The sequence below is a fragment of the Sphingobium abikonense NBRC 16140 genome, from assembly GCF_001598335.1.
Classification (GTDB): domain Bacteria; phylum Pseudomonadota; class Alphaproteobacteria; order Sphingomonadales; family Sphingomonadaceae; genus Sphingobium; species Sphingobium abikonense.
Genome location: NZ_BCYT01000003.1, coordinates 1 through 56481, shown reverse-complemented (window position 1 = coordinate 56481; position 56481 = coordinate 1). Strand labels below are relative to the sequence as shown.

The window sequence follows — 56481 nt, the reverse complement described above, 5'->3', positions numbered from 1 at the left end:
TGTGGGTCGGCAATGACAGATCAATCCCCAACACCAACGGTTTTCGCAACGACGTCGTCGCGGCGCTGCGCAATCTGTCGGTTCCCGTCATCCGCTGGCCCGGCGGCTGTTTCGCCGACGAATATCACTGGCGCGAAGGCGTCGGTCCCAAGGCGAAGCGTCCGGTCAAGGTCAACACCCATTGGGGCGGCGTGACCGAACCCAACAGCGTGGGCACTGACGAATTTTTCGAACTGCTGCGCCAAGTCGGCGCGGAAGCCTATGTCGCGGGCAATGTCGGCAACGGCACGCCGCAGGAAATGGCCGAGTGGGTCGAATATATGACCGCGCCCGCCGGCACTCTGGCGGATGAGCGCGCGAAGAATGGGCACAAGCAACCCTATGCCGTGCCCTATTTCGGCATCGGTAACGAACTATGGGGCTGCGGCGGCAATATGCGCGCCGAATATGCCGCCGACGTGACACGCCGCTACGCCACCTTCATCAAGGCTCCGCGCGACACGAAGATCCTCAAGATCGCGGCCGGCGCCAATTCCGACGATTACAGCTGGACCGAAACCATGATGCGGATTGCGGGCGATCAGCTGGACGCGCTGTCGCTGCATTATTACACCCTGCCCCAGGGCGGCTGGCCGCCCAAGGCCGATCCGGTCAATTTCGGCGAAGCCGAATGGGCCGATACGCTGGCCAAAGCCGTCCATATCGACGAGCTGATCACCAAGCATGTCGCGATCATGGACAAATATGATCCCAAGAAGCGCGTCTTCCTGGCGGTCGACGAATGGGGCACCTGGTATGCGCAGGACCCCGGCACCCATCCTGGCTTCCTGCGGCAGCAAAATACGCTGCGCGACGCGCTGGTCGCATCGGTCCATCTCGACATCTTCGCCAAACATGCCGACCGCGTGCGCATGACCGCCATCGCCCAGATGGTGAACGTGCTTCAGGCGATGATCCTGACCGACGGCAACAAGATGGTGCTCACCCCCACCTATCATGTGTTCGAAATGTACAAGCCCTGGCAGGACGCGACCGTGCTGCCGATCGAGCTTGACACGCCCTGGTATGGCAAGGGGCAGTTCACCATGCCGGCGGTGAGCGGTTCGGCGGTGCGCGGCAAGGACGGGAAGGTACATGTGGGCCTGTCCAACCTCGACCCCAACCAGTCCAACACTGTCACCGTCAAGCTGGATGGCCTCAACGCCGCAACCGTGTCCGGCCGCATCCTGACGGCATCGGCGATGAACGCGCACAACAGCTTCGATGCACCCGAAGCCATCAAGCCCGCCCCCTTCACCGGGGCGCAGGTCAGCGGCGGGACGCTCAGTGTCACCCTGCCGCCCAAGTCGGTCGTGGTGCTCGACCTGCAATGACAGTTTGGAGCGGGCGGAGGGTGGAATCGCCGCCCGCTCCATCCCTTTCCGGCCAGTGCCGTGAGCACGCCCGCTACCAATGGAGAGGTCACTATGACCCGACGGATCATCTCTGCCTTGACCGGCATCGCCCTGGTCGCAGCCGCGCTGCCCGCCGTGGCGCAACAGCCGGCGGCGCAGCCCGCCCAGCCGTCGCTCAACAGCCGCCTGGCAGGCGATCTGGTCCCCACCCATGACCCGGTCATCATCCGCGAAGGCGACACCTATCATGTGTTCAGCACGGGCCATGGCAAGCGCCTGATCGAAACGCGTATGTCGACGGACTTGGTGAACTGGAAGGCCGGTGATCCCGTTTTCACCGCCCTGCCAGCCTGGGCCAGCGAGGCGATCCCCGGCAGCAACGGCATGTGGGCGCCCGACATCAGCTTCGTCGATGGCCGTTATCGCCTTTATTATTCCGTTTCCACATTCGGCTCGAACCGCTCGGCGATCGGCCTGGCGACGTCAAAGACGCTGGACCGCGCCTCGCCCGATTATGGATGGCGCGACGAGGGCATGGTGGTCATGTCGACCAAAGACGATGACTATAACGCCATCGACCCCAATTTCATCATCGACCGAGATGGCCGCCATTGGCTGACGCTGGGCAGTTTCTGGAGCGGCATCAAGCTGTTCGAACTGGACCCGGCGACCGGCAAGCCCATGGACCCGAAGGCCAGGCCCATCAGCATTGCCCGCCGCCCGGCGCCGGCCGGGGGCCCCGCCCCGGTGGAGGCTCCCTTCATTATCGACCATGGCGGCTATTACTGGCTGATGGTCAGCTATGATTATTGCTGCAAGGGCGTGAACAGCACCTATTACACGGTCATAGGCCGATCGAAGGCAATTACCGGCCCCTATCTGGGCAAGGATGGCAGCAAGCTGATGGAAGGGGGCGGCACCATCTTCCTGCGCGCCGACTTGCAGGAACAGCAGCGCTGGCGCGGCCCCGGACATGCCGGCTGGCTGCATGACGAGGACGGCAGAGACTATGTCGTCTATCACGCCTATGACAAGCAGGCCGATGGCGCGCCGACGCTGCGCATCGCGCCGGTGACATGGGGGGCTGACGGCTGGCCCGTGGCGCAATATTGATCCTCATTAGTCTGACTTAACCGGAGAGTTCCTGATGCCTTTCGCCCTGTCCCGTCGCGGCTTCATCAGCAGCGCTGCCGCCCTGTCGGCCGCTCCGGCCGCGGTGCGCGCCGCCAAGGCCGACGCGGCAGCGCCCGTGCCAGTCAATCCGCTGGTCAAGAATCGCGCCGATGCGCAGATTTTTCGCCACGAGGACGGCTATTATTACATGACCGGCTCGGTTCCCGAATATGACCGGCTGGTGCTGCGCCGCTCAAAGACGATCGCAGGCCTCGCTACCGCCAAGGAAGCGGTGCTGTGGCGGCATGAGGCCAGCGGGCCACGTTCCGGCTTCCTCTGGGCGCCCGAACTGCACCAGATTGACGGCGTCTGGTATATGTATTTCGCCGCTGGCCCGAGCGGCGGCGGGGACGATGTATTCCGCATCCGCACCTATGCCGTAGTGTGCGACGGGGCCGACCCCATGACCGGCAAATGGCGCGTCTTGGGCGAATTGCAGACGCCATGGGACAGCTTCAATCTCGATTCCACGATCTTCGTGCACAAGGGCGTTCGCTACATGGCCTGGGCGCAGCGCGAACCCGGCATCGAAACCAATTCCAATCTCTATATCGCGCCGATGAAGACGCCGCTGACGTTCAGTGCGCAGCCCGCGCGGCTCACCGTCCCGACGCTCGACTGGGAAGTGCGCGGGTACAAGGTCGCCGAAGCGCCTGCCATCCTTCATCGCAACGGCCGCTTGTTCATGACCTATTCGGCCAGCGCGACCGATGCGCGCTACTGCCTGGGGCTGCTGACCGCCGACGAAAATGCCGATCTGATGGACGCCAAAAGCTGGACCAAGTCCAAGCAACCAGTGTTCGTCACCAACGCCCAGACCAGCGTCTATGGCCCAGGGCATAACAGCTTCACGGTCGACGAACAGGGCCGCGACATATTGGTCTATCACGGCCGCGACTATGAGGAGATCAAGGGCGATCCCCTGTTCAACCCCGACCGCCACACCCGTGTCCAGCGCCTCTATTACGCAGCCGACGGCACGCCCGACTTCGGCGTCCCGGTCGGCAATGGCCCCCTGCCCGAACGATTCGTGTCCGCCGCCAATCCAGCCGCGCTGCTGGCGCATGACGGCGCGCGACTGGTCAGCGGCAACCCCTCATTGGCGCAAACGCAGTTTCGCCAGACGAAGGGTCGCGCGGGGAAGGACAGCGTCATGCTCTCGCCCATCCTGATGCCCGACCATTATCTGGTCGCCGGCAACGACGGCACCGTCACCTTGCAGCCAGACAGCAAAAGTGCGGACTTTTCGCTGCACAGCCAATTCGTGCGGCTGGAGGAAAAGGGGCAGGGATTGCTGCGGTTCGCCGCCGTCGCCGCTCCGGGCAAGGCCATCGGGATGGTCGACGGCCAGATTGGGCTGGTGGGAAGTCGCGACAGCAGCGCCTATTGGCGGGCGGATTGACGCCTCACAAAGTCTGACAAAATGATGGCCCAGGGGGCTGGCGACCCATCGGTGTCGCTGGCCCTATTTTGTGCGTTTCTGCGACCCATGGGGCCGACTATTCGCAAAAAATGCAGCATATATGTCACAACCCAGGCTCGAGTTGCACGGCCGACCAATTTTCCGCTTGCGCTTCATTTGTCGGAGCAATAATTAGTCGGAGTAATTGAAGCTCAGGCATGGCGTATGCGCCAGCCCCCGGGGAGGATTGTTCGATGGCCTTGAAGCCCTTCATTTTCGGTTCCAGCTCGATGGTCGCGCTGATGCTGGCAGGCGCTGCGCAGGCGCAAACCGCTCCTGCCGCCGCTACGCCGCAGGCAGAGGACGAGGTCAACGAAATCGTCGTGACCGGCGTGCGCGCGTCGATCGTGGGTGCACTCAATGTCCGCAAGGAATCGACCCAGATCGTCGATTCGATCGTGTCGGAAGATGTCGGCAAACTACCCGACAATAATGTCATCGAGGCATTGCAGCGCGTGACCGGCGTGCAGGTGACAAACCGCACCGGCGGCGAAGCTGCCGGTATCTCGATCCGCGGCTTGCCCGACGCCCTTACGACCCTCAACGGGCGCAACATCTTCACCGCGGCTGGCCAATCCTTTGCGCTCCAGGATATTTCCGCCAACCTCGTCAACCGCGTCGATGTCTACAAGACGCGCTCTGCTGACCAGATTGAAACCGGCCTCGCTGGCCAGGTTGACGTTCAAACCCGTCGGCCCTTCGATTTCGACGGCTTTGCCATCTCGGGGCTTGCGCGCGGCATCTACAATGAACAGGCCGATACCTATAATCCGAACGTGGCCTTGCTTGTCAGCGATCGCTGGGAAACGGGTATTGGCGACATCGGCATCCTTGTGAACGGAAGCTACACCCGCACCAAATATCGCGATCAGACGGTGACGGCCGGGGCCTTGGTTCCGTTCGCCGACATGAATCCGGTGGATGGCACGGGTCTTACCGCCTTCCAGCGCATCTTCCCGGCCGCGAAGGATCCTGTCACAGGTGCGTTTGCCGTTGCGCCGGGTCTTGGAGCCTGGGAACCTGGGCTTGATCGCGGTCTCCCCACTGCCGCTGGATCGACGATGCTCGTCAATGGCGTGGAAACCCCCTATTATCTGTCGCGCGACGCTGTTTTCAGCTCCGATCTTTATGGCAAGCGGGAACGTCCTTCCTTCAACGTCGCGCTCCAGTGGGCACCCAACAGCAGCTCCTTGTATACGGCCGAAGTCTTCTACGCCGGCTTCCGGGGCGAGACGTTTAACAGCCTGCAATTCAGCTTCGTCGATTTCTGGGCCGATCCCGAGGCCCCTGTCCTGTACGATGGTACCAACATCGTCAAATCCCGGACGGCCAACTCGGTCTATGGTTTCAACAGCGGCGACTTCACCAAGTCGAAGACCGACAGCTGGGTTTATGCCCTCAACGGCAAATGGGACCTGGGGGATCGCGGCAAGATCGTCGGGGACATCGCTTATCAGCGCAGCAAGGTGAACAGCAGCTTCATCGCCATGCGCACCGATCGCGTGGCCAACAGCATCACCACGGATTTCAACGCAGGCGGGGGCATACCGTCATATCATTTCAACGATGACAGCCTGCTCAACGACACCAGCATCTGGAACGTCGCGCAACTTTACGACAATGCGAACCGGGACAAAGGCAGCGCCATCACGGGCACGCTGGACGGCTATTACACTTGGGATGAAGGCTTCATCCGTCAGGTAAAGGCCGGCATACGTATCGATCAGCGCAAGGCGTCCAATTTCGTGCGCACGCAGGATCGTGGCGCTCCCTTGGTGGCGACATCTCTGGCGGAGCTGGGCGAAGACGCAAGCTTTACCAATTCCGACTTCTATCAGGGCCGGGCGGATGTTCCGACCAGCTGGACGCTGGCGAACGGCTATTGGCTGTACGACAATGCGGACATGGTGCGCGGTCTTTACGGGTTGCGGACGTCTGATCAACTGTCCCTGCAAAAGACTTTCGACATCGATGAAAGCACCATCGCCATGTATCTGCAGGTGGATGGCGAAGTCTCGATCTTCGGCCGACCGCTCAAACTCCAGGCCGGCGCACGTTATGTCACCGTCGATACCGACTATAATTTCTTCGATCGCTACAATAACGGCGCGCAGACCAGCGTCTCGTCAGGGTCGGACCGCTGGCTTCCCAGCTTCACTGCCCGGTACGAGATCACCGACGCCCTGCGCCTGCGCTTTAACTATGGCGAAACGCTGCGACGCCCCAACTTCGGCGACATCAACCCGAATTATTCGCTGACCGGCGACCTTACCAATCTGGGTTATGGCAGCGGCACGGCTGGCACGGCGGACCTGCGGCCCACCCATTCGAAGAATTTCGACGTGGCGCTGGAATGGTATTTCGAACGCAACAGCGCGATCACGCTGACCGCGTTCCGGCGCGAAATCGACGGTCTCGTCGTGCCGCTCACCATTCAGGAGTTCATCCCCAACAACGGCATCGAAGCGGGTGCGACCAACAATTTCGCCATCACGCGTCCGGTCAATGCCTCCAACGGCGTGCTCAAGGGCCTGGAACTGGGGCTGACCTATTTCCCGTCCTATCTGCCCGGTCCGCTCGACGGACTTGGTTTTGTCGGCAGCGTCACGGTGCTCGATTCAAAGCAGAATATCCCGCTGTCCAATTCGGCGGGGGAAATCACCGGTCAGGCCAGTTCATCCTTCTTCGGCGTATCGGACCTCAGCTACAATGCGACGCTGGCCTATGACAATGGGCCTATCGGCGCACGCCTGTCCTATATCTGGCGTAAGGAATTTCTGGCCAACAACGAAGCACGCCTGTTCGCCAATCCGATTGGCGTATGGCGCAACCCGGAAAAGAGCCTCGATTTCCAGCTGACCTGGAACGTCAATGATCGATTGGGCTTCACGTTCGACGCGGTCAACCTCACCAAGGCGAAGCAGCAGACCTACTACAAGTTTGAAGATGTCGGCGGTCCCGATCAGTTTAACCTTGGCACCACCCTGCTTGCACGAACCTTTGCTTTGGGCCTTCGCTACACGTTCAAATGAGTGCCCGGCAAAGCGCGGTGTCTCCTCATCGCGCTTTGCTCCAATGGCGGTCGGACCGGGATTTTCTCCAATCCCGAACCGGCCGCCATTTTATCTGTTAGAACAGCGCAGCACGCTCCCGCGCCATGCAGCGCGGGAACCGCATGCGTCAGCTATCGACGCTGATGACGCCGCGGCGGATCTGGTCGAGTTCGATGCTTTCGAACAGGGCCTGGAAGTTGCCGTTGCCAAAGCCTTCATTGCCCTTGCGCTGAATGATCTCGAAGAAGATCGGGCCGAACATATTCTCCGTGAAAATTTGGAGCAATATGCCCTCGCTCTCTACATCGCCGTCGATGAGGATGCGGTTGCGGCGCAGGCGTTCCAGATCCTCGCCATGCCCCGGCACGCGCTTGTCGACCAGTTCATAATAGGTTTCGATCGTGTCCTGCAGCCGCACGCCGCGCGCCCTCAGCTTTTCGACCGTCTCATAGATATTGTCGGTGGTGAGCGCGAGATGCTGGATGCCTTCGCCATGATAGTCGCGGATAAACTCCTCGATCTGGCTCTTGTCGTCCTGGCTTTCATTCAAAGGGATACGGATCGCACGGTCGGGCGCGATCATCGCCTGGCTGGTGAGGCCAGTCGCCTTCCCCTTGATGTCAAAGAATTTCTGCTCCTCGAAATTGAAGAGCGTGCGGTAGAATTCGCTCCAGACGCGCATCTGGCCGCGCCGGACATTGTGGGTCAGGTGATCGAGCAGGTCCAGCCCGACACTGTTCACCGCTTCTTTCTCACGCCAGCCGGGCATCTCCGCCCAATTGGCATAAAGGTCCTCGCCATCCTTGATGAAATAGAGATAGGCGCCGCCAATCCCTTCGATCACCGTGTCATCCTCTTCCGTCGCCTTGGCCCCATGGTCGAGCGCCCAGGCAAGCGCCGCCTGCGGATCGGCGACGCGGAAGGCCATGGCGCTGGCGGACGGGCCATGCACCCCGCGAAAGGCCGCCACGCGACCGGCATCGTCGCGGTTCAGCATCAGGTTGATGCGCCCCTGCTTGTAGCGGGTGATATTCTTGGTCGGGTGGCGATGCGTCGCGGTGAAGCCCAGCGCCTCGAACTGCGCAGCCATCGCTTCGGGATCGGGCGAGGTGAATTCGACAAATTCAAACCCGTTGAGGCCCAGCGGATTGGCGGACGTGATGTCGGGTTGCTGGTCCAGCATGGTGGCGGTCATAAAGGCTCCTCTTCCTTCTGTCGGGCATAGGCCTGGGTTCCGCGCGTCAGCACGCGGTCCTCAGGCGCGATGGTGTCGGTTTCATAATCGGGCAGCGCGGCCAGATCGGCGTAAAACGGCGCGAAGTCCGTTTGCGTCGTCTGCTCCAGCAATTGCTCGAAACTGTCGATGACGAAATAGCTCTGCTGGAAATCGTCGATGCGATAGCGGGTGCGCATGATCCGCCGCAGGTCAAAGCCGATGCGGTTGGGCGACGGGTCCTCCAGCGCGAAATGCGATTCCGCGTTGGACGACACGATTCCCGCGCCATAAAGGCGCAGGCCAGCATCCGTCTGGATCAGGCCGAATTCGACCGTATACCAGTAAAGCCGCGCGAGCTTCGCGATCACGCCCATTCCGTCCGCGCGCAGGCCACCGCGTCCATAAGCCTGCATATAGTCGGCGAAGACCGGATTGGCGAGCAGCGGGACATGACCGAAGACGTCATGAAAAATATCCGGTTCCTGAAGGTAATCCTCCTGTTCGGGCGTACGGATGAACCGCCCGGCCGGGAAACGCCGGTTGGCAAGATGATCGAAGAAGACACGATCGGGCACCAGTCCCGGCACCGCGATCACTTCCCAGCCTGTAGCTGCGCCGAGCCGCTCATTGAGCGCGGCAAATTCGGGTATGCCCGGGCGGTCCATGCGCAAAATGTCGAGGCCTTGGAGAAATTCCGGGACCACCCGCTCCTCCAGCATGGCCGCCTGTCGTTCGAACAGCCGGTCCCACATCGCATGATCGGCCACGCCATAGGCGGTCCAATCCTGCGAGATTGTCCAGTCGGCTGCCGCGCCGGCGGGCGGATTTTGGACGTCCATCTCCATGTGACCATCATCGCAAATGACGCGCGAAAATGCTTTTCAAAATCCCGGCCGCGTCTTGCCTGACTGAAAGCCTTTTTCGTGATAAGGCAACCACATGACAAAACTATCCAGTCTGGACCCGCTAGACCGCCGTATCCTTTCGGAATTGCAGCGCGACGCGACGCTCAGCAACGCCGAACTCGCCGAACGGGTCGGCAGCACCGGCCCGTCCTGCTGGCGACGCGTCCGCGCGATGCAGGATCAGGGCCTGTTGCAGCGCGCGGTGTGGATCGCTGATCCCAACGCGTTGGGGCAAGGCGTCATCGTGCTGTGCCATGTGCGGATGAAGGAATTTTCCGCCGAAGCCATTGCCGCGTTCGAGGATTTTGTGCGCGCCCACGAACAGGTGATGGAATGCTATTCGATGTCGGGCGAATGGGATTATCTGCTGCGCGTCGTCGCGTCCGACGTCGCGGACTATGAACATTTCCTGATGCGCACCTTGCTCAAACATCCATCGGTCGCGGGCGCATCGTCGCAATTTGCGCTGTCGACGACCAAATATGAGACAGCCTTGCCGATCCGCTGAGCCGGGATTTTACTCTTGCTCCCATCCTGTTACCATGCACAAAGCTTGCCAGCCGCGCGAGGACTGCCAATCCATGCGCGCGAACCCATGGCTCGCCAAGGATGACAGGATGCACGACGTGACCGTTCAGGACCGGCCGACCCCGGCCCACCCCCTTGCCCCGCAGGAAGTGGGCGATGGCCTGTCCGTCATCTCGATCGCCAAAAGCTACGACAAGCGCGTGGTGCTGTCCGACGTGTCCTTGACCGTGGGCAAGGGCGAAGTGGTCGGCCTGCTCGGCCCCAATGGCGCAGGCAAGACGACCTGTTTCTATTCGGTCATGGGGCTGGTCCGCCCCGATCGCGGCCGCATCGTGCTGGACGGTCAGGATATCACCGGCCTGCCCATGTATCGCCGTGCGATCCTGGGCCTGGGTTATCTGCCACAGGAAACCTCGATTTTTCGGGGGCTGAGCGTCGCGCAGAATATCGGCGCGGTGCTGGAACTGGCCGAACCGGACAAGGCGGCGCGGGCCGCGCGGCTGGAACAGTTGCTCGACGAATTCGGCCTCACCCGGCTGCGCGATTCATCGGCCATGGCGCTGTCGGGCGGCGAGCGTCGCCGCTGCGAAATCGCCCGCGCGCTGGCGGCCAACCCCTCAATCGTGCTGCTCGACGAACCCTTTGCCGGTATCGACCCCCTGTCGATCGCCGACATTCGCGATCTGGTAAAGGACCTCAAGAACCGGGGCATCGGCGTCCTCATCACCGACCATAATGTGCGCGAGACGCTGGAAATCGTCGATCGCGCCTGCATCATTTATGGCGGTCAGGTGCTGTTTGCCGGCAATCCCACCGAACTGGTCGCCAACACCGAAGTCCGTCGCCTGTATCTGGGCGAAAATTTCCAGTTGTAAGATGGGTCGGGGGCGGCCTCTCTTTGTTGATCGGGCGCCCGGCTGATGGCGCTGGGGCCGCGCCTCGACATTCGCCAGAGCCAGTCTCTGGTGATGACGCCGCAATTGCAGCAGGCGATCAAGCTGCTGGCGCTGTCCAACCTGGAACTCGACGCCTTTGTCGCAAGCGAACTGGAAAAAAACCCGTTGCTCGACTCCGGCGCGGATGATGCGCCCATCCCGGCCGACGGCATTGACCGCATTGTCGAGGCTCCGGCGCTTGCGGCCGAAAGCGGGGCCAGCGACGACCTGATCGCGCAAGGCCTTGGCGCGGCCGACAGCCCGCTCGACGTCGACCATGGGGCGGAAACCTTCATAGATGATGGTCCCAGCGACCGGATCGCGTCGGCAATGGGCGCCAGCGGCGGTGCGGAGCCCATAGGCGGCGGCCATGCCGAGGATGCGCCCGATTTCGACAGTTTCGCCGCCCCGGACGTCAGCTTGCAGGAGCATCTGATGGATCAGGCACGCGCCGCTTTGGCGGGGATGGACCTGTTGATCGCGTCGCAGCTGATCGGCCAGATCGACGAAGCGGGCTATCTGGAAGCCAACCTGCTGGCGACCGCCCATGACCTGGGCGTGCCGCTTCATCAGGTGGAGCGGGTGCTGGACGTCATCCATGGCTTTGATCCCACAGGCGTTGGCGCGCGATCGCTGGCCGAATGCCTGGCGCTGCAAGCCAAGGAGGCGGATCGCCACGATCCGTGCATGGCGCGGCTGCTCGCCAATCTGGACCTTTTGGCCAAGGGCGCGCTACCCCAGTTGCGCCGCATCTGCGGTGTGGACGAAGAGGATATGGCCGACATGATCGCCGAATTGCGCGGCTATGATCCCAAGCCCGGCCTGCGCTTTTCCTCTTCCACCGCCGCGCCGGTGACGCCCGACCTCTTCATTCGCCCGGCCAGCGACGGCTGGGCGATAGAGATCAACAGCGCCACCCTGCCCCGCGTGCTGGTCAACCGCAGCTATTATGTCGAACTGTCGACTGGCAAGCAGGACAAGGACAGCAAGGCCTGGCTCGCCGACTGCCTGGCCAGCGCCAACTGGCTGGTGAAGGCGCTCGATCAGCGACAGAAGACGATCATCAAGGTGGCGAGCGAAATCCTGCGCCAGCAGGAGGGGTTCTTCCAAAAGGGCGTCGCGCATTTGAAGCCCCTGACGCTCAAGGCCGTGGCCGACGCGATCGGCATGCACGAAAGCACCGTCAGCCGCGTCACGTCGAACAAATATCTTTCCTGCCCGCGCGGGCTGTACGAACTCAAATATTTCTTCACCAGCGGCGTGGCGGCCTCGGGCGGCGACGGCGCGGTGTCGGCCGAAGCGGTCAAAAGCCACATCAAGGCGCTGATTTCCGCCGAAGACCCGCAGGCGATCCTGTCCGACGACACGCTGGTCGATATGCTGCGGGCCAAGGGCATGGACATTGCCCGCCGCACGGTAGCCAAATATCGCGAAGCCATGGGCATCGGATCGTCCGTGCAGCGCCGCCGGCAAAAGGCGCTCAAAGGCAAGGCTGCCTGACCTTTTTCCGGAAGGGCCTGCCCCCTTGCCCGGCGGACATTCCAACCCTCCCCCCGCGCTGCGCTCTAGCTCTTGCCTCCCCCAGTCGCTAAGGCCGCGCCATGGCGCGCGACATCCCTACGCTTCTCCACGATATTTTCGGCTTCACCGCCTTTCGCGGAGTTCAGGAACAGGTGGTGGGCCGCATCATGGCGGGCCGCCCGACGCTGGCCATCATGCCCACGGGTGCGGGCAAATCGCTTTGTTACCAGCTTCCCGCCGCGGCGCTGGATGGCTGCTGCATCGTCGTGTCTCCGCTCATCGCGCTGATGCACGACCAGCTGCGCGCCGCCAATGCGGTGGGCCTGCGCGCCGCCAGCCTGACCAGCGTGGACCAAGACTGGCGCGAAACCCAGGACCGGTTGCGCGGTGGCGATCTTGACCTGCTCTATGTTGCGCCCGAACGCGCCAGCCAGGAAAATTTCCGTAACCTGCTCCGTTCGGCAAAGATCGCGCTTTTCGCCATCGACGAAGCCCATTGCGTGTCCGAATGGGGCCATGATTTCCGCCCCGACTATCGGCTGCTGCGCCCGCTGCTCGACGAATTTCAGCGCGTCCCGCGCCTTGCCCTCACCGCGACGGCGGACGCGCATACCCGCGCCGACATTCTGGTCCAGCTTGGCATTCCCGAAGACGGCCTCATTATCTCGGGCTTTGACCGGCCCAATATCCGCTACGCCGTTCACCCGCGCGAGGGGCTGACGCGCCAGCTGGCCGACCTGCTCGCCCAGCACCCCGGCCCCGGCGTCGTCTATGCCCAGACCCGCGCCACGACCGAAAAGCTCGCCGAGACGCTGGGGCGCGGCGGGCGAGCCGTGCGCGCCTATCATGCCGGCATGGACCCGGCGACCCGCGCCGCCAACCAGGCCGCCTTCATCGCCAGCGAGGATATGGTGATGGTCGCCACCGTCGCCTTTGGCATGGGCATCGACAAGCCCGACGTGCGCTTCGTCGCGCACGCCGGGCTGCCCAAGTCGATCGAGGGCTATTATCAGGAATCGGGCCGCGCCGGTCGCGATGGCGAACCGGCGGTCGCGCATCTTTTCTGGGGGGCGGAGGATTTCGCCCGCGCGCGCCTGCGCATCGGTGAGTTGGAACCCGCCCGCCAGCCGGGCGAGCGCGCGCGCATCGCGGCGCTTGGCGCACTGGTCGAAACCGCGACATGCCGCCGCGCGATCCTCCTGCGCCATTTCGGCGAAAACCCGCCGCCCAGCTGCGGCAATTGCGACAATTGCCTGTCGCCCCCGGCCAGCGTGGACGCGACGGAAACCGCCCGCAAATATCTGTCCGCCGTCTATCGCACCGGCCAGAGCTTTGGCGCAGGCCATATCGAAGCGGTCTTGACCGCCGCCGCCAATGACAAGGTGCGCGAACGGGGCCATGACCGCATCTCCGTCCATGGCATCGTGCGCGGAGAGGAAACGACCTTGCTGCGCCCGGTGCAACGCGCCTTGCTGGTCCGCGACGCGCTGGAAACGACGGAGCATGGCGGGCTGATGCTCGGCCCCAATGCCCGCCCGATCCTGCGCGGTGAGGAGGAAGTGCGCATCCTGGTGCCGCCAAAGCGCGAACGGCGCGGCCGCCGCAATGCCCGCAACGGCGGGGACGCCAACCCCGTGGGCGATCCGCTGTTCGACGCCCTGCGCGCCTGCCGCCGCGAACTGGCGCAGGACCAGGGCGTGCCGCCCTATGTCATCTTTCACGATTCGACGCTGCGCGAAATGGCCGAACAGCGGCCGGCCAATATCCGCGAGCTTAGCCACATCAGCGGTATCGGCCAGAAGAAGCTCGACGCCTATGGCGACGCCTTTGTGGCGGCCATCCGGCCGTTCCTCTAACCCCCGGCGGCGCAACCGAACCATCTCCGCCGCGCCTTCGGGTGACGCAAAGGCCTTGCCAGCGCGGCCATCGAAAGGCATCGCTCTGCCCCAGAAGGAGAAGCCCCATGTTCCGTACGCTCACCGACCGCATCCTCGTGGCCCCGCAGATCAGCGTGGAGCAAGTCGCTGAAGCAAAAGCGCAGGGCGTGACGATGATCGTCAACAACCGGCCCGACGATGAAGAGCCGGGGCAGGTCAACGGCGCGGAGATCGAGGCGGCGGCGTTGAAGGCCGGCATCGACTATATCGCCGTGCCGGTCGCCCATGGCGGCTTTGCCCCCTGGCAGCTTGATGGCATGGCGCAGGCGCTGGACCAGACAGGCGATGGCAAGATGCTGGCCTATTGCCGGTCGGGCACGCGCAGCACGCTGCTCTGGGCACTGACCCGCGCGCGGGCGGGCGATCATCCCGACGTTCTGGCGGCACAGGCGGCCGCGGCAGGCTATGATATCAGCCCGGTGCGCCAGATCATGGATGCGCTCAAGCCGCAATAAGCGGGCGGTTCATCCGCACTCCACCGTCACATGCTCCATGCGCGGCAGCGCCTTGATCCGCGCGCGCACCGCTGCGCCATCGGCGCCCGGCGCAAGGCTCAGGATCGCGGCATGGGCATGCGGGCCGATCCGCCAGACATGCAGGTCGCGGATCGTCGCCCCTTCGGCTTCCGCCTCCAGTCGCAGCCGCGCCATCAGCGCCGGCTCGGCGGTATCGAGCAGGATTGCGGCCGTATCCTGCATCAGCCCCCAGGCCCAGCGGGCGATGACCACCGCGCCCAGCAGGCCGACCGCCGGGTCCAGCCACCACCAGCCCATATAGCGCCCTGCCAGCAGCGCCGCGATCGCCAGCACCGACGTCAGCGCATCGGTCAGCACATGGATATAGGCCGCGCGCATATTATTGTCCGCATGGACATGGCCGTGCGCGTCCCCATCGGCATGGCTATGGTCGTGCCCCAGCAGCAGCGCGCTCGCGATGTTGATGACCAGGCCGATGACCGCCACCAGCGTCGCTTCGCCGAACGCCACCTGCACCGGCTCAAAGAACCGCAGGATCGATTCGACCGCGATGAACAGGGCGGTGACGCCCAGCAGCAAAGCGGACGCGAAACCCGACAGGTCGCCAACCTTGCCCGTGCCAAAGGTGAAGCGCGGATTGCGGGCGTGACGGCGTGCATAGCCATAGGCCGCCACCGCCAGCGCGCCGGCATGGGTCGCCATGTGAAACCCATCGGCCAGCAACGCCATTGATCCTGTGAGCCAGCCGAACGCAATCTCTACCACCATCGTCGCGGCGGTCAGCCACACCACCCATATGGTGCGGCGCGCGTTACGATCATGCCCCGCGCTCAGATAGATATGGTCGAAATAATGGCTTTCCTCCGCCTCCCCCGGCGTCGCGGTGGGCAGAGGCGGCGGCGCGTCATGATCATGTGCGTGATCGTGGTCATTGTCGTGATGGTGATCGCCGTGCATCGTCATTTCCCGTAGCGGCGGATAAGCGCCAGCATCTCTTCGGCCGCCGCCGCGCGGGCAGCGTCGCTCAGCCCCGGTCGCGCAACATGCGCGCGCATATGCTGTTCGATCAATTCTTCCATCAAACTGCCGACGGCGCCGCGGACGGACGCGACCAGCTGCAACGTCTGCGAACAATCGGCGTCGCCCGCCAATTGCCGCTCGACGGCCGCGACCTGACCCGCAATCCGACGCGTCCGCGCAAGCAGCTTTTCCCTGTCTTCCACAATATGCATACTATACCCCCCTATATTATATCCCCTTTTGCGACAAGGGGCGGAAGGGACGCTATCGCAGCCGCGCTCCAGCCCCTATGAAGGGCCTATGCATTCCATCGAGTATGACCTCGCAATCATCGGCGGCGGCCTTGCCGGCGGCCTGGCTGCGCTCGCTCTGGCCGCCCTGAGGCCGGAGCTTCGCGTGCTGCTGATCGAACGCGACGTAGAGCCAGGCGGCAACCATATCTGGTCTTTCTTCGACGGCGACGTCGCCCCGCAGGATCGCTGGCTGGTGGACCCCATGGTCGCCCATCGCTGGGCACAGGGCCATGCCGTCGTCTTCCCAGGTTTCGAGCGCAATCTGGCTACGCCTTATAACAGCCTGACTTCCGTCGCCTTCGCCGTCCATCTGCGCAAAATATTGGGCGACCGGCTGCTCACGGGGTCGGCGGTTCAAAGGCTTGCGCCCGATCATGTCACGCTGGCCGATGGCCGCACCATCCATGCGCAGGCGGTGCTCGACGCACGCGGGCCAGGCGACCTGACCGCGCTGCGCTGCGGATGGCAGAAATTCGTCGGGCACGCGCTGCGCTGCGCTGCGCCGCACGGCGTCGCACGGCCCGTCATCATGGACGCCAGCGTCGATCAAATGGACGGCTACCGCTTCGTCTATCTGCTCCCCTGGGATGATCACACCATCTTCGTCGAAGACACTTATTATAGCGACACGCCCGATCTCGACGTCGCCATGCTGGACGATCGTATCGCCGCCTATGCCAAAGCCAGGGGATGGAACGCTGAGAGCATCCATCGGGAAGACGGCGTGTTGCCGGTCGTCCATGGCGGCGACTTTGATCGTTACTGGCCGGCATCCGATCCTATCGCGCGCGCGGGCGTGCGCGCCGGCCTGTTCCAGCCGATGACCGGCTATTCCTTGCCCGACGCCGTCCGCTTCGCGCTCTGGCTGGCCCGTCAGCCGCTTGACGGCCTGCCCGCCGCCACTCGCGCCTATGCCAAGGCGCATTGGCGGGACGGAAGCTATTATCGCATGCTGGGCAAGATGCTGTTCGGCGCAGCCCGGCCCGAGGAGCGATGGCGGATATTCTCTCGCTTCTACCGCCTCAGCCCCGCGCTCATCCAGAGATTCTATGCCGGCCAGTCAACCATGGCTGACCGTTTGCGCATCTTGTGCGGCAAGCCGCCCGTCCCCATAAGGAGCGCCATGCGCACCTTGCTGAACCCGCCCGCCTGATGTCCCGAACCGCAATCGTCATCGGCGCGGGCTTTGGCGGCCTCGCCCTTGCCATCCGCCTCCAGTCGGCGGGCGTCCAGACCACCTTGGTGGAGGCGCGTGATCGCCCGGGCGGCCGCGCCTATATGTGGGAAAAGGACGGCTTCACCTTCGACGCGGGGCCGACCGTCATCACCGATCCCGATTGCCTTGCCGAACTGTGGCGGCTGTCGGGCCATGACATGACGCAGGACGTCACGCTGATGCCGGTGTCCCCTTTCTACCGGCTTAACTGGCGTGACGGCACCAATTTCGATTATTCCAACGACGAACCCGCGCTCCGGGCCGAGATCGCCAAGCTCGATCCGGGCGATGTCGCTGGCTATGAGCGCTTCTGCGATTATGCCGCCGGTGTGTATGAAGAGGGCTACCGCAAGCTTGGCCATGTTGCCTTCCTCGATTTCGCGTCGATGGTGAAGGCTGCGCCTGCGCTCGCCAAGCATCAGGCCTGGCGATCGGTCTATTCGATCGTCGCGTCCTATGTGAAGAATGAGAAGCTGCGCGAGGCGCTGTCCTTCCATACCCTGCTGGTCGGCGGCAATCCTATGAAAACCAGCTCGATCTATGCCCTCATTCACAAGCTGGAGAAAGACGGCGGGGTCTGGTTTGCGAAGGGCGGGACCAATCGCCTGGTGCAGGGCATGGCCACCCATTTCGAGCGGCTGGGCGGCATGCTTCGCCTGGGCGATCCGGTCACGCGGATCGAAACCTATGGCGACAAGGCAACGGCGGTGCACACCGCATCGGGCTGGCGCGGCGAAGCTGATGCGGTCGCCTCCAACGCTGACCTGATGCACAGCTATCGTGACCTGCTCGCCCATCATCCGCGCGGGCAGAAGCAGGCCGAAAAGCTGGCGGCCAAGCGCTGGTCGCCCAGCCTGTTCGTGCTGCATTTCGGGATCAAGGGCAGTTGGCCTGGCATCCCGCATCATATGATCCTGTTTGGTCCGCGCTATGAAGGGTTGCTGACCGATATTTACGATCATGGCGTGCTGCCGCAGGATTTCTCGCTCTATCTGCACCACCCGACCGTCACCGATCCGTCGATGGCGCCCGATGGCCATTCCACTTTTTACGCGCTCGCGCCGGTGCCGCATATGGGCAAGCTGCCGATCGACTGGGATCAGTTCGGCGCAGCCTATGCCGAACGGATATTGGACGAAATCCAGCATCGCCTGATCCCCGACATCCGATCGCGCATCGTCACCCAGTTCCACTATACGCCGCGCGACTTTGGCCGGGATCTTGCCGCCCATATGGGCAGCGCCTTCAGCCTGGAGCCCTTGCTGACCCAGAGCGCCTTCTTCCGCGCGCATAATCGTGACGATGTCATTCCCAACCTCTATCTGGTAGGGGCCGGCACCCATCCCGGCGCGGGCATTCCCGGCGTGGTGGGTAGCGCCAAGGCGACCGCCGCGCTGATGCTGGATGACTTGAGCAGGACGTAAATGAAAAGACTGGCAGTCTATTGCGGGTCGGCCACCCCGGCCGACCTTACCTTTATCGACGCGGCGCGCCATGTCGGCCGCACATTGGCGCAGCGGGGCATCGGCGTCGTCTATGGCGGCGGACGGCTGGGCCTGATGGGCGCGGTGGCGGACGCGGCGCTGGAGGCGGGCGGCGAAGTCATCGGGGTGATTCCCGAAGCGCTAGTGGGCGCGGAAGTCGCGCACAAGGGCTGCACGCAGCTGCACGTCGTCCAGACCATGCATCAGCGCAAGCAACTATTTACCGACCTCTCGGACGGGTTCGTGACCCTGCCCGGCGGCGTCGGCACGATGGATGAATTGTGGGAGGCGATCAGTTGGGCGCAGCTGGGCTATCATGACAAGCCCGTCGGCCTGCTCAACGTCGCTGGCTTTTACGACCAGCTGATCGGCTTCAACCGCCAGATGGTGGAAAGCGGCTTCATCCGGCCGCAGCATGCCGGCATCCTGGTCCATGAAGACAGTATCGAAGCGCTGGTCGACGCGATGGCGGCTTATCAGCCGCACGAAACGATATTCGCGATGAAGGCCGCGCGGCTGTAACCCCTCGACGCCGGCGATGCGCGCGGGCATGGGTTACGCCCATGACCGATCCCATTGCTTTCGATCGCGCCGTCCCTGACCGCACCGCTCTGGTCGCCCATGCCCGCGACAGCATAGCGCGCGGTTCCAGAAGCTTCGCCCTGGCGTCCAAATTGTTCGACCGGCAGACGCGGGAACGCGCTTGGCTGCTCTATGCCTGGTGCCGCAAGTGCGACGACATTGCCGACGGGCAGGATCATGGCGGGGCTTTGAGCGTCGTTGCCGATGCGCAGGCCCGCCTGTCGGACATGCGGGTGATGACCGATCGCGCCCTGCGCGGCGAGCCCACAGGTGATCCGGCCTTTGATGGTTTTGGCATGGTGATGCGCGAATGCGCGATCCCCCATCGCTACGCCCATGATCTGATCGAAGGATTTGCGCTGGACGCCCGCGACTGGCGGCCGCGCAGCCAGGATGACATGCTGCGCTATTGCTATCATGTCGCCGGTGCGGTCGGCTGCATGATGGCGGTGTTGATGGGGGTCGATCCGCAGGACGACGCGACGCTGAATCGCGCCTGCGACCTGGGCCTTGCCTTTCAACTCGCCAATATCGCGCGCGACATTGGCGAGGATGAGGCGGCGGACCGCTGTTACCTGCCCGTGGAATGGCTGGTGGAAATGGACATTCCGCCGGGCGAACATATGAAGCCATGGGTCCGCCCCCGCCTTGCCATCCTTGGCCGCCGGCTCGCCGACATGGCCGCCGCCTATGAGGCGAGCGCGCGGCACGGCACCGGCGCGCTGCCACCCCGTGCGGCCTGGGCGGTGCTTGCCGCCGCCGGCATCTATGGCGACATTGCCCGCACCGTGGCGCGGCGCGGACCGATGGCGTGGGATCATCGCGTGGTGACGCGCAAGAGCGACAAGCTGATGTGGGTCGCGCGGGCCGGGCTTCAAGTAATGGGGCGCGCGCAGCGCTGGCCTGGGGAAACCGTCCGGCCTAGGACGCTTTGGCGTCGGCCATCCGTCTGAACCGGAACAGGATCGCCACCAGACCGATCCGCACGCCCTCCACTTAAAAAATGAGCCGATGCTTTCGCACCGGCCCAAGGCATGTTCGCAGGAGGAACATCGGAAGGCGGGACGGCAATCCCTCTGTCAGGGGTGGCCGCCCGGCCAAATCAGTGAAACTTACGGGTTGTAGGCACGCTCGCCATGTTCGCCGAGGTCGAGGCCTTCATATTCGACCTCCTGGCTGACCCGCAGACCAGTGACGGCCTTGGCGATATAGATGGCGATGGCGGTGCCGATGGCCGCCCAGACGATCGTCGTGACGGTCGCCAGAATCTGCGTCACTAGCTGGCTGCCGATCGAGAAGTCCGCGCCGCCAGGACCGCCCAGCGAGGGCGAATAGACGATACCGGTGCCGATCGCGCCGATCATGCCGCCCACGCCGTGGATGCCAAAGGCGTCCAGGCTGTCGTCATAGCCGAGCTTGGGCTTGAGAACCGTGACGGTGTAGAAGCAGATGACCGATGCGACCGCGCCCAGGACGATGGCGCCGAACGGACCCGAATTGCCCGCTGCCGGCGTGACGGCGACAAGGCCAGCGATGATGCCCGAGCAGAAGCCCAGAGCAGACCCCTTGTGGCCATTGACACGCTCGGCGAGCATCCAGAACAGACCGGCCGAAGCGGTAGCGACGAAGGTGTTGATCATGGCCAGCGCGGCCGATCCATTGGCCTCCAGCGCCGAGCCGGCGTTGAAGCCGAACCAGCCGACCCACAGCAGGCCGGTGCCGACCGCCGTCAGCGTCAGGCTGTGCGGCGGCATGGGCTCCTTGGGATAGCCGATACGCTTGCCCAGGATAAGGCAGGCGACCAGCGCCGAGACACCGGCATTGATGTGCACCACGGTGCCACCGGCAAAATCCAGCGCGCCCATTTCGAAGAACAGGCCGCCAGCGGCCCACACCATATGGGCGATCGGGAAATAGACGATGGTCAGCCAAATGAGGGCGAACACCATGACCGCCGAGAATTTGATCCGCTCGACCACGGACCCCAGCACCAGCGATACCGTAATCGCCGCGAAGGTCATCTGGAAGCAGACGAACACATATTCGGGAATGACGACGCCATCGGTGAAGGTCGCCGCCGTCGAATCCGGCGTGATGCCGGCCAGGAAGACCTTGGAAAGATCGGAGATGAAACCGTTGCTCGGGCCGGCGAAAGCCAGGCTGTAGCCGTAAATCACCCAGATCAGCATGGCGAAGCAGGTCGCCGCGCCAATCTGCGTCATGACCGACAGCATGTTCTTCGTGCGGACGAGGCCGCCATAGAAAAGGGCGAGGCCCGGCAGGATCATCGCCAGGACAAGGATGGTCGACATCATCATCCAGGCGGTGTCGCCCTTGTCCGGCGTCGGGGCGGCGGCCGCCGCCTCTTGCGCCCATGCGGGCAGAGCGGCGAACAGCGACAGGGCGCCAGCCCCCGCCACGCCGCAGAATTTCTTGGAAAAGCTCATCATTCCCCCCTTCTTACAGCGCGGTTTCGCCAGTCTCGCCAGTGCGGATGCGCACGGCCTGACCGACATCGAGGACGAAAATCTTGCCATCGCCAATGGCGCCCGAATTGGCCGCCGCCTGGGTCGCTTCGACCACGCGTGGCGCCAGATCATCGTCGCAGACGACCTCAACCTTGATTTTCGGGACCATGTTGGTGGAATATTCGGCGCCGCGATAGATTTCGGTCTGCCCCTTCTGGCGACCGAAGCCCTTCACTTCGCTGACCGTCATGCCGGCAATGCCGAGCGAGGACAGCGCCTCGCGGACATCGTCCAGCTTGAACGGCTTGATGATAGCCATGACAAGTTTCATGTCGCCCCCTGTGAATGGTGTGCGGGAGCATAGCAGCAAGGGGCGTGCCAAAATGCTAATGGCGCGTTAATGCGGGCCTTGCGGCAGCTTGTAGCAGAACACACGCTGCAAAATTGAGCAGCGCCGGAATGTTGCCTAATTTTTGGGCAAAACGTCTACCAATCCTTTCCCTTGGCGACAGCATCCTGTTCCTCATCGCTGGTTTCGCGACCAAGCACGGCGTTGCGATGGGGAAAACGACCAAATTGCGCGATGATTGCATGATGCTGCCGCGCAAAATCTAGCCATTTCTCATCGCCCGCGCCTTCGAACAGCGTCAGGGACAAGTTCTGATCCTCGCGGGCTTCACTATGCATGAAGGGCATATAGAAAAAACAGCGTCCCGCTCCGCCAATCTGCACATCATAGCCCTGCGCAATCGCGCCGCGCGCAATCTCGCGGGCCAGGGCATCAGTTGCAAAGGCGTCCGCGCTATCCCGGAACATATTGCGGGGCAGTTGATCAAACAGAAGAATCGCCGCGAGGGCGTCATCGGCGCGATCCAGAAAATGCTCAGCGGGTTGAGCCTTTTTGTCGCGCCAAAGCTCTGCGAATTTTTCGGTGCAGACACGATCCAGCCTGGGATCATGACTCCACCATCCTTCTTCACCAACTTGGTTGAACCAGAAATCGAGCAACGCGGCCGCCCAGTCGGCGGTCACGGCATCGTGGCTGTCGGTCAGCATATTCATGCAGAACCAATGTCGCACCGAACCAGTGGTTCCCACGCTTGGCGGGACAAGTGGCTCGGTTGGGCGTAGGCAGGCCTATGCCGCCGTGCCACCCACCGTCAGGCCCTCCAGCAGCAGCGTGGGCTGGCCGACACCGGCCGGCACGCTCTGCCCGCCCTTGCCGCACATGCCGATGCCCTCATCCAGCGCCCAGTCATTGCCGATGCCGATAACCTTGGTCAGCGCGGTTGGACCATCGCCGATCAGCGTCGCGCCCTTGATGGGATCGCCCAGCTTGCCATTTTCCACCTTGTAAGCCTCGGTGCAGGAAAAGACGAACTTGCCCGACACGATATCGACCTGACCGCCGCCGAAGCTTTTGGCGAAAATCCCGTTCTTCATGCGGCTGAGCAACTCGGCCGGATCATCCTGCCCGCCCTTGATGAAGGTGTTGGTCATGCGCGGCATAGGCGCATGGGCATAGCTTTCGCGGCGGCCATTGCCCGTGGGCGCAACCCCCATCAGCCGGGCATTCAGCCGGTCCTGCATGTAGCCGCGCAGGACGCCGTCCTCGATAAGGATATTTTCCTGCGTGGGGGTGCCCTCATCATCAATCGACAGGGAACCGCGCCGATCCATGATGCTCCCGTCATCAACCACAGTGACGCCCGGTGCCGCGACGCGTTTACCAATGCGTCCAGAAAAAGCGCTGGTGCCCTTGCGGTTGAAATCACCCTCAAGGCCATGTCCGATCGCTTCGTGGACCAAGACGCCGGGCCATCCAGGGCCCAGCAGCACAGTCATCTCGCCAGCAGGCGCGGCGACAGAGCGCATATTGACGCGCGCCTGCGCCAGCGCCTCATCGATCGCGCGGTTCCACACCGCCTTATCCATCACCTGATCATACAGGTATCGGCCGCCGATACCGAACACGCCCGTTTCGCGCCGTCCATTTTCCTCTAATATGATGGAGACATTGAGGCGTACCAGGGGGCGGATGTCAGTCGCAGTAAAGCCGTCGGCACGCACGATTTCGACCACCGACCAGCTGCCCGCGAGGCTGACCGAGACTTGCGCGACACGCGGGTCGCGTGCACGGGCCGCAGCATCAATCTCCGCGCAAAGCGCGACCTTTTCGGCAAAGGGGACAATTTCAAGCGGATTGGCGTCAGTATAAAGATGGCGATTGGTGCGCTGGGGCGGCGGCGCAGGCTGATCCTTGGCGGGATCGAGCAAGGTCAGCGTCTGCGCCGCCTTGGCGATGGCCGCCTCGCTCAAATCATTGGCATGGGCAAAGCCCGTCATCTCGCCAGATACGCCACGCAGACCAAAGCCCGCATCGGTGGAATAGTCTGCGGTCTTCAGCCGGCCGTCGTCGAACCCGAAGCTCTCGCTGGCGCGATATTGCAGATAAAGCTCGCCGTCGTCGCAGCGCGCAAGCACCTGCGCCGTCAGCCGGCGCGCGCCATCAGGATCGAGCAGGCCAGGACGGTAGAGAAGGCCACGGGCGTCGGTGAAGAGGGAAGCGGTATCAATCATACGCCTGATATAGGCGCACCCTGCCTGCAACCCAACCGAAAAGCTTACAGGCTGGCGCCTGAAGCAATATCCGGCTTGGTGACGACATCGGGCGTATCGGCCACACCACCGATCAGCACGAAGCGGCGATCGCAATAGCCGCAATCGACATAACCATGCTCGTCGATTTCCAGGAACACGCGCGGATGCCCAAGCGCCGCGGGAATATCCCCCGACCCATCACAGGACACACGGGCTTTCGAGACTCGGATGATTTCGGGCGGCTGGATCATGAAATAGAATTAGCAGCGGCCGCACTGCACCGCAATATGCCGCGATCACATAAGCTGATGCGGCCATCCAGATTATTACGCTCGCTGAACAGGCAAAAAATGTGGCTCAGGGATTGTGAGCAAAGCTGGTTACAGAAGTAGCACTGCCAAGACACATGGTGGGCGATGACGGGCTCGAACCGCCGACATTCTCGGTGTAAACGAGACGCTCTACCAACTGAGCTAATCGCCCCCGTGGGGAATTCCGGCGCTTCTAGGCGATTTTCGGCCGCCGTCAACAACGCTTTCGCGGAACAGAGCGGGATCGGACGGAACAGAACGGAACCTAGAGTCCCGACATAGTCCCGACCAACCTGATCGATTACCCCCGTGCGCATTGTGATGCGTGCGGCGCAAGAAAGTGCGAGCGCCGTGCCCCTTCTTCTTCCTGCCCATTAGCGAGCCGGCCTATTGGGTTTTTCGGCAGAAACGCGTCGAAGGATATGGGCAAGAGGGGGTGCGTCGCAAACATGCTACATCTGCTACATTGCCGCAAAATCAACGGGTTATGCTGCTACAAAACTGTTATCTGAATGCTACTAGATTACAGTTTTTAAGTGTTACATTTGTCCGCCATAAAATCCCTGAATTTCAGAGGCATAACATTTTTGTCAGATCGGGATTACGGTCAGGTAGCACTGTGAGTGCTACATCAAAAACGCCTGATTTCTGCGGCTTTGGCCTGTGCCGAATGTGCCATGTTACACATGTAGCAGTGTTGCGAGGGGCTACCGCCCGCCCGTGGTGCAAGCAGTCGATGCACTTTGCAGGATAATCGAGGTTGAAGCCGGAAGCGTGGCGTGGGGGCGAGCGCGGCGCGCGGGGTGGCCGGGCCGTGCCCTAGCGGGCTCTACAGCCTCCAGCTTGCCATTCCGTTCTCATTCTGTTCTCAAGACGCAATGTCGCGCCGAGTCGCATCTCGCCTTGAGGATCTAGTGCGCGACAACGGGCACATCGCGATCCGCTGCCCAGCATGCGATCGGCGCGCGACTATCGAAATTGAGATATTGATGATGCATTGTCGCCAGCGCCGCATCAGCACCCGCTGGACGTCCGTTTCACAGCTGTTTCGTTGCAGGAAATGCGGACACAGGCCCGCGCGGATCGCATTTGATCAGGATCCGCCTCCGCCTACCGGCAACATCGTGCCGCTATCAATCGGCGTGCCCATAGGCATCAGCCCCAGGGCGTGGCGCGCGGCCGACGACTATGAGCGCAAAAGATTGATCAGGCAGGCGAGGGGATAGCACTACGGGCAGCGACACCCATCACCGCGCGCCCGCCGGCACCTTGACGAACCCGTCGCCCTGCTGCCGGATGATCGACCCGTCGCTGCACACATAGTCAGCAAAGGACAGCACCTGCATGCCGAACCAGGCATTCGCGCGCAGCATCCGGCGCGCGATCGGCACGATCTCGCCTTCATAATAGGCGTCGCGCGTTTCGCTCACCTTCCCAAAGCCGCCATTGTTGCGCGGAATGACACCGATCAGCTGCGGCGGCGTGCGGTGCGCCGCCAACAGGTCATCGCGGCTGATATCCTTGACGCTCGAAAACTCATCCTTCGCCGTCACGTCGGCGATCGGCATGATCTGGATTCCGTCCTTCTTCCCCTTGGGGATATGCACGAACAGGTTTTTGAAATTGCCGACGCCCTTGGCCTGGCTCAATTTCTCCTGGATAGCGTCGGCCGTCTTCATGTCGGCCAGCGGCTCGCTCAGATACAGCAGGAAGCCAGCATGCGCCCCGTTCAAATAATAGCGGCGCCGGAACAGCGTGGCATTTTCGCTCAACAGCCCCGATTGCAACGCGGACAGCCATTCGGGCATGCCATAGATTTCCTGCGCCACGTCGGGCTGCTGCAGGTGGAATATCCTGCCCCGCTCATATTCATGGATATTGCCCATCGGCCCGTTGACGAACCAATAGACGTCGGGATCGACGCCCGCCCTGGTGTGCATCGCCGGGCTATGCTCCACCCGCGCAAGGCGGCCCGACATGTTCGGGATCCATTCCAGATAACCATTGCCCATCTGGACAAAGTCCAGCGCCCAACGCTCGAACACGTCGGCGCTCATCCACCGGCTGACAACCTGCTGGGCGACCAGAAGGTTGACCTTCAGCGCCACCGCGCTGCGATGATAGGGGGCCATGTTGAACGTCTGGGCAAGCCTGCCCATCGGAAGTGGCGGCTCATACCAGCGGCCATTGTGCCAGATCTCGAAATATTGGGCGATTTCGCGCCGATCGAGCACGCTTTCAGGGTCGCCGAACGAAAATACGGTGGCAGGGTGGCGCACCGCGTCGGCCTCCACCTGCTCGATCTCGCTGGTCTGGGTCATATCGGCTCCTGTCATTCGAAAAATATCACGCGGCCGCCCTGGCCTTCACTGGCGCTGCCCGCGTCCAGCGGCTCGTTGGAAAGGGCGTTGAGCAAAGCCCAGGCAAGGTCCGCATGGCCGATCTCGCCATTGCGTTTCGCGGTGTAGGTAACGCCCTTCTGGCTACCCGTCAGGGTCGGGCGGATCGCCATCAGCGCCTGCATCAGGTCGGTCCACCCGGCATCGAACTCTATGCGGCCTTCGCGAAAGATGCTTTGCGCCTTGATGACCAGGGCGGTCTTGCTCGCGACCGAATATTCGATTTTGCGGACCAGCGGAAACCAGTTGGCGACCAGCTCGAAAACCGCCTGCCCATGACCGGTGGTGTCGATCGCGATATCGGTGACGTTATAGCGCTTGCTGACCTGTCGGATGAAATCGGCCTGGCCCTGAAAATTGAGCCCGTTGAGCCGATATTTCTCGAGCACCCGGTGCTTGCCCCGGCCCTCGTCTTCGGGCGGCGCAACCACGATCAGCGCAGCATCGTCGCGACCCTGTTTGTTGGGGTCATAGCCAATCCAGACTGGCCTGTCGCCAAACGGCCGCGCCCCCGGAATGTCGATCAACGCCGGTTTGAAGTCACGCCATTTCAGGAAGCTGTCTACCCGTGCCGGCGCGATGCGCGCATAGGGGAAGCTGCTTTCGCTGTCGTCGACATCCTCGCACTCGAACAGGTTGCGGAATTCTTCTTCGCCATGTTCGCGGCGCAGCTCGTCCACGTCGACCAGCTTGCCCAGCCCGCCCGCCACCGCGTCATGGATGGTCAGCAGCTGCTGCCACGATCCGTCCGGCATGTAGGCACCATGGCGCAGATTTTTCAGGCTGACGTCAAACGGCTGCTGCTGCCCCTTTGCCCGGCCCTTGTTCCACGCCTCCCCTGACCAGAAGGCATGGCTTTCATGCGTTTTGGTCGATGGCGTCGAAAAATAGGTCTTCTTGTAAATTTTGTGCGTCGCCATCGCGCTGGCGACCTTGTTGAGCTGGGCGAACCCGTGAACCCAGGCATATTCGTCGAAATAGAAATCGCCGCTTTCGCCCTGGGCGGTGGCGCTGTTGGTCGACAGGAAATAGAAACCGACCGGGTCGAGCGAAGGGCCTGTCGCCTCGCCGGCATCGTCGTCAGGATATTGCCCGACAAAGTCGAGCATGATGATCTTGCCCTTGAGCTCGACGCCGGTGACGCGGCGCACCCAGCCCACGATCTCGCGCCGGAATTTGAGCGCCTGGCGCTCCGATGCGGACAGGAAGATTTGGTTGCGCGGCCGCTCTTCCTCGCCCAGCCTGGCCTTGCCGGCGGCCGCCAGGATCGCTTCGGCAACCTTCGCCAACGCCTCTCGCGCAAAATACCAGGTCGCGCCGACCTGGCGGCTCTTGCGCAGCTTGCGCGTCCGATCGTCGCGGTGCTCCCACCACAATTCCTGATAATCGAAATTCCTGTCGTGGAAGTCGTCCAGCAGCGCCTGCCACTGGTCCAGCGTCAGGAAGTTGCGGCGCTTGTCCGCACGCTTCGCCTTGGCCTTGTCGTCATTGCGGGCGGCGATCTTGCCGTTGAGGTCGCCCTCCTTCCCGGTCTGGTCGAATTTCTTGATCCGCGCCGCGCGCTCCATCTGGCGCATCAGGAAATCGATGCGCTTCATGTCGCCTTCGTTGAAATCCGGCTTGTCGAGATAGGTGGCGATTTTCGCCTCTATCCGGTCCTCGATAATCGCGACCGGCGGATCCTCATTCCATCTGTCGCGGTTCTTCCAGCTGGAAATAGTGCCCTCGGCCAGGCCCATGTCCGCCGCAATGTCGCGGATCCGCCAACCGCGCCAATAGAGCGACCGGGCCTCACGGCGCTGGGCGTGTGCCACCTGTCGGCTGATCGCCGGACTGTCGTCGCTGTCGATGGCATGGGCATTGGGCATGGCCATGCCATGCACCCGGTCCCGGCCCGTCTGTCGAAGGGGTCAGGGGGTAGCATCGACTGCTACCGCGCCCGCGCGTTGCCAGTAGCGCCCCGGATCGGCTCTCCGTTCATCACGCCATCGCAAAAACTGCCCCCGCCGACACGGAGCCGACCCATGAAGACCAAGCCGTTTCTCCTTGCCACCGCCGGTTCGACCGTCGACGGGCGCACGATCGACGAAAAGCTGCTGAAGGAAATGGCCTCCAGCTACGACCCCAAAACCTATGGCGCGCGGCTTAATATCGAGCATATCCGCGGCATTTCCGGCGACAAGCCATTCCGCTCCTATGGCGACGTGCTTGAGCTCACCACGGCCGAAGTGGACGTCAATTTCAATGGCAAGACCGAAAAGCGCCTGGGCCTGTTCGGCGTCTTCGACGTGACGGACGACGCTAAGGCGCTCAATGACGCGGGGCAGAAAGTCTATCCCTCGATCGAGATCGAGGACAATTTCGCCGGCAAGGGCTTCGCCTACCTCATGGGCTGCGCCCTGACCGACAGCCCGGCATCGATCGCCACCCAGCGGCTGCAGTTCAACCGCCACCTGCCCGGCACCATCCGCCTGTCGCGCGACGACGCGGCTTTGCTGGAATTTGCGGAAGACAAGACGGATGACGGCGCGACCTTCCTGACCGGCCTCAAGGGCCTGCTGGACGGCTTCGCTGCAAAATTCGCGACCAAGGAAGAAACGCCGCCGGCAAAGCCCGATGGCCAGGGCGAGCCCGTCGACGCGTTTACCTTTTCGGCCCTGCGCCCGCTGTTCGAAAATCTCGGCCAGACCATCACCACCGAACTTGGCGCAATCCGCACTGAGTTTCGCACCGAAGTCGACGGCTTGGCGCTCCAGTTCAAGCAGCTGAGCGACAAGCACGAAGAAACCCCCGACCGCCATTACAACCGCCGCCCCCTGTCGGACGGCAATGCCGGCGCCCTCAAGGACGTCTTCTAACCCAAGCCCCCGCCAACCGCACCTTCACCGCCACCACCTCCAAGGATTTACCTCATGGCGAAATATCTTCTTTCTGATCGCGGCCGTCGGGCGCTCGACACCCTTTATGCGGCCATCACCCAGATCAACGCCCCATCGCGCGGCGTGCACAGCAGCTTCGCGCTGGATCCGACCGCCGAACAGCGGCTCGAGGATCTGCAGCGCGAACAGGTCGCCTTCCTTCAGCGGATCAACGTCATTGGCGTGCGCGACATGATCGGCCAGGTCATCGGCCTGGGCACCGAAGACATGATCGCATCGCGCACCGCCGAAGCCGATCTGCCCCGCAAGCCGAAATATATCGGCCAGATGGATGACCGCGAATATCGGCTTTGGGACACGGAATTCGACACCAAGCTGCCTTGGCAGATCATCGACGCCTGGTCGAAATTCCCTGATTTCGCCCAGCGCTATTCCCGCCATGTGGCGATTTCCGTCGCGCTTAGTCGGATTGCCGTGGGCTGGCATGGCATCACCGCCGCCGCCAGCACCAATCCCGTCGCCAATCCCAACGGCGAAGACGTCAATATCGGCTGGCTTCAGAAACTGCGCCTGGAAAAGGCAGACCATGTCATGGGGCGAGCGACCGTCACCAATGGCGACGTCACGACGGCGACAGGCGCGGCCGAACCGATCTATATCGGTAACAATGCCGACATGGCGGCGGGCGATTACAAGAATATCGACGCGCTCGCCTATGATCTGATCTCGGGCATGCCCAGCTGGGCGCGCAGCTCGACCGAACATGTCGTCCTGGTCAGCCAGGATCTGGTCGACGAAAAATATTTCCCGATGATCAATCGACCGCTGGCCGACACGATCGACGGCGGCCGTGCGATCAGCGACGTCGTCACCCGCGACATCGTCATGTCGTCCAAGCAGATCGGCGGCCGACCGGCGGCAATCGTGCCAAAGTTCCCCGAAGGAACGATGGTCGTGACGCCACTGGCCCAGCCCAATGGCAGCGGCAGTTCCAACCTGTCGATCTATTATCAGGAAGGATCGCGCCGTCGCTACATCCGCGACGAACCGGAAAACAAGGCGAGCCTGGTCGACTATAACTCGGTCAACGAAGGCTATGTGATCGAGGACACCGATTTCATGGTCATGGCCGAAAACATCACCTTCGGCGACCGTCCCTAATACCCAGGGGCTTTGACGGCGCGATGCTGCCATCCGGGGCGGATCGCGCAAGAGCCCACATGATGGCCGGGAGGGGAGCGGATGCTCCATTCAACCGACCCGGTCGGCCGCGCGCCGGATAGCGCGGCCATCATCTGCAGGAGAATATCATGCTTAGCCCCTTTCGCCGCCGCCAGCAGATGGTCCGCGCTATCCAGAGCGGCGCAGGCAATGCGCTGGCCAAGTCGATGACCACCGCCCCGGATGAGCCCAGGGCCGATACGGAGGCGGGGCGCGAATATGCGGCGCTGCGCGTGCTGTTGCATGATGATCTGCGCAAGCTGGCCGACGTCCAGTCGATCGAAGCGCGAAACCCCATGAAGGCCGACATGGCCGCCCAATTTTCCGACTGGATTGCGGGCGTGCTGGCCGCTGGTGAACAGGGACATGCCGCGCAGGACGAAATCCTTGTCACCAACATGATCTGGGCGATCGACTATCGCAATTTCGACTATGCTCTGCGCATCGCCGAACATGTGCTCAAGTTCGGCCTGGTCCTGCCCGAACGCTACAACCGCACGGCGGCCTGTTTCGTCGCAGAAGAGATCGGCACCATCGCGCTCGACAGTCACGAAGCCGTCACCCTTGAACAGCTGATGCAGACGCTGGCCCTGACCCAGGATGCGGACATGCCCGACCCGGCGCGCGCCAAGCTGCACAAGGCGATCGGCCGCGCCTATGAGCGCCGCGCCGACGCCTTCGACCCCACCGCCGACAACGCCCCGGCGGGCGGCAAAGCCGCTTTCGTGGAAGAGGCCCTGACGCACCTCAAACGGGCGCTCGAGCTCTACAAGGATATCGGCGTCAAGAAGGACATCGACCGCGTCGAGCGCGCACAAAAGAAATTGCAGGCCGACGCGCAACCCGCGTCGGACGAATAACAGGACGCCCCACGGCGCTCGGGGGGCGGATGGACTGGTCGGCGACCCTGCACGGATCCGACGGCCTGACCATCCCCACCCCCCGAAAATGACAGGAAGCGCAGATGACAGGCCTGATATCGTCCCCCGTGCCGGCGCCGGAACCGGACCAGGCATTTGTCGCGGCCGATGGCTGGTTTCCTCCCATACGCCTGGCCGACGTGCGGGACCGCCTGCGCCTGGGCGAAGGCGCTGTCACCACGGCCCGCCTGACCGAAGCCGTGGAAGGGGGCATGCTGCACGCCTTTCGCGAACTGGCCGATTGGCGCACCGCCCACGCGCTGGCCGGCGCTTTGAGCCTGACCGACGTCACTCCCTTGGAATTGAACGGTCGCAATCTCGCGGTGCTTCTTTGGGAACGCGTCGTCCGCTATTTTGCCGGCGCCGATCTGGCAGCCGACTACCGCGACGTCACCGCGACCGACCAGGGCCTGGACCGCGCCGCTGAAAAGGATCTGACCAGCGACGAACTGCGCCGGCGTGGCCTGGCTGCGGTCGCTGACCTTTTGAGCATCGGCGTTGCCGAACCGGTCCCGCGCACCCGTGTGGCGCTCATCTGATGAAGGCCACCGCCCTGGACGGCGAAACCGTCGATGCCATCTGCTGGCGAAAGCTCGGCCGCACGAAGGACGTGACGGAACAGGTGCTTCAGCTCAACCCTGGCTTGTCGGCGCTCGGGCCGAACCTGCCGGCGGGAACGATCGTCGTCCTGCCCGAACCCGCCCAGCTGGCCCCGGCCATGCGCGAAACCGTCAACCTGTGGGACTGACATGCTGAAGCTCGATTCCCTGCGCAAGGCTATCGCCACCGCCCTTCCCGAAATGGCGCGCAGCCCCGAACACCTGCGCATATGGATCGAACGCGGGGCAGGACGATGCCAGGGCACGACAAGCGATGCCTTCGGCTTCACCTTCCAGGCCAATGTGCTGATCGTCGAAATGACCAGCGAGATCGCAGTGCTCGCGCATGCCATATTTCGCTGGCTCCGCGTCAATCAACCCGATCTGCTATCGCCGGGCCGGGAAGGCTTCAGCTTTGACGCTGACATTCTCGACAATGGCAGCGCCGACGTCCTGCTCCAGCTGCAGCTGACCCAGAATGTCACCGTCGCGCCCAAGGACGGTGGCGGCTTTGCACTGGCCTACCTGGCCGAGCCGGATCCGCTGTTCACAGATGACCAGCCAATCGACGGGATCGCACCGGCCCCGCCCTTCGCCGGCGTCGATATCGACTATCCCGGCTGATGGCGGACGATCTTGCCGAACTGGAGCAATGGCTCGGTCGCATCCAGGCTGGGCTGGCCCCCGCACGCCGCCGCGCCGCCGCTTTAAAGCTGGGACAGGCCATCCGCCGCGCGAACCTCATGCGTATTTCCGCCAATGTCGAACCAGACGGCGGCGCGATGGAAAAGCGCAAGGCGTCGGCGAATGAGCGTGGGCGCGTGCGGCAAAAGGCTGGCGCGCGCATGTTTCGACGGCTGCGGCTCGCCAAGGCCTGGTCCATCTCAGCCGACGCTGACGGCGTCGAAATAGCGCCCGCCTCTGCAGCGATCGACAAGGTGGCGGCGGTGCATCATTTCGGCGAAACCGACCGGGTCGGCCGCCTGCGCGACGGCCGCGTCATCCGCGCGAAATACCCGGAGCGGCGTTTGCTGGGCCTATCGGCCGACGATCGTGCCTTAATTGTGGAGGCCGCTGCCGATCTTATAAATCCTGGCGCAGATGTAACCTAATTCATCCATTTTATGGTAACGACAGGCGATCTGAAAAAATTGTAATGATAGACTAGAGATAGCCGCGCTTTTTAACCCATCGTAGGTCACCGTGGACATTTTCGAATGGAATGCCGATAACGCCAAAAATGTGGACGCTGCCGGAAACTATCACATTAACCGTCATTATCAGCACAATCACCAGCGCGGTGTTTGGCTTCGTTACTTTCGTCGTCAGCGTGCGTTTAGCAAAGGATCAAGGCGACCGGGTCGATCTGCGCGAAATCTATCGGAGCCTATATGAGCATTTTGGCTTATTGCGGGATGCTATAGAAGCGCATGATCCGAAGACCTGGTCTGATTTTCCTCGGTCTGGCGACCGGTCAACGCCGCCCTTTCGCAGGATGTTAGAAAGTGGAAAGGCCAACTTGCTGCCAGAGTTGATAAGGCGGGAATGCGAAAATACTGAAACTGAGGTGCTTCGCGCCGGTAGCATCTACAGAAATTGGGTCAAAGAAACTTATGCACCGACACTCAGGGCGGTGCTGAATGCCCATTTGGAGGGGAACGATAAGTCTTCCAGTGGAAGGAGCTATCATCAGATTTCGGTTGGTAAACTGCCTTTAATGCCACGTGAGAAAATTGCTGCACTAACCGATGCAGTTGATCAAAATCGTCACGGCTTAGGTGTCGAATTCTCTTTCGAGCGTGGGCGAACTGATATGGTGCACGTGTATGCCGACCGCCTCAAGGCCGTAACATCGCAGAAACATTAACGGAAGCACGGAATCTCGCTTGCGAAAATGACGCTGCAACCATGGCTATTCAAAATGTGCATGCAGCTCAATCGCGGCTGGAGGTGCTTCTAAGTAAGCTCAGCACCCGCATTCGTGATCCACATCCCCTAGGTGAAAGCCTCATCCGAGCGATAAAGGACATAGCAATCCGGGGCTAGAAGCCGCCGGAGCCAAACGCAGCCAAGATAAGTTGGCGGCCTCCGCATATCAGGCAGCACCAAATCCTTTAAGGTAACACCCCCTTCTACCCCGCCCCTCGCTTCGCGCGCGCGAAAATCCGCGCGATGCGACGGACATGGCCTCCCTTCCTCCCGCCTCCGTCGCCGTCGACCTGTCCCGCCTGCCCGCGCCGCAGGTCATCGAGACATTGAGCTTCGACGCGATCAAGGCGGCGATGATCGCCGATTTCCAGACCCGCTTCGCTGATTATGACGCCCTGGTCGAAAGCGACCCGGCGATGAAGCTGATCGAAGTCTTCGCCTATCGCGAACTGCTGCTGCGCCAGAATTTCAACGAGCGCGCCGTGTCGATGCTGCTGCCCTTTGCCACCGGCGCGGATCTCGACAACCTTGCCGCCTTCTTCGGCGTGTCGCGCCTGACCGTCACGCCGGCGGATCCCGAAACCGGCGCGGCAGCAATTGTGGAAGACGACACGGCCCTGCTGCGCCGCGTCCAGCTCGCGCCCGACAGCTATTCGGTCGCCGGCCCCGAAAGCGCCTATGTCTTCCACGCGCTCACCGCCGACGGCACGATCGCCGACGCCAGCGCGATCATGGGCGATCCCGGCGAAGTCATCGTCAGCCTGCTGGGCGCGGCGGGTGATGGCACCGCGTCGGCCGAACAGATCGCGGCGGTGACGGCGGTCCTGACGCATGACGAAGTGCGCCCGCTCACTGACAATGTGACGGTCCAGAGCGCGCAGATCGTCGACTATGCCATCCATGCCCGGCTGCACATTGCCTACGGCCCCGACACCCAGCTGGTGCTGTCGACCGCGCAGGCCGCGCTGGCATCCTATCTCGCGAGCCGGCGCAAGCTCGGCCGCCTGGTCAGCCATAGCGGCCATGCCGGCGCGCTGCAGGTGGCGGGCGTCGAAACGCTCGAGCTGATCAGCCCGGCGGCCGATATCCCGATCGCCCGCACCCAGGCCGCGCATCCGACCAGCATCACGATCGAGGTCGCCTGATGCCCGGCCCGATGCATCTCCTTCCCCCCAATGCGACGCCGCTGGAAAAGGCGCTGTCGCTCGCGCCGGCGGCGTCGCTCGACGGCGTGCCCGTCGCCATCGACCAGCTGTGGAACCCGGCGACCTGCCCGGCGATGCTGCTCCCCTGGCTCGCCTGGGGCTTGTCGATCGACTTATGGGATTCGGCCTGGACCGAAGCGCAAAAGCGCGCCGCCATCGCCGACGCCATCCTGTTCCAGCGTCGCAAGGGCACGCCCGCGTCCCTGCGCGTCGTGCTCGATCGCTTCGATCCGCTGATCCGGATCGTCGAATGGTTCGGGGATCGCGACACGCTCGATCCCTATCATTTCCGCCTAGAACTGCCGCTGCTGGCGGAAAGCGACGTCGTCTATGACGAAAATCTGGTCGCGCGGATCCTGCGCGACATCGCCCAGGTCAAACCCGTGCGCGCCCAGATGCAGGCGGTCTTTCGCGTGCGGGCGCAAGCGCGCGCCTGGCTGATCTCGGCCGCGCAGGCCGGCGGCCTCACCCGCCTCGACAGCGACGCCGACCAGGACAGCGCGCTGGACCCTGTCTGGAACACTTATCTGCAAACCCGCGACGGCGAACCGATCCTGACGCTCGCCGGCGCTTATCTGGAGGCCTGACATGGACCCCATCCTGTTCATGATCACCGCCGCTGGCCTTGATGCGCTGGTCGACGCCCAGGGCGGCGGCACCGATCCCATTCAGATCGCGGAAGTAGGTCTCACCGCCAACGCCTTCACCATGGCGCCGACCATCACGGCCCTGCCTGGCGAGATCAAGCGGCTCGATACCGTGTCGGGCGCAGTCGTCAGCGAAACCGTCATCCACATGACGGCGCAGGACGTCAGCACCGACATCTACGAGCTGCGCGGCCTTGGTCTCTATCTGGCCGATGGCACGCTGTTCGCGGTCTACAGCCAGGCAACGCCCCTTTTTCGCAAGGTGTCGATCGCCTTCTTCCTGCTGGCGCTGGACATCGCTTTTTCCAACGGCGTCGCCGGCGACATCGTCTTTGGCGACAACACATTCCTGATGCCCCCGGCGACCGAAACGGTGAAGGGCGTCGCGGAAATCGCGACCGCCGCCGAAGCCGCCGCCGGCACCGATGACGAACGGATCATCACGCCCGCCAAATTGCGCCAGGTGCTCGATGCGCTGGGCGAACTGATCGCGCCGGACAGCGATAATTTCGCCGACGCCTTCGCCGCCCTGATCGCCCGCACCATCACCGGGGCGGGCCTGGTGTCGGGTGGCGGCGACCTGAGCGCAAGCCGCGAACTGACCGTCACGGCCGCCAGCGCGGCCGACGTCGCCGCAGGCATCGAAACGGATAAGGCCATCACGCCGGCGGCCCTATCCGGCCTGGCGCGCAGCCTGGCCCAGAATGGCTATGCCTATCTGCCCGGCACCGGCGGCTTGTTGCTGCAATGGGGGCGCTTCAGCGCGCCGCCCAACACCACAACCAACACGCTCTTCCCAATCGCCTTCCCGTCCGCCTGTTTCGCCGTGACGCCCTGTGGCGGCGTCGCGGGCGGTGCGGACAGCCAGGACAATCCGCCGGTGCTGATCACGTCCGGCATCACGTCCAGCGGCTTCGCGGTCTTTTCGGCCGACGACAACACGTCGGGCATGGCCTACCTCGCGATCGGGATCTGACACATGGCGATCTTCTACTCCGCCGCCACCCCCGGCTTTTTCGACGACACGATACATGCCGACTTGCCAGCAGACGCGGTGGCGATCACGGCTGCGCGTCATCGCGAATTGCTTGCCGCCCAGGGCGAAGGCGCTTCCATCGTCGCCGATGACCGGGGCAAGCCGCGCGCCGACCGCCCGACCGTCACCATCGCCACCCGTCGCGCCGCGCTCATTCGCGCCGTCAAGCGCCAGGCCGCGCGCCGCATCGACGCCATCGCCCCGATCTGGCGCCAGCTGAACGACCAGCGCGCCCCGTCGCGGGAAGGCGAAGCCCGTTTCGCCGCGATCGACGCGATCCGCGCCGCCTCCAACGCGATCGAGGCGGAAATCACCGCCGCCGCCGGCGACGCGCTCGCCGCCATCGATCCCGCTGCCCATCCCCTCTGGCCCCAGGACTGACCATGCCCAAAATTGCCGATCTGCCGCCGTTCGAGGGCGATCTCACCGGGTCCGAACTGCTGATCATCGAGGATGGCGAAGGCACCAAGCGCGTGCCTTCCTCCACCGTCAGCGGTTCCTATGTGCCGCGCCTCATCACCACGTCGGGCAACCTGCTGAATGTCGCGCGCGTGCTTTATGGCGAACCGGCGGATGACGGCACCGCTTACATCATTCGCGGCGGCCGTCGCGTCGGGTGGACCATACCCGCCGGCGCGATGGGCAGCGCCACCTATGTCGTTCTGCTGCTGCCCTTCGACCATGGCCTTGCCGCTGCATTGAAGGACGGTCGCATCGGCCTGCGCACCCGCGCCAAGGTGACGCCGGGATACAAGGATGCCGTCAGCTGGGGCGGGAACTACGTTCGCGTCGAGCGCAAGGATGGCGCGATCGACGATAATGAGGGGGAAACGCTTGGTCCGGTGCTGGAACAGGATGGCATCCTGACGCGCGACTTCTCCTATGTGGTGGCGGGCGACGAACGCTGGATCGGCGCGACCATGCAGGTCGGGTCCACGCATGCGCCCGTGGCGCAGGATATGTCGTTCGAGATCGTATCGGCCGCTTGGGAAGTCATCGACGTGCCCGATGCAGATGGCGCGACAACATCGGCCGACGCGGTGTTGCGCGCGCGCCTGGCGCAGATGGCCCCCGCCGTTGACATCATGCATGCCCTCAAGCCCGTCCAGGGTCCAAACTACCTTAAGAATGGCGCGGGCTATGTGCTGGACGCCGCCGGCAAGATTGTGGGCGTGGAAATGCCCGCCGGGGCCAGCGGCGAAGGCAGCGTCCTCCAATGGGCCTTGCCGCTGGACGGCCGCCTGCGCGCCATGATGCAGGGCAACCAGCAGCGGATATCGCTCGGCTTCGACGTGCCCGAAAACTGGGCGCGCAGCCATGTGCTCAATATGCAGGTTGGCAGGCTCGACCTGACGACGCTCGACATCAACCGGTTCGATTTCGTCGATGACCAGGGCAGCGTCGGCCGCCTGGAAATCTCCTTCAGCTTCATCTGTCCCGATGATTTCGTCGTCGCCGAACTGCGCCCCTATCTGGTCTTCGACGATCCAGCCATCGCGGACCAGGCCGAACGCTTCGTCCTGACGGACGCCACCATGGCGATCTACCGCAACGCGTCGGACATCACTCAGGAAGCCGCCGCCACTGACATGCTGGGCGCGGAGCTTGCGCGATCGTCGGCCGTGGCGCAGGCGGCGGCCGTCCTGTCGGGCACCGGCAGGCGCGTGGGCGCGCTACTGCGCGCCGCCAGCCTGGGCACCCTTGCCCTGGCGCTGCAGGCGGCGACCGCGCTTGCCAGCCCTGGCGCTATGGCGGCGGTGACGGTGCCCGCCGGTATTTTCGCCGAACATTCGCTCGGCCTCATCGGCAGCGGCACCGATGGCGATCACGTCATCCTGCAGGGTGCCGGCATTGACCGCACGATCATCGACGGTCGACAGGGACCCGACACGCACCCCACGCTCATTCGCGCGCGCAGCCCGCTTGATTTCAATGCGTCGCAACAGGTCGGCGACCTAAGCATATGGGCGGCAAACTGCCGCTATGGCTGGCATATCGATCCGGTCAATTTCAAGCCGAACAGCCGGCTGGAAGCGACCAATGTCAGCGTCACCCATTTCGGCAATGACGCGGCCAACGCCTATTGGGGCTCCACCACCTGGGGATCGCCGCACGGCATCGCGCTCGGCACCTGCTCGGGCTCCCATTATCTGTTCACCAATGTGCGGGCGGTGGGGCCGCGCGCCGGGTTCAGCGCGCACAACCAGGTCAACTTTGACCATCCCTCCATCATCACCGCCCGCAATTGCGACTTCGCCGCGACATGGGAAGGCTATTGGGCGCTGCGCCTGGAAAGCGTCGGGTCACGGCTGATGGACCGCTATGTGCTCGAAGGCTCTAGCCTGTCGGGCGAAATCAGCATGACGGTTTCGCCCTGGTATCCGACCGCAATCGAGGATCAGCCCGCCGATCGGCGCGAATGGGATCTCCGCGGCAGCGGCAATACGCCGGCGGCTTTCCGCTCTGACAGCTGGTCGCGCGCGCTTCGCATCGTTTCCAGCACCATGGCGGTGGGCTCGCGGGTGGAAGTCAGCGGCACGGCCGCCGACGCGATTTCGACGCGCCCCTTTATCGAGACCGCCGGCGACGTCGGCTTGTCCGGCTCCGCGCGTAGCTGGGGCTGCGTGCAGGAAACGATCGGTGTCGGCCCCAACCGCAACATCCTCATCACCGCGCTGGGCAAGCGCCTGGGCGATTGCACGGCCACGCCCAAGCAAATGACCGTCACGCTCGATCGCGGTCTGGCCAGCGAGACGACGATCGTCATCACCTTCGATCAGGACTATCGCGGATGGACCAACTGGCAGGTGCTGCAGGTCATCAATGCGGCGCTGGATGGCCATGCCGTGGCGGCGGAATATGACGTTGAAGGCCGCTATCGCCCCTTCTTTGCCGACGAAGAACAGCAGCTGCAAAACCGGTCCGGCTCCACCATACTCATGGGCATGGCGCTGGCGCATGACACGCGCGGCGCGCTGTCCGTGCGGCCGATGACCGCCGCCGATCAGCCCAGCGCCTTTGCGGGCATTGCCTGGGAGGACATCCGCCCCAATGCCTATGGCCGCGTCAAGACAGCCGGCTGGTTGCCGACGACAGACCTGTTGCGCAGCGACGGCGCAAGCCCGGAGCTCAACACCACCTTCACCATCGATCCCGAACGGCCAGGCTATGTCCGGTCGAACGCAGGGGCGGGCGTCGGCATCCTGCGCGTCGTGCGCCCTTCGCTGGGCAACGGGCTCTGGACGGTTGCGGTCGATACCGCCGCCAACCAGGCGCGCGCCGCGCTTGAAACAGAAAATATCGATCGCCGCCGGGTCGCCGCACGTGATTATGCCACGCCGCGCGTCACGCCGGCGCACATGATGGATGGCAAGCTGATCCTGGCCGAAGATGCCAATGGCGCGTTCTTCTATCTCGACCCCGTCACCGGCAAGGTCAGCCTGCACAATCTGCAGCTGGACGGTGGCGCCGGCCTGGTCGCCAACGGTCGCATTCCACTCATGCGTGCGCAGGGCGGGCAACCGATGCTGTCCTTCGATCTGTTCGATCGCCGGATCGTCGCGGACTATGGCGAAATGCTGGGCGCACCACCGACCAGCGACTTCGACTTCCTGCGCGTCACCGAATGGGACGAAGCGGGCCAACCGCTCGCCGGCTATGAGCCGGGGCAGCGCATCCGCCTGCATCCCCAGGTGCTGGACGGCCTGTCGATCCAGGGCGACCATAACAAGGTGCCTCAGCTGTGGGCGCTGGTCGACAGTCCCAAGGGGCCGACCCGGATGAAGCGCCAGCTGACCTTCAGCCAATATGGCGTGACGGGCTTTCAGGTCATCCAACGGCCAGATGGCACCAAGCCCGGCTTCGTGCGCATCAGCTGCAACGATACCGACCCGATCCGCGACCGGCACAAGGTGCGCCATGCGCATTGGCATGTCAGCGAGCCGGCGACGGCCGCGCCACAGAAGATCGTCTACATCGTCGTCATCGGCCAGTCCAACAGCGTCGCAGCCGGTTCCTATGGCTACAATCCGACCGGCATCACCGGGCCGCAGACGATCCGCACCGCCATGCCCATCCGCAAGGCCGCGTTCGCCTCGCGCCTGCTCACATGGAATGGGGGCACCATCCCGCACCAGGGCATTCTGGACGGCGACGCGATCGTCGGCGGGGTGGAAGCGAGCACCATCCCGATCGACGCGGCGCGCATCGCCTCCTTTGTCCCCATGCGCGAAGGTCTGGGTCAGGACGGGGCCGATGTGAAGGGCGGATGGACGCGCGAAAGCTTCGTCACCGCGCTCGCCACCCATTTGAACGGCCCCAACGGCTATGACGGGTCGGTCTATCTGGCGGCCGCCAGCTTCGGTTTCGGATCGCGCTCCTTCGCGCAGCTGATCCATGACGGCACCAACCGGATGCAACCCTGGCACAATGCGCTCGCCTCGATCGACACCGCCAAGGCGATCGCCAACGCCAAGGGCGTGGCGCTTGAAGTGCATTTGCTGATCGACCAGGGCGAGGCCGACTGGAGCAACGCCAATTATCGCGCCCAGGTCGAGGCCGCATGGGCGATCATGAAGGGCGACATCACGTCGCGCACGGCCCAGGCCGCCGCGCCGCAGCTTTTCTATCATCAGACGATCCAGGCGCGTGGCCCCTATGCCGAACCTGCCTATTCCGGCCTGGCGCAGGTCGAGCTGGCGCGGAACAATGCGGACATCCATATCCTGCCGCCGCATTATTTCACCGATTTCGACGGCGACACCATCCACTACAAGGCGCCCGAAGAAACATGGCGCGGGGCGCTGTCGGGTGAAGCGATGGCGGACTGGCTGATCCGCGGCGAAACCGCCGCGCTGATGATGCAGTCGGCGACATGGGGCGGGTCGAAGATGACCGTCACCATGAATCATCCCGTCACGCGCGACGCGGAAACGATCAGCCTGACCAGCGGCAATGGCGGCCTGTCGCACAGCAACAGCGCTGGCACCACCGTCACCCTGTCCACCGCGCTGATCGACGAAACCAACCCGACCCGGATCGTCGGCAGCATGTCGGCCGCGATCCCCGCCGGCGCGGTCGAAACCGCGCGCATGGGTTATGGCAACCAGGCCATGGCGTCGGCGCTGACCCAGGGCTTCGATGGCGGGCAGCGCACCGTCTTCAAGCGCGCCGACTGGCGACGCTACAGCCTGATCGACGGCCGACCGCTCGACATCTTCGCCACCATCCAGACCCTTGCCGCAACACAGGAGGCATAAATCATGGCCGTATCCGCCATCACCCGCGTTCCCTTCGCCATGCCGAACATGCCGGCGCGGCCGACCTACAGCCTGACCGACCGCGATCGTCGGCTGCTGTCCTATGATGCGCTCAAGGTCTGGCTGAAGCCGGCGGACGGCAATGTCCGCCGATCAGGCAAGGCGCTGCGCATCGCGGGCCGCAAGGGCCATATGGGCTTTGCCAGCGACGATGCGATCATCGTCGGCAACGGCATGACCGGCGACGCCAAGCCGGTCATCAAATTCCCTGGTGGCACGACGACAGCGCCCGAACTGCCGCTGCATGTCCAGGGCTTCGAACTGGACATCACCAAGGGCTATTTCTTTGCGGCCGTCATCAAATGGGGGGCAGGCGTGGCGCTGGCCGGCACGCCCTACACCTTCTTCGCGAGCGGCGTCGACACCAGCGATATCGACGTGCAGTTCTTCATGCTCAACAATGCGCTCTGCCTGACCCATGGCAATGTCGCCGCGCAGCAAACCAGTGGCGGCACGTTCGAAGCCGGCAAATGCTACCTCGTCTGGGCCAGCTATGATCCGGCGACGAAGACGCCCATGGTAGGATGTAATTCAGTCCTGCCGCGCGCCTGGGCCACGAACAACATATTGGAACCCGCCGGCCCGGGCCGGCAGGTGGCGATCGGCGGCAAGTTCAATATTGCGGGCGTCGCCGGCACGCAAATGTTCCTGGGCGACATGGCCGAAATCTTCATCTGTGACGAACAGTTGGTGAGCGCTGACAAGGATATGCTCCGCGCCGATCTGCTGGCCGACATCGCCAGCGATTATGGGGCAGACTTCGGTTTGGCATAATAAACATGCGGGAGGGTGGTCTCTAGTTTTGTGGACCACCCTGTTCCTTTCACTTTAATCACCGGAGCAAATCAGCATGATCCGTAGGGCTGGCTTGAAAGGCGATTCCGATGATTGCCGCCGCCCTTCGATTATCACCTTTCTTACTGACCATTCCCGAAGGTTCGCGTTGCGATCGATTACTCGAACAATTGTCCCTACCGCAGGCATGACTGGGAAATCGACGATGCCATCAAACCAGTCGGTGTCGTCATCCTCCAGCCTCAGGTAAGCGCTAAAGCTCATCTCAAGTCTCCTGATCGCCAGATCTCATTTGTTGCATGTTGCGGTCGTTTAAGTCGGCTTGGCCCAACAAGCTAGTGGGACGGGGTAGCAGTGGCTTCTACCCCGTCGCGCCCTTCGCGCGCGCGCGCCAGCTTGTCATGCCCGTCCAAACACTTGGCCGCAGCCCGGAGGGACGCATGCATATCGCCACCGGCTCTCATGCCGCCGGAATCACCTGATCATGTCGGACGAACCCTCCACGGCCCAATGGCTGCTGGGCGGCGGCGGGCTGTTCGGCCTGGGGGCGGGCGCGCGCTGGTTCATCGAATGGTGGGGCAAGCGAGATGAACGACGGCTGGAACGTGAAGCAAAATTGCAGGGGGAAGAATCAGCCAAGGTGCAAGCGCTTAACCTTCGCGTCGATCAGCTCGAGGAAAAGATCACGCGCCTGACCGTGGCGGTGAACATCCTGGTCGCCAAGGAATACCGCTCCGACCCCCACAGCCCCGAGCTGCTGCAGGTGCGCGGAATCCTGGGCGATGCCTTCCCGCTCCACCTGCACGTCCCCCACGACATGGAAGCAAAATTGGGAGAAATTGGATGAGCACCATCTCCGACAACGCATTTGTCATCCTGTTTCAATCGCGTTTTGGCCTGAAACAGGACGGCGTCGCTGGTCCGATCACCATCGCGAAAGCGAAGGAAAATGCGCCGGGCACTGCCAAGGTCCATGCGTTCCCGCTGGATGATGACGCCTTCGTCCGCTTCTTCCAAGCGCTTCACGGTCTTGCGATCGATGGCTGGGCTGGCCGCGACACGTTGGCCAAGCTGGACCGTATCGCCCCGGCCCAGACCGTCCCGGCGATCGGCATTCCTGACGCCTACTGGCCAATGCTCGCGAAAATTGAAAGCACCAACCGCCCCTATATCAAGGCAACCACCTCCAGCGCGTCAGGGCTCTACCAGTTCATTCGCTCGACTTGGCTTGCCGAAGGAGGGAAATGGGGCGGCGATATGACGCAAGCATTCGGCGGGCTCAAACCCTCAATCGACGAACAGACCGAACGGGCAAAGTCGTTCACCCGCAAAAACGCGGCCTATCTCCAAAAGCGCGGTATCCCGATCAACAAGGCCTCGCTATATGCCGCCCACTTCTTCGGCCCCTTGACCGCCGCCGCCGTCATTGGCGCCGATCTGGATGCGCGCGCCGACCTGATCGCCGGATCCTCCGCCACGCGCGCGAACCCTTCCATTCTCAAGGACAAGACCGTCGCGCAGTTTCTGTTGTGGCTGAAGGGCAGGACGGGCGAGTGGGCACGATGAACATTTGGCAGTTTCTTGATCGCCAGATCGACAAGCTGCCGGGCTGGCCCAGCGGTCGCGGTCTGGTCGGTGCCTCCATGGTCCTTCTGTCAGTCATGATCCTTTGGATGATCAAGGAATATCCCGACCTTCGTCGCGACGATTTCTTTAAGACGATCGCCAGCGGCATCATCATCACCGGCCTGCTCAACTCGGTGGTGGGCTTCTTCTTCATGCAAAATCACGCGGCGGAGCGCATCGCAACGCAGCAGGCCAGCGGGCGGCCAAACGACCCGGTGAACATGCGAGAGATCGGCCGATGATCCGCCTGTTGCCGCTTCTTCTACTCGCGGGATGCAAATCCATGCCGGCCATATCCTGTGAGAACGCCCAAGCCGTCCGCAGCGCGGCGCAATTGACCATCCGCACCATCGACCGTGTGTGCCCGATCCGGTGAAGCAACAGGAAGACATCCCCGCCGACCTGTCGGAGCTTATTCGCCTGGGCACTGTCGCGACTGTCGATCTGGCGGCGGCAACCTGCACGGTCCGCTATGGCGACCCGGACGACGATGCCGAAGCCGAAACCCCGCCGATCCGCTGGCTGGCCCCGCGCGCTGGAAGGACGCGCATCTGGTCGCCTCCGACGATCGGCGAACAGGCGATCATTCTCGCGCCCGATGGCCAGCTGGCCGGTGCCGTCGCCCTGGTCGGGATATGGCAGGATGCATTCCCGCCCCCCGGATCCACCCTGGCCGAACTGATCGAATATGCCGATGGCGCGAAGGTTGGATATGATCCCGAAAGCCATAGCCTTACCGCCATCCTCCCCGACGGCGCGACGGCGCTGGTCGAGGCCCCCGGCGGCCTGACGATCAGGGCGGACGTGCGAATTGAGGGGGATGTGACGCTCGCCGGTCGCATGGATGCAAGCGAAGACGTGACGGCCGATGGTATCAGCCTGAAATCGCATAAGCACGGCAATGTGCAGGCGGGCGGTGCCCAGACCGGCGAGCCTCTTTGATCATCCCCCGCCCCTTTGCCATCGACCGAAAACACCGCTAGGCGGCTATTCATGCCCATCCTCGCCATCCTTGCCGCAGCTAGCTTGTGCGTCGGCCCCGTCCATGACGGCGATACCATCCGGACATGCGGGGGCGAGCGGATCCGTATCGCCAATATCGACGCGCCGGAAATGCGGAACAGCCCGAAGTGCCGCGACCGTCGGCGCAACGGATGGTGCGACTATGATCTGGCCATCCGCAGCCGCGATGCGCTTGCCGCGTTCCTCGCCGGCGGGAAGGCGAAGATCCATCGGTCGGGCAAGGATCGTTACGGCCGCACCATTGCAACGATCAGCGTGCGCGGCCGCGACGCTGGCGAATATCTGATCGCCCAGGGATTGGCCCGACCTTGGCGCTAGGTCGGTAGCACCGCCCGCTACCAGCGCACCCACTGGCTAACAGGGCGCCGAAGGCGCCATCGATCCCCGTCATGAACGGGATGCACGTCACAACCGGCAAGGCGAACGCGGACACGGATCATCTGGTCCAGTCGATCGCTGACATTCTCGGCACCCCCTTGGGAAGCCGGCTGATGCTGCGCGACTATGGCTCGCTCATCTTCGACCTGATCGATCAGCCCATCAATGCCGCCACCACCATGTTGCTGCGCGCCGCGACCGCCGTCGCCTTGCGCCGTTGGGAACCGCGCATCCGTATCGAGCGCGTGTCCCTGACCGGCGCGGTCGCGCTGGGCTCGCTCACCATCAACATCATCGGCACCCGCACTGATCAGCACGCCACCGGCACCCGCACCACCCTTTCGATCCCGCTTCCCGCCACCATCGCCAGCTGAAGGAACCGCCATGCACGGCATTACCATCACCGAAACCACTACCGGCGCCCGCGCAATCCGCCAGTCCAGCCTGGCCGTCATCGGCCTGATCGCAACGGCGACAGCAGCCGTCGGCGAACCTGCCGCAGCCTTGAACGCTGCTTTCCCGCTCAACACGCCCGTCCTGGTGACGGACGCCGATGTCGCGGCCGGCAATGCGGGCACGGGCGGCACGCTCAAGGCCGCGCTTGAGGCCATCGGCGACCAGGGAAGCCCCATCATCGTCGTGGTGCGTGTCGAGGAAGGGGCCGACCAGGCCGCGACCGACGCCAATGTCATTGGTGCGACCGACGGCAACAGCTATACGGGAATTCAGGCGCTGCTGGCGTCGCAGGGAACCTTGGGCGTGCGTCCGCGCATCCTTGGCGCTCCCGGCCTCGATAGCCAGGAAGTGACGGCCGAACTGATCGTCGCGGCGAAGAAGCTGCGCGCCATGGTCTATGCCGCCGCGATCGGCGACGACGTTGCGGAGGCAATCACCTACCGGGAAAACTTCGGGGACCGCGAACTGATGCTGATCTGGCCCGATAGCTCGCCTGTCTTCGCTGGCGACGCGATCGCCCGCGCCCTTGGCCTGCGCGCCATGATCGATGAACAGCAGGGCTGGCACAAGACGATCAGCAACGTGACGATCGGCGGCATCACCAAGCTCACCAAGGACGTCCATTTCGACCTGCAGGATGCATCGACCCCCGCCGGCCTGCTCAACGATGCCCAGATCACGACGCTCATTCGCAACGAAGGCTTCCGTTTCTGGGGCAATCGCACCTGCGCCGGCGATGATCACCCCGAGTTCAGCTTCGAAAGCGCCGTGCGGACCAGCCATGCCCTGCAGGACATGATCGTCACCGCGCTCGGCCCGTTCATGGATCAGCCTATGACGGTCGGCCTCATCAAGGACGTGCTCGAAACCATCAACGCCCAGCTGCGCCAGCTGGTGGTGGAAGGGCGCATCATCGGCGCGCTCGCCTATTATGACCCGGCAAAGAACGGTTCGGTCCAGCTGGCCGCCGGTCGGCCGACGATCAGCATCAAATACACCCCGGCCTCGCCGCTGGAAAACCCGATCATCGAGCTCATCAACACCGCCGAATATTACGAAGGCTTCGCGGACCAGCTCGCCTGACCTCCCCCTGAAAGGATAGCGCCATGGGCCTCCCTCGCACCCTTGTTAACATCAATGCCTATGCCGATGGCGTCAGCTATCTCGGCATTGTCTCCGAATTCGAACAGCCCAAGCTCGCCATCTCCACGGAGGAATGGCGCGGCGGCGGCATGGTCGGCGCGGTCAAGCTCGACAAGGGCGTCGAGCCGATGGAAGCGACCGTCACCTTCGGCGGCCATGAAAAGGCGCTCATTCGCAAATTCGGCACGACCAGCGTGGAAGGCGTCCGCCTGCGCCTGGTCGGCGCCTATCGCGCGGACGATGGCACCCCGGCCCACGCGGTCGAAATCTATGTCGGCGGCCGCTTTTCCGAAATCGACATGGGCAAGGACAAGCCCGGCGACGCGACCGAACACAAATATACCGCCTCGCTGTCCTACTATCGCCGCGTCGTCGATGGTCGCACGGAAATTGAGATCGACATGGTTCAGGGCGTCTTCGTCGTCGATGGCGTCGATCGTTATGCGGAAATCATGGCGATCCTTGTCGGCTGACATTCCTGCAAACCGCCGGGCGGCCCAATGCGGGGCTGCCGTCCGGTGGCGGGCCGGTGGGGGCGATTCCTCTCCATAAACCCCATCGGCCCACAAGCCCCGCTCTTCAGAGGATCCCCGCATGACGAACCCGCCCGATCTCCCGACCGGCAATGCCGAACGCACCAACCGCTTTGTCACCGTCACCCTGGCCGAACCCATCCGCCGGGGCGAAGCGACCATCGAACAGCTGACTTTGCGCAAACCGAAAAGCGGCGAGCTGCGCGGCCTGTCCCTGCGCGATATTCTTAGCAGCGACATCACCGCCACCATGGAGATCATTCCCCGTATCTCCGATCCGATCCTGATCAGGGATGAAGTCGAGAACCTGGACGCGGAAGACCTGGCCGAAATTGGCGGTGTCATCCGGGGTTTTTTTATGACGGCGGCCGAGAAGAAGGCGATCGAGCTCTACATCGCGGATCATCAGCCGATGACCTGATGGCCAATATCGCGGCCGTCTTTCACTGGCCCCTGTCCGAATTGCGCGACCTGGCGCTGGATGAACTGATCGAATGGAGCGCGCGGGCGACCGAGCGCTGGAACGCCATGTGGGGCGGGAAGGAAGGGAGCCGGTGAACAACAAGCTATCGTTGCTGGTGAACTTCATCGGCGTCGACCGTATGTCCGGCGCGCTCAAGAACATCGTCGGCCTGGGCAACCGGGGCTCGCGCTCACTCCGTTCGCTCGCCGGTGACTCGCGCAGGCTGTCGCGCGACCTGCGTTCGGTCCAGCGGGAAATCGCGCGCGGTGCCGGCAACGTCACCGACCTCATCAACCGGGAGCGCGAGCTCGAGCGTCAACTTGCGCAGACCAATACCCAGCTGCAGCGCCAGCAACGCCTGACGGCGATCGATGCCGATCGCGCCGCCATGCAGCGCCGTGGCGAAGATCTGAAAAATCGGGGCCGCGACAATGTCATCGGCGGGGCCGCCCTGGCCGCTCCCATCATTCTCGCAATGAAGTCCGCCGCTGAATTTTCGAGCGGCATGGTCGATATTCAGCAAAAAGCGGAACTGACCAACGCGGCGACCGACGCCATGGCTTCCAACATCACGCGCGCTGCAAAGGCCGCGCGCCAGATGCCTGAAGACATGCGCGCGGGCGTTGACGTGCTGTCGGGCTTTGGCCTCGATCCACGCAAGGCGGTGCAGATGATTGCGCCGATCGGCCGCTTGGGCAGCGCCTTCAAGGTCGAACTCGCGGACGGTGCCGCCGCCGCCTACGCCAACCTCAACAATCTTAAGGTGCCGATCGACCAGACCGCCAAGGCGCTCGACGTCATGGCCGCCGCCGGCAATGCCGGTGCCTTTGAAGTCAAGGACATGGCGCGCTGGTTCCCCGGCCTGACCGCGCAGATGCAGGCGCTTGGGCAGAAGGGGGTGCCCGCCGTCGCGGATCTGTCCGCTGCCTTGCAGATCGCGCGCCGGGGCGCTGGCGATGCCGACGCCGCCGCTAACAATGTCCAGAATCTGCTGAGCAAGATCAACGCGCCCGCGACGGTCAAGGCGTTCGAAAAGAACTTCGGTATCGACCTGCCTGCCGCCCTGAAAAAGGCCTATGCCCAGGGCAAGACGCCGCTCGAAGCCATCGCCGAATTGTCGAGCCGCGCCACCGGCGGCGATCTGGGCAAGCTGGGCTATGTGTTTGAGGATATGCAGGCACAATCTGCCCTGCGCTCCATGATCCAGAACATGGATGATTTCCGGTCGATGCGCGCCCAGATCGCGGCCGCGTCGGGCACCACCGATCGCGCCTTCGACCAGCGGGTTGCGCGCGATGCCACCGTGCAATGGCGTGCCTTCCTCGGCACCGCCTCCAGTGTCGCGATCGTGCTGGGCACCACGCTCTTGCCTGTCGGCACCGAAGTGCTCGGCATGCTCGGCAACGCTGCCAGCTATGTCGGCGATTGGGCGCAGGCAAACCCCGTGTTGGCCGCCAGCATCATGAAAGGCGCGGCGGCCCTCATATCGCTCAAGATCGGGCTGGGCGTGGCGCAATTCGCGCTGGGCACGATCCTTGGTCCCATTGGCAGCGTCATCGCCATCGCGCGCAAGGCCGGGCCGGTGCTGGGCGCTTTGCGCATGGCCGCGCTATTCCTTGGCCAGGGCTTCCTGCGCGCGGGCGCCATGATGCTCGCCAACCCGATCGTGCTGGTCATCACCGCCGTCGTGGTCGCGATCGGCGCGGCCGCCTATCTCATCTATACCCATTGGGACAGCATCAAGGCGGCGTTCGGTGCCGGCGTCGCCTGGGTGAAACAGTCGCTCGGCGCTCTGCCCGCCTGGATGCGCAACATCGGCTCCATGATGATGCAGGGGCTTCTGATGGCCATAAACCCTGCCGCCCTGGCGCAGAAGCTGATCGGCATGGCCAAATATGGCGTTCAACAGTTCAAGGCCTATCTCGGCATCAAATCCCCGTCGCGCCTGTTCATGGCGCTCGGCGGCCATGTCGCGGGCGGTCTGGAGCGGGGTATCGACGGCAACCGACGCGGCCCTGCCAATGCTGCCCGAAGGCTGGCGGTCGGGGTCGCCGCCGCCGGGTCGCTGGCGCTGTCACCCGCGACCGCCTCAGCGCGTGGCGGCGCAGGTGGCCCGCCGCCCCCTTCGGGCGATACCTATCATTTCCACATTAAGCAGCTGCCCGGCGAAGATGCCGAAGCGCTCGCCGAACGGGTCATGGAAGCGATCCGCAAGGCCAAAGAGCGCGAGCGCCGCCGAGGCTATGAGGACGACTAATGGCATCCCTTCCCCTGTTAAGCCCGGCCCACCTGATGACGCTCGGCCTCTTCATCTTCGGCATGGATACGATTCCCTATCAGGATCTGCAGCGCCGCATGTCCTGGCGGCACGAGGAAAGCGACCGATTTGGCCTTCGTCCCGCCGCCCAATTCGCCGGCCCAGGCGAAGACATCGTCACGATCGGCGCGTTGATCGTCCCCGAAGTCGCCGGTGACTATGGCGCGATCAGGCGCCTGATCGAAATGGCCGACACCGGCGACAATTGGCCCCTGATGGACGGGCTTGGTCGCGTCCTTGGCCATTACCGGATCGAGGCGATCGACACCGGCCATGTCGGGATCATGGCCGGTGGCCTCCCGCGCGGGCAGAATTTTACCATGGACTTGCGACGGGTCGACGGATGACCGCGAACAAGGCGCAGGCGCGCATCACCCTCGACGGCGTCGACCTAATGGACAAGGTCAACCCGCGCTTGGTCGAACTCACCCTCACGGAAAAGACCGGCGGCGAAGCCGACGAACTGAGCCTCACCCTGCAAAATGCCGATGGCCGTCTGGCCATGCCCGATCCCGGCAAGGTCATCGCGCTGGCGCTGGGCTGGGAACAGGGCGACGACGTCAGTATCGGCCTGGTCGACAAGGGCCGCTATACGGTTGACGAAGTCGAGGCATCCGGCCCACCCGATCAGATCACGATCCGGGCCCGTTCGGCCGACCTGTCGGGCGATTATCGCAAGCGCCGCACCCGCACTTGGCGCGACAAGACGCTGGGCGCCATCCTGACCGACATTGCGGGCCGCCACGGGATCACCGCCCAAGTTCACCCCGATCTCGCTGGCAAGATCATCGCCACGCTCGACCAGCACGGCAAAAGCGACATGGCGCTGGTCAAGGATCTCGGCAGTCGCTTTGATGCCGTCGCGACCTGGAAGGATCGTCGCCTGATCTTCATGCCAGTGGGAAGCGCCACCACCGCCAGGGGGACCGCGATCCCGGCCATGACCCTGACGCGCCAGGATGGCTGGCGCTGGAGCTTCACCCACGCCCAGCGGGACGAAAATGACGGTGTGGAGGCCCAATGGCACGACCAGGCCGCTGGCCGACGCCGCAAGCACTCGACCGGCGGCGATAACCCAAAGCGCCTCAAGCGCGTCTACACCAGCGAAGCCGAGGCCAGACAGGCCGCCGAAGCGGAAAGGAAGAAGCGCGCGCGCGGCGGCTATCGCTTCGAATATGACCTGGCGCTGGCCGACTGCCGCATAACGTCAGGCCGTAAGCTCACCTTGTCGGGCTGGAACAGCCGGATCGACGCCGTCGCCTGGTTGATCGATACCGTCGAAACGACATTTGGTGCCGGTGGGATCAGACAGAGAATCACGATGGAAAGTGCTTAGGCTGTTCGGCCAGATTTCACGCTTTGGGAGGGGCTGTTATGGGTGGATTGCGGAACGACTGCTGCCGAGGCAGATAAGCTGTTTAACCGCCATCCACCAAACGAGGCCTAATGTGAATAATCAGCCGAACTGGCATTGGGCGATTTCAAATTTGGGCCCGGATGGACTGTTTCTTTGGCTTGAGCCATGGGCGGACGAAATAGAAGTCCCAAGCAAATCCACAGCAACGTTCCGAATTGTAAACGCTCAATCTCCACGCGATAAATTGGATGTCGAAGATACTGGTGATCAGATTATAATCTGGGCCAGCGGTGGCGACTGCATTGAGGTTGATGTAGATGGAATCCGCCAAGTCACCGGATCGGCAACAATTCCAGTGCCGGAGGAGATGGGCATTTCAACCAAAGAACTCTTAGGAGTGCTATTCAGCAACCAGCCAACCGCTCGCCTCGCTGGCCAAAGTCTGCCGGTTCAAACGCCATCCATTTGGCAGAGAATTAGACGCTATCTCAGCTTTTGAGAGTGACCGCTTTTAGACGAAGGCCCCATTCTGCTGAATGGCCACAAATGGTCGTTTTGGTCCGGCAGCCCATTGAACGCAGCCAATGGCTCTGCAGCGCGCACTGTGGTAGGGATGCCGCCGAAAGCGATGCCCGACCATCAAGGACCTACATAGATCGGAATGTTCTTGCGCCTCCAGACACTCAACGGATGTCGCGTCTCTCATCTGGCGTTTTCGTGAACGTACAGGATGCCAACGCTCCCTGATCACATGGCCGACGCTGCGCAGCCCGCTTTGCATGGGCAAAGGCTGCGAGACGAATTGATACGGTCCAGCCGCTACTCGCCCCTCGCTACTATCGTAACGGATGCGAGAACCGACAATGCTATCATTGCTGCCAATGATGCCTTTGAACGGCTGAGCGGCTATGCCGAGTCCGATATAATCGACCGAAACTGTCGTTTGCTCTCAGGACCTGCCACCTGTCCAACATCTCGGGCGCTGTTGCGACAGGCTATTGAAGCGGGCCGACCGGCATTTGTCACTCTGGTCAACTATCGTAAAGATGGTCAAGCATTCCACAATGCCGTGATGATTGCGCCCGTTTATGACGAAGGCGGTGTTCTTTCCTTTTTCATCGGGACCCAATTGAAGGTAGATGGCGAAGCCCAAGATGTCGGAACCGCAAAGGCAAAGTTAGCCGACTTAACGCCTCAGCAGTTGAAGGTCCTCGAGCAAATGGCACGCGGCATGCGGCACGCCGATATCGCAAAAAGCCTCGGCCTTTCCATCAAGACCATCAAGATGCATCGTGGCGCGTTGGTGCATCGCCTCGGTGTTCAGACTTCGACCGAGGCCATCAGGATCGCCATAGAGGCGGGCCTTTAACGTAAAGCAAGGCCGCTCTGAAGAGCCTTGCCAACCTCCTATGATTCGATATGGACTTAAGTCCGGGGTGCAAGCCGGGGGGCTTGTTGAGGATGTCGCGTGACGAATTCTGATATGCCCGGCGAAGCCGAAGCAAAATTCAAGCTGCTCGTCGACGCGGTTATGGACTATGCGCTTTACATGCTGGATCCGGAAGGCCGGATCACGACATGGAATAGCGGCGCTCAGAGAGCCAAGGGCTATACCGCTGACGAAATCGTAGGGCGGCACTTTTCGTGCTTCTTTACCCAAGAGGATCGCGATACCGGTCTACCGGAACGTGCCTTGCGGGTCGCAGCGCAAGAGGGGCGCTTCGAAGCCGAGGGCTGGCGAATCAGGAAAGACGGCAGCCGGTTTTTTGCCAATTCTGTTATCGATCCTATCAGGAACGATGCCGGAGAATTGATCGGCTTTGCAAAAATAAGCCGCGACATCACCGAACGCCGTGAGAGAGAACTCGCTCTCTTTCAGGCAGAACAGCGCTTTCGGCTCCTCGTCCAGGGGGTCAAGGATTGCGCAATCTACATGCTGGATACCGACGGTGTCATCACCAATTGGAACACCGGCGCCGCAGCGATCAAGGGTTACGGTTCCGACGAAGTGATCGGCAAACATTTTTCCATTTTCTACACCAGCGATGACCGGGACGCGGGCGCACCCGAACGGGCGTTGGCGACCGCCCTCGTGTCCGGGAAGTATGAGACGGAGGCTTGGCGCGTTCGCAAGGACGGCACCCTATTTTGGGCCAATGTGTTGATCGATCCGATTTATGATGAAGAGGGAAAGCATGTCGGTTTCGCCAAGATCACCCGTGACGCGACTGACAAACGCAAGGCACAGGAGGAGTTGGAAGACACCCGCAGCGCGCTGCTTCAGGCACAGAAGCTGCAGGCGGTTGGCGAACTGACCGGCGGGGTCGCTCATGATTTCAATAATCTTTTGACAGTCATCGGCGGGGCGGCCGAGATGCTCCGAAAAGTCGATCTGCCAGAAGAAAAGCGCGCTCGCTATATCGACAACATAGCAGCAACCGTTGAGCGGGCCTCTACCCTTACAGGTCACCTTCTTGCTTTCAGCCGGCGCCGAGCCATCCGTCCCGAAGTTATCGATCTCAATATCCATCTCGATGCTTGGGCTGAAATTCTATCCCGGTCCCTCGGGAACGGCATCGCTCTGTCGGTGAAGCCATCGGCGAAGAACGCCCGCGTGGAAGTAGATCCCACTGAACTGGAAACAGCCGTCCTGAACGCTGCGGTAAATGCTCGCGACGCGATGCCCGGAGGTGGGGAGCTCCTCATAGAGACACGGGACGCCGTCCATGAGGGCCATGGAGCGGTAGCCATCGACATAACAGATACAGGGATCGGTATGTCGGAGGATACGCTCGCCCGCGTTTTCGAACCTTTCTTCACAACCAAACCTATTGGCGAGGGAACAGGACTGGGATTGTCCCAGATCCATGGCTTCGCGGCCCAGGCCAGCGGCATCGCCAAGATAAGTTCCCGCGTAGGGTTGGGCACCACCCTTACGATCATCCTTCCCAAAGTCGACAAAACGCCAGCGGCGATCCAACAGAAAGGCAGACTGGCTTCCATACCTCCCGGAATCAGAGTTCTACTGGTCGAAGATAATATCCAGGTTCTCCACTTTGCCGAGCAACTGTTGGATGATCTGGGTTGTCGGACGGTGTGCGCGAGTAACGCGAGTGAAGCGCTTGCGCTGCTCCAGGAGCAGGCGTTTGATCTCGTATTCACGGACATTGTTATGCCAGGCATGAGCGGTATTGATCTAGCGCGACAATTGCACATTCGGGCCCCCAAGCTACCAGTCCTCCTTGCAACTGGACATAGTGACCAGCTTGTCGGGGAAGGAAGAGGGCACCTGCGCGTTCTATCAAAGCCTTACGGAGCCGAAACACTGAGCGCAGCGATAGGTGAACTTATGACTGCAACCGCACCGTAATCGAAATAGAATGGCGGAATGAAGACTTTGAAAGTGATATCTTGTCGTTTGCCCGGATACGGACCGTAAAGCGATCCGCCCTAGCCGTCTATGTCGAGAGTGCGATATCGGCCACGCCTGTGCTGTCTCTTGCAATCGAATGCCCCTGTCTCTCTTTTCCGACCATGGCGTACGCCAGGCGCTTCTCAGATCGCCATCCGCCGCGTTGCGCCGTCTTATGGAGGAAACGCAGAAACCGGACCGTCCGCATCTGAGGATCGGAAATCGATGGCTGAGCGTCCGCCATTGGTCG

The 56481-nt window shown here is 62.9% G+C and carries 55 protein-coding genes and 1 tRNA gene (1 of these 56 only partly in view); 43 read left to right on the top strand and 13 right to left on the bottom strand.

All coding sequences use genetic code 11. From position 1 onward, the window contains the following. From SAB01S_RS04075 to SAB01S_RS04060, 4 genes are all read left to right on the top strand, one after another. Positions 1-1373 carry the 3' portion of an alpha-N-arabinofuranosidase gene (locus SAB01S_RS04075; protein WP_062731864.1) on the top strand. Its footprint begins 193 nt before the window's first position, so only the last 1373 of its 1566 coding nucleotides appear in the window; its start codon lies off the left edge, out of view; its stop codon occupies positions 1371-1373. A 93-nt stretch (positions 1374-1466) separates the two neighbouring features. After that, complete coding sequence (locus SAB01S_RS04070; protein ID WP_062731863.1) at positions 1467-2507, top strand: arabinan endo-1,5-alpha-L-arabinosidase; 1041 nt, start codon at positions 1467-1469, stop codon at positions 2505-2507. Positions 2508-2541: 34 nt separating this feature from the next. Beyond that, on the top strand, positions 2542-3969 hold the full coding sequence (locus tag SAB01S_RS04065; RefSeq protein ID WP_062731862.1) for a glycoside hydrolase family 43 protein: 1428 nt from the start codon (positions 2542-2544) through the stop codon (positions 3967-3969). A 254-nt stretch (positions 3970-4223) separates the two neighbouring features. Continuing rightward, positions 4224-7061, top strand: a complete 2838-nt coding sequence (locus tag SAB01S_RS04060) for a TonB-dependent receptor (RefSeq protein WP_062731861.1) — start codon at positions 4224-4226, stop codon at positions 7059-7061. Between the two features lie 148 nt (positions 7062-7209). Here SAB01S_RS04060 and hppD read toward each other — a convergent pair whose 3' ends face one another. Beyond that, positions 7210-8277: a 4-hydroxyphenylpyruvate dioxygenase gene (gene hppD / locus SAB01S_RS04055; RefSeq protein ID WP_174525613.1), complete on the bottom strand. Its 1068-nt coding sequence runs from the start codon at positions 8275-8277 to the stop codon at positions 7210-7212. Continuing rightward, positions 8274-9143, bottom strand: a complete 870-nt coding sequence (phhA, locus tag SAB01S_RS04050) for a phenylalanine 4-monooxygenase (RefSeq protein ID WP_062731860.1) — start codon at positions 9141-9143, stop codon at positions 8274-8276. The genes hppD and phhA overlap by 4 nt, the downstream gene beginning before the upstream one ends. Positions 9144-9237: 94 nt before the next feature. On the opposite strand from phhA, the gene SAB01S_RS04045 reads away from it, so the two are divergent. The 5 genes from SAB01S_RS04045 (at position 9238) to SAB01S_RS04025 (ending at position 14579) form a co-directional block, all read left to right on the top strand. Continuing rightward, positions 9238-9711, top strand: a complete 474-nt coding sequence (locus SAB01S_RS04045) for an Lrp/AsnC family transcriptional regulator (protein ID WP_062731859.1) — start codon at positions 9238-9240, stop codon at positions 9709-9711. 109 nt (positions 9712-9820) lie between these two features. Next, complete coding sequence (lptB, locus tag SAB01S_RS04040; RefSeq protein ID WP_021226485.1) at positions 9821-10606, top strand: LPS export ABC transporter ATP-binding protein; 786 nt, start codon at positions 9821-9823, stop codon at positions 10604-10606. Positions 10607-10651: 45 nt separating this feature from the next. Then, on the top strand, positions 10652-12166 hold the full coding sequence (rpoN, locus tag SAB01S_RS04035) for an RNA polymerase factor sigma-54 (RefSeq protein WP_062731858.1): 1515 nt from the start codon (positions 10652-10654) through the stop codon (positions 12164-12166). Positions 12167-12267: 101 nt separating this feature from the next. Further along, complete coding sequence (gene recQ / locus SAB01S_RS04030) at positions 12268-14043, top strand: DNA helicase RecQ (protein WP_062731857.1); 1776 nt, start codon at positions 12268-12270, stop codon at positions 14041-14043. 107 nt (positions 14044-14150) lie between these two features. Next, positions 14151-14579 carry a protein tyrosine phosphatase family protein gene (locus tag SAB01S_RS04025; protein WP_062731856.1) on the top strand — a complete coding sequence of 143 codons (429 nt, stop codon included), beginning with the start codon at positions 14151-14153 and terminating at the stop codon, positions 14577-14579. A 9-nt stretch (positions 14580-14588) separates the two neighbouring features. On the opposite strand, the gene dmeF is transcribed toward SAB01S_RS04025, so the two are convergent. Together dmeF and SAB01S_RS04015 are read right to left on the bottom strand one after the other, a co-directional pair. Continuing rightward, entirely contained in the window at positions 14589-15563 is a 975-nt protein-coding gene (gene dmeF, locus SAB01S_RS04020) for a CDF family Co(II)/Ni(II) efflux transporter DmeF (RefSeq protein WP_062731855.1), read from the bottom strand. Then, positions 15560-15832 carry a metal/formaldehyde-sensitive transcriptional repressor gene (locus SAB01S_RS04015; RefSeq protein ID WP_021226490.1) on the bottom strand — a complete coding sequence of 91 codons (273 nt, stop codon included), beginning with the start codon at positions 15830-15832 and terminating at the stop codon, positions 15560-15562. Before SAB01S_RS04015 ends, dmeF begins: the two co-directional genes overlap by 4 nt. 88 nt (positions 15833-15920) lie before the next feature. On the opposite strand from SAB01S_RS04015, the gene crtY reads away from it, so the two are divergent. Genes crtY through SAB01S_RS03995 form a run of 4 tightly spaced genes read left to right on the top strand, consistent with a single transcriptional unit; the run spans position 15921 to position 20148 of the window. Next, positions 15921-17066 carry a lycopene beta-cyclase CrtY gene (gene crtY, locus SAB01S_RS04010; protein ID WP_062731854.1) on the top strand — a complete coding sequence of 382 codons (1146 nt, stop codon included), beginning with the start codon at positions 15921-15923 and terminating at the stop codon, positions 17064-17066. Beyond that, complete coding sequence (locus SAB01S_RS04005) at positions 17066-18553, top strand: phytoene desaturase (protein WP_062731853.1); 1488 nt, start codon at positions 17066-17068, stop codon at positions 18551-18553. The genes crtY and SAB01S_RS04005 overlap by 1 nt, the downstream gene beginning before the upstream one ends. Next, positions 18554-19135 carry an LOG family protein gene (locus SAB01S_RS04000; protein WP_062731852.1) on the top strand — a complete coding sequence of 194 codons (582 nt, stop codon included), beginning with the start codon at positions 18554-18556 and terminating at the stop codon, positions 19133-19135. It begins immediately after the preceding gene. A gap of 41 nt (positions 19136-19176) precedes the next feature. Next, positions 19177-20148 (top strand): phytoene/squalene synthase family protein, encoded by a 972-nt coding sequence (locus SAB01S_RS03995; protein WP_083951145.1) that lies wholly within the window; start codon positions 19177-19179, stop codon positions 20146-20148. Positions 20149-20307: 159 nt separating this feature from the next. On the opposite strand, the gene SAB01S_RS03990 is transcribed toward SAB01S_RS03995, so the two are convergent. From SAB01S_RS03990 to SAB01S_RS03955, 8 genes are all read right to left on the bottom strand, one after another. Further along, the gene (locus SAB01S_RS03990) at positions 20308-21642 is read right to left on the bottom strand and encodes an ammonium transporter (RefSeq protein WP_062732079.1); all 1335 of its coding nucleotides are present in this window, start codon (positions 21640-21642) and stop codon (positions 20308-20310) included. A gap of 13 nt (positions 21643-21655) precedes the next feature. Then, positions 21656-21994, bottom strand: a complete 339-nt coding sequence (locus tag SAB01S_RS03985) for a P-II family nitrogen regulator (RefSeq protein ID WP_037476545.1) — start codon at positions 21992-21994, stop codon at positions 21656-21658. Positions 21995-22149: 155 nt separating this feature from the next. Further along, positions 22150-22725 (bottom strand): DUF924 family protein, encoded by a 576-nt coding sequence (locus tag SAB01S_RS03980; RefSeq protein ID WP_062731851.1) that lies wholly within the window; start codon positions 22723-22725, stop codon positions 22150-22152. Between the two features lie 75 nt (positions 22726-22800). Next, positions 22801-24243 (bottom strand): metalloprotease TldD, encoded by a 1443-nt coding sequence (tldD, locus tag SAB01S_RS03975; protein WP_062731850.1) that lies wholly within the window; start codon positions 24241-24243, stop codon positions 22801-22803. A gap of 44 nt (positions 24244-24287) precedes the next feature. Then, on the bottom strand, positions 24288-24515 hold the full coding sequence (locus tag SAB01S_RS03970) for a zinc-finger domain-containing protein (protein ID WP_021226499.1): 228 nt from the start codon (positions 24513-24515) through the stop codon (positions 24288-24290). Between the two features lie 156 nt (positions 24516-24671). Further along, positions 24672-24747: transfer RNA gene (locus SAB01S_RS03965), tRNA-Val, on the bottom strand. A gap of 1075 nt (positions 24748-25822) precedes the next feature. Further along, positions 25823-26896, bottom strand: a complete 1074-nt coding sequence (locus SAB01S_RS03960) for a phage portal protein (RefSeq protein WP_083951143.1) — start codon at positions 26894-26896, stop codon at positions 25823-25825. Positions 26897-26907: 11 nt separating this feature from the next. Next, entirely contained in the window at positions 26908-28848 is a 1941-nt protein-coding gene (locus tag SAB01S_RS03955; protein WP_062731849.1) for a terminase large subunit domain-containing protein, read from the bottom strand. Positions 28849-28998: 150 nt separating this feature from the next. On the opposite strand from SAB01S_RS03955, the gene SAB01S_RS03950 reads away from it, so the two are divergent. The 14 genes from SAB01S_RS03950 (at position 28999) to SAB01S_RS03890 (ending at position 43502) form a co-directional block, all read left to right on the top strand. Continuing rightward, the gene (locus SAB01S_RS03950) at positions 28999-29832 is read left to right on the top strand and encodes a GPO family capsid scaffolding protein (protein ID WP_062731848.1); all 834 of its coding nucleotides are present in this window, start codon (positions 28999-29001) and stop codon (positions 29830-29832) included. A gap of 54 nt (positions 29833-29886) precedes the next feature. Then, positions 29887-31014 carry a phage major capsid protein, P2 family gene (locus tag SAB01S_RS03945; RefSeq protein ID WP_062731847.1) on the top strand — a complete coding sequence of 376 codons (1128 nt, stop codon included), beginning with the start codon at positions 29887-29889 and terminating at the stop codon, positions 31012-31014. Positions 31015-31163: 149 nt separating this feature from the next. Further along, positions 31164-31934, top strand: coding sequence for a phage terminase small subunit (gene gpM, locus SAB01S_RS03940; protein ID WP_083951141.1), 771 nt, complete (start codon positions 31164-31166; stop codon positions 31932-31934). Between the two features lie 104 nt (positions 31935-32038). Further along, positions 32039-32533 carry a head completion/stabilization protein gene (locus SAB01S_RS03935; RefSeq protein ID WP_062731845.1) on the top strand — a complete coding sequence of 165 codons (495 nt, stop codon included), beginning with the start codon at positions 32039-32041 and terminating at the stop codon, positions 32531-32533. Continuing rightward, positions 32533-32742: a tail protein X gene (locus tag SAB01S_RS03930; RefSeq protein ID WP_062731844.1), complete on the top strand. Its 210-nt coding sequence runs from the start codon at positions 32533-32535 to the stop codon at positions 32740-32742. Before SAB01S_RS03935 ends, SAB01S_RS03930 begins: the two co-directional genes overlap by 1 nt. Position 32743: 1 nt before the next feature. After that, entirely contained in the window at positions 32744-33217 is a 474-nt protein-coding gene (locus SAB01S_RS03925) for a phage tail protein (protein WP_062731843.1), read from the top strand. Then, positions 33217-33705 carry a phage virion morphogenesis protein gene (locus SAB01S_RS03920; protein WP_062731842.1) on the top strand — a complete coding sequence of 163 codons (489 nt, stop codon included), beginning with the start codon at positions 33217-33219 and terminating at the stop codon, positions 33703-33705. The genes SAB01S_RS03925 and SAB01S_RS03920 overlap by 1 nt, the downstream gene beginning before the upstream one ends. A 128-nt stretch (positions 33706-33833) precedes the next feature. Continuing rightward, positions 33834-34460, top strand: a complete 627-nt coding sequence (locus tag SAB01S_RS18380) for a hypothetical protein (RefSeq protein WP_157078271.1) — start codon at positions 33834-33836, stop codon at positions 34458-34460. Positions 34461-34776: 316 nt separating this feature from the next. Beyond that, positions 34777-35667, top strand: a complete 891-nt coding sequence (locus tag SAB01S_RS03915) for a baseplate assembly protein (protein ID WP_062731841.1) — start codon at positions 34777-34779, stop codon at positions 35665-35667. A gap of 11 nt (positions 35668-35678) precedes the next feature. Beyond that, the gene (locus tag SAB01S_RS03910) at positions 35679-36314 is read left to right on the top strand and encodes a phage tail protein I (protein WP_169802545.1); all 636 of its coding nucleotides are present in this window, start codon (positions 35679-35681) and stop codon (positions 36312-36314) included. A 1-nt stretch (position 36315) separates the two neighbouring features. Continuing rightward, entirely contained in the window at positions 36316-37350 is a 1035-nt protein-coding gene (locus SAB01S_RS03905) for a gp53-like domain-containing protein (protein WP_062731839.1), read from the top strand. Between the two features lie 3 nt (positions 37351-37353). After that, positions 37354-37791 (top strand): hypothetical protein, encoded by a 438-nt coding sequence (locus tag SAB01S_RS03900; RefSeq protein ID WP_062731838.1) that lies wholly within the window; start codon positions 37354-37356, stop codon positions 37789-37791. 2 nt (positions 37792-37793) lie between these two features. Then, positions 37794-42668: a hypothetical protein gene (locus tag SAB01S_RS03895; protein WP_062731837.1), complete on the top strand. Its 4875-nt coding sequence runs from the start codon at positions 37794-37796 to the stop codon at positions 42666-42668. 3 nt (positions 42669-42671) lie between these two features. Beyond that, the gene (locus SAB01S_RS03890; RefSeq protein ID WP_062731836.1) at positions 42672-43502 is read left to right on the top strand and encodes a hypothetical protein; all 831 of its coding nucleotides are present in this window, start codon (positions 42672-42674) and stop codon (positions 43500-43502) included. 54 nt (positions 43503-43556) lie between these two features. On the opposite strand, the gene SAB01S_RS03885 is transcribed toward SAB01S_RS03890, so the two are convergent. After that, positions 43557-43787: a hypothetical protein gene (locus SAB01S_RS03885; protein WP_062731835.1), complete on the bottom strand. Its 231-nt coding sequence runs from the start codon at positions 43785-43787 to the stop codon at positions 43557-43559. Between the two features lie 220 nt (positions 43788-44007). Here SAB01S_RS03885 and SAB01S_RS03875 point away from each other — a divergent pair, with 220 nt between their 5' ends. The 16 genes from SAB01S_RS03875 to SAB01S_RS03805 all read left to right on the top strand — a co-directional run bounded on the left by SAB01S_RS03875 (position 44008) and on the right by SAB01S_RS03805 (position 56189). Continuing rightward, positions 44008-44370, top strand: a complete 363-nt coding sequence (locus SAB01S_RS03875) for a hypothetical protein (RefSeq protein ID WP_062731833.1) — start codon at positions 44008-44010, stop codon at positions 44368-44370. Then, positions 44367-45089: a hypothetical protein gene (locus SAB01S_RS03870; RefSeq protein WP_062731831.1), complete on the top strand. Its 723-nt coding sequence runs from the start codon at positions 44367-44369 to the stop codon at positions 45087-45089. Before SAB01S_RS03875 ends, SAB01S_RS03870 begins: the two co-directional genes overlap by 4 nt. Further along, on the top strand, positions 45077-45391 hold the full coding sequence (locus SAB01S_RS03865; protein ID WP_157078270.1) for a hypothetical protein: 315 nt from the start codon (positions 45077-45079) through the stop codon (positions 45389-45391). Before SAB01S_RS03870 ends, SAB01S_RS03865 begins: the two co-directional genes overlap by 13 nt. A 118-nt stretch (positions 45392-45509) precedes the next feature. Continuing rightward, complete coding sequence (locus tag SAB01S_RS03860; protein WP_245646405.1) at positions 45510-46091, top strand: phage baseplate assembly protein V; 582 nt, start codon at positions 45510-45512, stop codon at positions 46089-46091. Positions 46092-46142: 51 nt separating this feature from the next. Next, positions 46143-46490 (top strand): thermonuclease family protein, encoded by a 348-nt coding sequence (locus SAB01S_RS03855; protein ID WP_062731828.1) that lies wholly within the window; start codon positions 46143-46145, stop codon positions 46488-46490. Between the two features lie 71 nt (positions 46491-46561). Then, positions 46562-46924, top strand: coding sequence for a GPW/gp25 family protein (locus tag SAB01S_RS03850; protein ID WP_062731827.1), 363 nt, complete (start codon positions 46562-46564; stop codon positions 46922-46924). Between the two features lie 10 nt (positions 46925-46934). Beyond that, entirely contained in the window at positions 46935-48089 is a 1155-nt protein-coding gene (locus SAB01S_RS03845; protein ID WP_062731826.1) for a phage tail sheath subtilisin-like domain-containing protein, read from the top strand. Between the two features lie 23 nt (positions 48090-48112). After that, complete coding sequence (locus SAB01S_RS03840) at positions 48113-48622, top strand: phage major tail tube protein (protein ID WP_062731825.1); 510 nt, start codon at positions 48113-48115, stop codon at positions 48620-48622. Between the two features lie 121 nt (positions 48623-48743). Next, on the top strand, positions 48744-49103 hold the full coding sequence (locus SAB01S_RS03835) for a phage tail assembly protein (protein ID WP_062731824.1): 360 nt from the start codon (positions 48744-48746) through the stop codon (positions 49101-49103). Then, the gene (locus tag SAB01S_RS18020) at positions 49103-49240 is read left to right on the top strand and encodes a GpE family phage tail protein (RefSeq protein WP_083951139.1); all 138 of its coding nucleotides are present in this window, start codon (positions 49103-49105) and stop codon (positions 49238-49240) included. The genes SAB01S_RS03835 and SAB01S_RS18020 overlap by 1 nt, the downstream gene beginning before the upstream one ends. Further along, the gene (locus SAB01S_RS03830) at positions 49237-51402 is read left to right on the top strand and encodes a phage tail tape measure protein (RefSeq protein ID WP_062731823.1); all 2166 of its coding nucleotides are present in this window, start codon (positions 49237-49239) and stop codon (positions 51400-51402) included. Before SAB01S_RS18020 ends, SAB01S_RS03830 begins: the two co-directional genes overlap by 4 nt. After that, positions 51402-51809, top strand: a complete 408-nt coding sequence (locus SAB01S_RS03825; RefSeq protein WP_083951135.1) for a phage tail protein — start codon at positions 51402-51404, stop codon at positions 51807-51809. Before SAB01S_RS03830 ends, SAB01S_RS03825 begins: the two co-directional genes overlap by 1 nt. Next, the gene (locus SAB01S_RS03820; protein WP_062731819.1) at positions 51806-52798 is read left to right on the top strand and encodes a contractile injection system protein, VgrG/Pvc8 family; all 993 of its coding nucleotides are present in this window, start codon (positions 51806-51808) and stop codon (positions 52796-52798) included. Before SAB01S_RS03825 ends, SAB01S_RS03820 begins: the two co-directional genes overlap by 4 nt. Positions 52799-52910: 112 nt before the next feature. Beyond that, entirely contained in the window at positions 52911-53318 is a 408-nt protein-coding gene (locus tag SAB01S_RS18375) for a hypothetical protein (RefSeq protein WP_157078269.1), read from the top strand. Positions 53319-53570: 252 nt separating this feature from the next. Beyond that, complete coding sequence (locus tag SAB01S_RS18015; RefSeq protein WP_169802544.1) at positions 53571-54188, top strand: response regulator transcription factor; 618 nt, start codon at positions 53571-53573, stop codon at positions 54186-54188. Positions 54189-54287: 99 nt separating this feature from the next. After that, positions 54288-56189, top strand: a complete 1902-nt coding sequence (locus tag SAB01S_RS03805) for a hybrid sensor histidine kinase/response regulator (RefSeq protein WP_245646404.1) — start codon at positions 54288-54290, stop codon at positions 56187-56189. The last annotated feature ends 292 nt before the right edge of the window (positions 56190-56481 follow it).

Excerpts from the sequence above, each read along its gene's own strand:
- phhA (WP_062731860.1), bottom strand. The coding sequence starts at position 9,143 with ATGGAGATGGACGTCCAAAATCCGCCCGCCGGCGCGGCAGCCGACTGG.
- SAB01S_RS04070 (WP_062731863.1), top strand. The coding sequence starts at position 1,467 with ATGACCCGACGGATCATCTCTGCCTTGACCGGCATCGCCCTGGTCGCA.
- SAB01S_RS03985 (WP_037476545.1), bottom strand. The coding sequence starts at position 21,994 with ATGAAACTTGTCATGGCTATCATCAAGCCGTTCAAGCTGGACGATGTC.
- SAB01S_RS03885 (WP_062731835.1), bottom strand. The coding sequence starts at position 43,787 with ATGAGCTTTAGCGCTTACCTGAGGCTGGAGGATGACGACACCGACTGG.
- SAB01S_RS03935 (WP_062731845.1), top strand. The coding sequence starts at position 32,039 with ATGACAGGCCTGATATCGTCCCCCGTGCCGGCGCCGGAACCGGACCAG.
- SAB01S_RS03995 (WP_083951145.1), top strand. The coding sequence starts at position 19,177 with ATGACCGATCCCATTGCTTTCGATCGCGCCGTCCCTGACCGCACCGCT.
- SAB01S_RS03855 (WP_062731828.1), top strand. The coding sequence starts at position 46,143 with ATGCCCATCCTCGCCATCCTTGCCGCAGCTAGCTTGTGCGTCGGCCCC.
- SAB01S_RS03895 (WP_062731837.1), top strand. The coding sequence starts at position 37,794 with ATGCCCAAAATTGCCGATCTGCCGCCGTTCGAGGGCGATCTCACCGGG.
- SAB01S_RS03870 (WP_062731831.1), top strand. The coding sequence starts at position 44,367 with ATGAGCACCATCTCCGACAACGCATTTGTCATCCTGTTTCAATCGCGT.
- SAB01S_RS03825 (WP_083951135.1), top strand. The coding sequence starts at position 51,402 with ATGGCATCCCTTCCCCTGTTAAGCCCGGCCCACCTGATGACGCTCGGC.
- SAB01S_RS04015 (WP_021226490.1), bottom strand. The coding sequence starts at position 15,832 with ATGCATATTGTGGAAGACAGGGAAAAGCTGCTTGCGCGGACGCGTCGG.
- SAB01S_RS03900 (WP_062731838.1), top strand. The coding sequence starts at position 37,354 with ATGGCGATCTTCTACTCCGCCGCCACCCCCGGCTTTTTCGACGACACG.
- SAB01S_RS03875 (WP_062731833.1), top strand. The coding sequence starts at position 44,008 with ATGTCGGACGAACCCTCCACGGCCCAATGGCTGCTGGGCGGCGGCGGG.
- hppD (WP_174525613.1), bottom strand. The coding sequence starts at position 8,277 with ATGACCGCCACCATGCTGGACCAGCAACCCGACATCACGTCCGCCAAT.
- SAB01S_RS04045 (WP_062731859.1), top strand. The coding sequence starts at position 9,238 with ATGACAAAACTATCCAGTCTGGACCCGCTAGACCGCCGTATCCTTTCG.
- SAB01S_RS03835 (WP_062731824.1), top strand. The coding sequence starts at position 48,744 with ATGACGAACCCGCCCGATCTCCCGACCGGCAATGCCGAACGCACCAAC.
- SAB01S_RS04025 (WP_062731856.1), top strand. The coding sequence starts at position 14,151 with ATGTTCCGTACGCTCACCGACCGCATCCTCGTGGCCCCGCAGATCAGC.
- SAB01S_RS03910 (WP_169802545.1), top strand. The coding sequence starts at position 35,679 with ATGCATCTCCTTCCCCCCAATGCGACGCCGCTGGAAAAGGCGCTGTCG.
- SAB01S_RS04065 (WP_062731862.1), top strand. The coding sequence starts at position 2,542 with ATGCCTTTCGCCCTGTCCCGTCGCGGCTTCATCAGCAGCGCTGCCGCC.
- SAB01S_RS03845 (WP_062731826.1), top strand. The coding sequence starts at position 46,935 with ATGCACGGCATTACCATCACCGAAACCACTACCGGCGCCCGCGCAATC.
- SAB01S_RS04005 (WP_062731853.1), top strand. The coding sequence starts at position 17,066 with ATGTCCCGAACCGCAATCGTCATCGGCGCGGGCTTTGGCGGCCTCGCC.
- SAB01S_RS03960 (WP_083951143.1), bottom strand. The coding sequence starts at position 26,896 with ATGACCCAGACCAGCGAGATCGAGCAGGTGGAGGCCGACGCGGTGCGC.
- SAB01S_RS03840 (WP_062731825.1), top strand. The coding sequence starts at position 48,113 with ATGGGCCTCCCTCGCACCCTTGTTAACATCAATGCCTATGCCGATGGC.
- SAB01S_RS03820 (WP_062731819.1), top strand. The coding sequence starts at position 51,806 with ATGACCGCGAACAAGGCGCAGGCGCGCATCACCCTCGACGGCGTCGAC.
- SAB01S_RS03980 (WP_062731851.1), bottom strand. The coding sequence starts at position 22,725 with ATGAATATGCTGACCGACAGCCACGATGCCGTGACCGCCGACTGGGCG.
- SAB01S_RS04000 (WP_062731852.1), top strand. The coding sequence starts at position 18,554 with ATGAAAAGACTGGCAGTCTATTGCGGGTCGGCCACCCCGGCCGACCTT.
- SAB01S_RS18380 (WP_157078271.1), top strand. The coding sequence starts at position 33,834 with ATGTGGACGCTGCCGGAAACTATCACATTAACCGTCATTATCAGCACA.
- SAB01S_RS03955 (WP_062731849.1), bottom strand. The coding sequence starts at position 28,848 with ATGGCCATGCCCAATGCCCATGCCATCGACAGCGACGACAGTCCGGCG.
- tldD (WP_062731850.1), bottom strand. The coding sequence starts at position 24,243 with ATGATTGATACCGCTTCCCTCTTCACCGACGCCCGTGGCCTTCTCTAC.
- SAB01S_RS04060 (WP_062731861.1), top strand. The coding sequence starts at position 4,224 with ATGGCCTTGAAGCCCTTCATTTTCGGTTCCAGCTCGATGGTCGCGCTG.
- SAB01S_RS03915 (WP_062731841.1), top strand. The coding sequence starts at position 34,777 with ATGGCCTCCCTTCCTCCCGCCTCCGTCGCCGTCGACCTGTCCCGCCTG.
- SAB01S_RS03970 (WP_021226499.1), bottom strand. The coding sequence starts at position 24,515 with ATGATCCAGCCGCCCGAAATCATCCGAGTCTCGAAAGCCCGTGTGTCC.
- SAB01S_RS18020 (WP_083951139.1), top strand. The coding sequence starts at position 49,103 with ATGGCCAATATCGCGGCCGTCTTTCACTGGCCCCTGTCCGAATTGCGC.
- lptB (WP_021226485.1), top strand. The coding sequence starts at position 9,821 with ATGCACGACGTGACCGTTCAGGACCGGCCGACCCCGGCCCACCCCCTT.
- SAB01S_RS03945 (WP_062731847.1), top strand. The coding sequence starts at position 29,887 with ATGGCGAAATATCTTCTTTCTGATCGCGGCCGTCGGGCGCTCGACACC.
- SAB01S_RS03990 (WP_062732079.1), bottom strand. The coding sequence starts at position 21,642 with ATGAGCTTTTCCAAGAAATTCTGCGGCGTGGCGGGGGCTGGCGCCCTG.
- recQ (WP_062731857.1), top strand. The coding sequence starts at position 12,268 with ATGGCGCGCGACATCCCTACGCTTCTCCACGATATTTTCGGCTTCACC.
- SAB01S_RS03850 (WP_062731827.1), top strand. The coding sequence starts at position 46,562 with ATGAACGGGATGCACGTCACAACCGGCAAGGCGAACGCGGACACGGAT.
- SAB01S_RS03950 (WP_062731848.1), top strand. The coding sequence starts at position 28,999 with ATGAAGACCAAGCCGTTTCTCCTTGCCACCGCCGGTTCGACCGTCGAC.
- rpoN (WP_062731858.1), top strand. The coding sequence starts at position 10,652 with ATGGCGCTGGGGCCGCGCCTCGACATTCGCCAGAGCCAGTCTCTGGTG.
- gpM (WP_083951141.1), top strand. The coding sequence starts at position 31,164 with ATGCTTAGCCCCTTTCGCCGCCGCCAGCAGATGGTCCGCGCTATCCAG.
- SAB01S_RS18015 (WP_169802544.1), top strand. The coding sequence starts at position 53,571 with ATGGCCGACGCTGCGCAGCCCGCTTTGCATGGGCAAAGGCTGCGAGAC.
- SAB01S_RS03890 (WP_062731836.1), top strand. The coding sequence starts at position 42,672 with ATGGCCGTATCCGCCATCACCCGCGTTCCCTTCGCCATGCCGAACATG.
- SAB01S_RS03930 (WP_062731844.1), top strand. The coding sequence starts at position 32,533 with ATGAAGGCCACCGCCCTGGACGGCGAAACCGTCGATGCCATCTGCTGG.
- SAB01S_RS03905 (WP_062731839.1), top strand. The coding sequence starts at position 36,316 with ATGGACCCCATCCTGTTCATGATCACCGCCGCTGGCCTTGATGCGCTG.
- dmeF (WP_062731855.1), bottom strand. The coding sequence starts at position 15,563 with ATGACGATGCACGGCGATCACCATCACGACAATGACCACGATCACGCA.
- SAB01S_RS03920 (WP_062731842.1), top strand. The coding sequence starts at position 33,217 with ATGGCGGACGATCTTGCCGAACTGGAGCAATGGCTCGGTCGCATCCAG.
- SAB01S_RS03925 (WP_062731843.1), top strand. The coding sequence starts at position 32,744 with ATGCTGAAGCTCGATTCCCTGCGCAAGGCTATCGCCACCGCCCTTCCC.
- crtY (WP_062731854.1), top strand. The coding sequence starts at position 15,921 with ATGCATTCCATCGAGTATGACCTCGCAATCATCGGCGGCGGCCTTGCC.